Here is a 56,596-nt window from a genome sequence, read left to right on the forward strand (position 1 = left end):
AGCCGGAGCGCTGGCGGCAGGTGCCGGCGGCCCGCTGGGAGCCGGAGCCGACGGGGCAGCTGCCTGGCCGGGGGCTGCGGGTGCCGGAGCCTTGGGTGCGGGAGCTTTGGGAGCTGCCGGGCCCGGAGCCGGGGTTGACGGACGTGCTTCCGCGGCGGGAGCAGGTGCCTTGGGGGCAGCTGCGGGTGCTGCGCTCTTGGCGGCAGCATCGGGGAAGGCGTTGCGCAGCTTGCGCACGACGGGGGCCTCAATGGTGGATGAGGCGGAGCGAACGAATTCGCCCAGTTCCTGCAGTTTTGTCACTGCATCTTTGGAAGTAATACCGAGCTCTTTCGCGAGCTCGTGTACGCGGACCTTGGCCACATTTCTCCTGTCTCGGTCCGCACCGAGCCAGGCACGAACCGTCTACTTCTTACTGCGGGCCCCAGCCGCGAATGCTGCAGAAGGGCCCATTGCAGAGCGCAACAAAGTTGTCATCGTTACGCACTCATCGCTGGGAACTCATCGGGTTTCCATCAGATTTCTGACCCGCTTTCAGGTTGGACGGTTGGTGTCGCAGCCGCCGTGGCGCCTGTGACGATCGCACCTGACGTGATCCGGCGTTCCACGCTTCGGTTCCGGTTGCTCCCCGAAGGGCGCGTCCGAACGCTCGCCGCTTTACTGCCAGAGCCAGGCACGGTTCGCTGGGATGCAGCCATGCACCCCGGCCAGCCATCCGGCGTCGTTCATCCACCAGGACAGCGGTTGATCCGCTGCCTTCGGCGACGAGCCGGAGTAACTCAGACCGCGGCCCCTTCTTCCGGCAACCGATGCAGGTGCGTTCCGGTTGACTCCCGCTGGTACGTACTTCTGCCACGGCAATCGTCCTGACGTTCATATCTGCAGGCCACGCGCGGGCTCCTCCCCATCCGGGAAAGGGCACACGCAAGGCACACGGTTACCGGCCGTAAGGCGCGGTCCTATCTATTCTAGCCCCTCCGGGGCCTTCCGCCCGAACCGCCGGCCGGCTCCGGCGTGGCAGGATCCGGCCGGACAGCGGGTCAGCTTTCCTTGGCCGTTGCGGCGTCGGAGACGATATCGATCCGCCAGCCGGTGAGCTTCGCAGCCAGGCGGGCGTTCTGGCCCTCCTTGCCGATGGCGAGCGACAGCTGGTAGTCGGGGACCACCACGCGCGCTGACCGGGTGGCCTCATCCGTGATGGTGACAGAATTCACACGCGACGGCGACAGGGCGCTGGCGATGAAGGTGGCGGGGTTCTCGCTGAAGTCGACGATGTCGATCTTTTCGTCGTTGAGTTCGTTCATGACGGCGCGGACCCGGGAACCCATCTCACCAATGCAGGCGCCCTTGGCGTTGATCCCGGGAGCGTTCGCCTTCACCGCAATCTTGGTGCGGTGGCCGGCTTCGCGGGCGAGTGCCACGATCTCCACGGAACGGTCGGCGATCTCCGGAACTTCCAATTCGAAGAGCTTCCGGACAAGCCCCGGGTGGGAGCGGGACAGCGTGACGGACGGGCCCTTGGAGCCGCGGTGGACGTCGATGACCAGGGCACGGAGCCGGTTGCCGTGGATGTACTTCTCCCCCGGAACCTGCTCGGGCGGCGGAAGCAGTGCTTCCACCGAACCCAGGTTGACCTGGATCATGTGCGGGTTGTTGCCCTGCTGGATGGTGCCGGCAACCAGCTCGCCCTCGCGGCCCTTGAATTCGCCCAGCACGTTGTCGTCTTCAACGTCGCGCAGGCGCTGGAGGATGATCTGCCGGGCGGTGCTGGCGGCGATGCGCCCGAAACCCTCCGGCGTGTGCTCGAACTCGCCGATGGGCGCGCCGTCGTCGTCGATCTCCACGGCCCAGATGGTCACGTGGCCGCTCTTGCGGTCCAGCTCGGCACGGGCCTTTTCGAAGGCGCCGGGAGACTTGTGGTAGGCCACCAGGAGCGCCTGCTCGATGGTGGGGATCAGGAGGTCCAGCGGGATTTCACGCTCACGCTCCAGAAGTCTCAGTGCGCTCATGTCAATATCCATCAGGCCTCCTCAGAAGGTCCATTGTGTTCAGGTTCCAGACCGCCCTCATTGAGGTGGCTGAATTCGATCTCGACTTTTCCGCTGCGGATCCTGTCGAAAGGAAGTTTGATGGGGTCGCCCTGCTTGGGCTTCATGCCCTTCTTGACGGCGATCTCCGGCACGAGTGTCACGCCGGCGTCGTCCACCGACTGGATACGGCCCGTGACATTGTCGCCCTGGATGACGTTCACCGTGACCATCCGGCCCCTGGCCCGGTGCCAGTGGCGGGGTTCGGTCAGGGGACGTCCGACGCCGGGTGAGGAAACTTCGAGGTCATACGGGCGGCTGTCCGTGGCGGGGTCGTTGTCCAGGACATCGGAGAGAACCCTGGAAATGTCCGCGATGACGTCGAGGCTTACGCCGCCCGATTCCTCCTGCGGCAGGTCCACCACAACGTGGACCACCCGGTGGGACCCGGCAACGTTGATTTCCACGTCCTCGAGGTACAGCCTGTTGGCCAGGACCGAGGGTTCGAGGAGGGCTCTCAGCCGGGCAGCTTCCGGATTGTGTGCCGCTGCGGTCCCAGTCCTGCCCGTTCCGGTGTGGTCTGGTGAAGCCGTGGCTTCTGCATTGCTCACGATGCCGGCCGCCTCCCTATAGATGATGTGGTGTGTACTAGCGTAGCTATTTTACCGGCAGAACGGTGCACGGCGATCCCCCTCAGCCGTGGCACCATGGTCTGTTGTGAACGACGACAACCAGGAAAACCGCCCGCGGATGCGCTATTTCCGGTACGCCGTCCTCTCCCTGACAGCACTTCTTGTCCTGAGCCTGGGATTCGCCCTGGTTCCGGCGGATCCGCCGGAACCGCCCGCTCCCCCGTTCACCGAGCAGGCCCGCGCGGCCGCCCTTGCGGACGCCCTTGAACTCCGAGCCGCGGGACTTCAGCTTGCCGGCGGGACAGCCGACGGCGGTGCTGCCGCCGGCCTGGACCGGGTTGTGACCTTGCTGACCATCCAGGCGCGCGCCCTCCTGCTGCCGGAGGCCGCTGCGGCGTCGACCGCCCCGTCGCCAGCCACCGCCACCCCCACGACCCCTGCTCCTGCCTCGATGACAGCGGCCGGATTGGCCACAGCCCTGGCCGCCAGCGGTACGGAGCGGCTCCGGGACGCGGCACCGGCCGACGGCGGGATGGCCCGCCTGCTGGCAGGGGCAGGCACAGCCCAGGTCCTGGCCGCCCAAGAGCTCGCCGCGGCAGCCGGCAGCCCCGATGCCGTCGCCGCTGTAGGCCGGGCTGTGCCAGGTGGCACCCCCAATGTCTCTGAAGCAGCGTCAACGGCACCGGCCGCGGATCCGGGCGCCACTGCACCTGCAACACCAGGATCACCTTCGGCCTGCCCCTTGGTCCCTTCAAGGCAGGCTGCAGTCAGTGAAAAGGCACAGTCCGGGGAGCAGGTTCCACCTCCGGGGCCGGCGGCGCCGGGCAGCGCCCTGGCGGCCCTGGCCGCCGCTGAGCTGGAGGCGGTCTACGGCTACCAGGCGGCTCTGGCGCGACTGCCCGAGGATGCCGCCGGGCCGGCGTCGGAATTCCTGCGCCGGCACCAGGACCTGGTGGAGGATGCCGAAGCCGCCAGCCGCCTGCACTGCGCCGTTCCGCCGCCGCAGGAGCCGGGCTACGTCCTGGAGCCCGGGTTTCTCGCTGCCCCCGCCGCCGGCCTGGCGCAACTGGAGGCTGCAACCCTTCCCGCCTATGGAGACGTGGTGGCACTGACGGACGGCTCCGCCCGCACCTGGGCTATAGCGGGGCTGCAGGCGGCCGCAGAGCGGACAGTTCACTGGGGCGGGGACCCTGGCGCTGTTCCCGGAATACTCCTGGACGAGACCCGGCTGCCTCTGTTGCCGGAGTAGAAACAGGATTTCCGGCTGCCCCGCCCTGTCCGGGCCGGAAGTCCCGCCCCGGGCGCCTAGGCTGGACCTGATGAATCCGCCAGCAGCCGTAGTACCCATCCCGCCGGACCTGACCGCCCGATACAGCCGCAGCAGTTCCGGACGTGCGTGGCTTGCCTCGCTGCCGGACCTGATCCAGGGCCGGCTGGAGCAATGGTGCCTCGAAGCGGACCTCCCCGCCGGCAGCGTCCCCTGGAATGGGCACGGCGGCGTGGTGGTACCGGTACGGCAGGCAGATGGTTCCCCGGCGGCCCTCAAGATTGCCTTCCCGCACGATGAAGCCAGGGCCGAGCGGCACGCGCTGGAGCTGTGGCAGGGGCAGGGGGCAGTAGCCCTCCTCGAAGCGGATGCGGGCACGTGCGCCATGCTCCTGGAGCGGCTGGAGGCCGGCAGCTCGCTTGCCACCGTGCCCTTTGATGCGGCGGCCGAGGTGTGGGGCGGGCTGGTGCGGCAGCTGAGCCTCAGCCCGGACCACCGGCCGCAGTGGCGGGAGTTCGACCACATTGCCGCCCGCGCCGAGCAGTGGAGCGATGACCTGCCTGCCGACTGGGAGCAGCTGGGCCGCCCGTTCCCCCGCTGGCTGCTGGAAGCCGCGCTGGAGGTCTGCCAGACCCGGGGTGCGGTGGGACGGCGGTCCGGACGGGATGCCCTGGTTCATACTGACCTGCATTTCCTCAACGTCCTGGCCAGGCCGGGCAGGACGGACGAACGGCCGACGGCGGCAGGCTACGCAGCCATAGACCCCCAGCCCATGATCGGCGAACCCGAATATGCCGTGGCACCGCTGCTGTGGAACCGGATCAGCGAACTGCCGGCCGGTGGGGCGGACGAAGCACTGCGGCGCCGGTGCAGCGATTTCAGCGCTGCGGCGGCATTGGACGGCGAGGTGGCAAGGCAGTGGGCCGTCGCGCGGGAGGTTGCCAACGCGCTGGAGTATGCCGGGAAGCCAGGGCACCGGGGCGATCTGTCCCGTTCGCTCTGGGTGGCCAGTACGCTGGCTGGCCGGACTTTGCCGGACCTGCCGCCGGCGCAGGAACTCCCGGAACCGGGCGAGGCATTCGGCAACAGGTGAGCTCAGCCGCTGCGGACTGCGGCAAAAGCTGAACCGACGGCCGCCACGGCGGTGCCGACGTCTTCTCCGGCCGTCTGCCAGTTACTGACCGAGATCCGCAGGATGTCCCGGCCGTGCCAGCGGGAACCTGACATCCACACCCTGCCGTCATCGATGATGCGGGCCGTGACCGCGCGGGTGGTGTGGTCGTCGCCGAAGGCCACGCACACCTGCGTGTAGCCGACGTCGTTCAGTACCTCGACGCCATCAAGCACGGCCAGCCCGGCCGCGATGTCGGAGGCAGCCGCTGCCAACCCGTGAACCTGCGCTGCCACACCATCCCCGCCGAGGCTTTTCAGCGCAGCCCAGACCGGCACGCCCCGTGCCCGCCGGGAAAGCTCAGGCACTTTCTCGAACGGATCGCCGGGCCCTTCAGCGTCATGCACCAGGTAGCTCGCGTGCAGGCCCATGGCGGAGCGCAGCGCGGCTGCGTCCCGGACGATGGCGATCCCGCAATCGTAGGGCACGTTCAACGTCTTGTGCGCGTCCGTCGCCCAGGAGTCCGCTTCCCCGTATCCGCTGGTCAGGTGCCGCAGTCCGGGTGCTGCTGCCGCCCACAGCCCGAACGCACCATCGACATGGACCCAGGCTCCGTGCTTCCTTGCGACGGCGATCGCCTCGGGAAACGGATCGAAGGCGCCGGAGTGCACATTGCCGGCCTGCAGGCAGACCAGCGCCGGTCCCCCGCCTTCAGCCAGCGCCGCATCCAGCGCCGCAGGAATCAAGCGTCCCTCGCGGTCGGCCGCTACTGCCGTCGGCTGCCCCAGCCCCAGGTAGCGCAACCCGAGATCTACGGTGTCATGCCGTTCCCGGCCCACGTAGCAGCGGATGCGCGGAGCCCCGGCCAGCCCGTCGCGGTCCAGGTCCCAGCCGGCGTCGGTGAGGAGCCGCCACCGGGCGGCCGCCATCCCTGTGAAGTTCGCCATCGTGGCGCCGGTGACGAATCCGACGTCGGACTCACGGGGCAGGCCCAGCAACTCCAGCAGCCAGGCGCCCGCGCTTTCCTCGATTGCCGCGGCGGCGGGGGTGGCGTAGCGGAAGCAGGCGTTCTGGTCCCAGGCGCTGACAAGCCAGTCCGAGGCAAGTGCTGCGGGCAGTGTGCCGCCGATGACCCAGCCGAAGAACCGTCCGGAGGGCATGGCCATCAGCCCCGGTTCTGCGTTCCGGGCAAGGAAATCAATCACTTCTTCGGCCGGCATTCCCTGCCGCGGCAAGGGGCCCCCGAAGGCGGCACCAAGGTCGTGCGCCGTGCGGCTGGGGCCCACCGGGCGGTCGGCAAGGCTGTGCAGCCAGGCGGTGGAGTGGTGCACGGCCCTTGCCAGTGCACGGGAGTAGTCAGCATCACGCCGGGGCATATCTGCATGCTACGCCTGGCAACACCCTGCCACGAGGGGCCCGGAACCACTCCTGGGCGAGCCCGGTCAGGCGAAGTTTTCCTGCCAGATGTCGTAGCCGAGTTTGATGATGAGGGAGGCCACCACCACCAGGAAGACGATGCGCACAAACCGGCTCCCCTGCTTGACGGCGGTCCTGGCACCGAGATAGCCGCCGGCCATGTTGGATACGCCCAGCAGCAGGCCAAGCCCCCACAGGATGGAACCGTGCGGCATGAAGAACAGCAGCGCTCCGGCGTTGGTGGCCATGTTCACGATCTTCGCCTTGGCGCTGGCCTCGAGGAAGGCGTAGCCCATGGCCGAGACCAGCGCGATGACCAGGAAAGACCCCGTGCCCGGTCCGATCAGGCCGTCGTAAAAGCCGATGACCGCGCCGATCAGGCAGGCCACCACATAGTGCTTGTGGCCGTCATGGCGCAGCGCGGTGATGTCGCCGACGTCGGGCTTAAGCGCCGTGAAGAGGGCGACGGCGATCAGGGCCGCGACAATGATGGGTTTGAAGACGTTGGCCGGCAAGGTGGCCGCGAGCACTGCCCCGCCGAAACTTCCCGCCAGGGCGATCACCGCCATGGGAAGGGCCGTCTTCAAGTCCGGCCCCACCCGGCGGTAGTACGTGGTGGCACTGGTGGCCGTTCCGAAAATCGACCCCAGCTTGTTGGTCGCCAGCGCCTGCACCGGCGTGATGCCGGGAACCAGCAGGAGGGCGGGGAGCTGGATCAGCCCGCCCCCGCCCACCACGGCATCCACCCAGCCGGCCGCGAAGCCGGCCAGCACCAGCAGGAGCAGCGTTGTCAGTTGGAGGGATTCAAGCCCAAATTCCACTGCCGCGGTTCAGCTGTTGCGGACGGCGTTGACCACGTAGTCAACGGCCTTATCAACCGCCACGTTTTCCGCTTCACCCGTGCGGCGGTCCTTGATCTCCACCACGCCGTCCACCAGTCCGCGGCCGACCGCCAGGATGGTGGGGACGCCCACCAGTTCCGCGTCACCGAACTTCACGCCCGGCGATACCTTGGGGCGGTCGTCGAAGATGACCTGCAGGCCTGCTGCCTCAAGGTCCAGTGACAGCTGTTCAGCAGTGGCGAAGATGTCCTCACCCTTGCCGACGGCCACCACGTGGATGTCCGCAGGCGCAACGGCACGGGGCCAGACCAGGCCCTTGGCGTCGTGGTTGGATTCGGCCAGCGCTGCCACCGCCCGGGTAACACCCACGCCGTAGGAGCCCATGGTCACCGTGACCTGCTTGCCGTTCTGGTCCAGGACCTTGAGGTCCAGGGCCTCGGCGTACTTCCTGCCCAGCTGGAAGATGTGGCCCATTTCGATGCCGCGGGCCGTTTCCAGGGGGCCGGAGCCGTCAGGCGCGGGATCGCCGGCGCGCACCTCGGTGCACTCGATGACTCCGTCCCAGGTGAAGTCGCGTCCGGCCACCAGGCCATAGACGTGCTTGCCGGCTTCATTGGCGCCGGTGATCCAGGAGGTACCGCTGACGACGCGGGGGTCCACCAGGTAGAGGAGCTTGGTGGAGCTTTCGCTGCCCAGCAGCGGTTCGTCCAAGGTCAGGCCAGGGCCGAGGTAGCCCTTGACGATAAGGGGCTGCTTCTTGAGGTCGTCGTCGTTAGCTGCTTCCAGTCCGATCTCCCCTGCGATGGGCAGGAAGGAACCGATGTTGGCCTCCACGCGCTTGAGGTCAACGCCGCGGTCACCCGGCAGGCCGATGACCACAAGCTGGCGTTCACCGGTGGGCAGCGTGACGGCGAGAACCACGTTCTTGAGGGTGTCGGCGGCAGTCCAGGCGCCGCCGTCGGCCTCGCTGCGAGGGGCCAATTCGTTGGATGCCGCCACCAGGGTTTCGATGGTGGGGGTGTCCGGGGTGTCGAGCACCTGGGCCGCGGGAGCGTCGCTGAAGTCGATCTCGTCGGGGACCACGGTGGTCACGGCCTCGACGTTGGCTGCGTACCCGGATGCCGAGCGGACGAAGGTGTCCTCGCCGATCTCCGTGGGGTACAGGAATTCCTCGCTCTTGGAACCGCCCATGGCACCGGCGGTGGCCGCGACGGGGACAACCTCCAGGCCAAGCCGGGCAAAGATCTTCAGGTAGGCCGAGCGGTGCGCGGCGTAGCTGGCGTCCAGGCCGGCGTCGTCCACGTCGAAGGAATAGGAGTCCTTCATGATGAACTCGCGCCCGCGCAGCAGGCCCGCCCGGGGACGGGCCTCGTCACGGTACTTGTTCTGGATCTGGTAGAGGCTCAGCGGCAGGTCCTTGTACGAGGAGTACAGGTCCTTGACCAGCAGCGTGAACATTTCCTCGTGCGTGGGGGCCAGGAGGTAGTCAGCGCCCTTGCGGTCCTGGAGGCGGAACAGGCCCTCGCCGTATTCGGTCCAGCGGTTGGTTGCCTCATAGGGCTCACGGGGCAGCAGCGCCGGGAAGTGGACTTCCTGGGCTCCAATGGCCGCCATTTCTTCGCGGATGATGTCCTCGACCTTGCGCAGGACGCTGAGACCCAGCGGAAGCCAGGTGTAGATGCCCGGGGCTGCGCGGCGGATGTATCCCGCGCGGACCAGGAGCTTGTGGCTGGCGACCTCGGCGTCGACGGGATCTTCACGCAGGGTGCGCAGGAAAAGCTGGGACAGTCTTAGGACCACGGGTGGTATCCGTTTCTGGAGAAGTGCTGGATCAGCAGGGCCGGACAATTTTCGTCTGGGTACTAATCTACCGGCACCCGGCGCCCGGTCCCGACTGCGGCCGGCACCGGCAGGACACATCCGGCGCCGGACACAGTAGAGCCACGCCCGGAATAACAAAGCCCCTGGCCCCCCAGTTGAGGCTGGTCATCGCATCCGGGCGTGGCTCAACGCCGTTATCGCCCAAGTACTGGTGAGGACTGGTGAGACCGCCCAAACCACTCCAGCGCAGCTAGATCGAACCTATGTGATGGCGCGCACGTTGACAAGTATTTTTTCGGCACCGGCCCCATTGACCGGCAGCGCTGCGGTACCTAGCTTTAATTCATCAGGTGGTGAATTCCCCGGTCCAGCAAGGTCCGGGCAGCCCGTACGACGGCGGAGGCGGCCATGTCCCACGCGGCAACCCGACCACAACTTCCGGACTCTTCCGCGGCCGTGGCCGCCTCAGGGCTGATGGTCTCACGGGGCCGGCTGCAGGTCCTCCGGGGATTGGATTTCACCGTGCCTGCAGGCCGGATCACTGGGCTACTGGGACCATCCGGCAGCGGCAAGACAACTCTTATGCGCGCCATTGTGGGGGCCCAGATTGTCGCGTCCGGGACAGTGCAGGTCCTGGGGATGCCAGCGGGCAATCCCATACTGCGGCACCGGGTGGGTTACGTGACCCAGTCGCCGAGCGTGTATCCGGACCTTACGGTGGAAGCCAACGTCCGGTACTTCGGTGCCATGCACCGGAAAGGCAAGGCCGACGCGGCAGAGGCAATCGCCGCCGTCGGACTTGAACGGGAGGCCCGCCAGAAGACGGCAAGCCTCTCCGGAGGCCAGCTCAGCCGCGCCTCACTGGCGTGCGCCCTGGTGGCGCGCCCCAGGCTGCTGGTGCTGGACGAGCCCACCGTGGGACTGGACCCGGTGCTCCGTGCGGACCTCTGGAGCAGGTTCCGGTCCATGGCGGAGGCTGGAACCACCCTCCTGGTGTCAAGCCACGTCATGGAAGAGGCCAGCCACTGCCACATGCTGCTGCTTCTTCGCGAGGGCCTGCTGTTGGCGCAGCTGACTCCGGAGGAGCTGGGCAGGCGGGGTCACAGCAGTGACCTGGAGCAGGCATTCCTGTCCATCATTCGCGAATCAGGTGGCGGCAACGGGGACCAGCCGCCGCCTGGGGACCCGGGCAGGCACCAGGGGCTCCGCGGCGCTGGAAATGACAGGAGTGCACGGTAATGGATGCCAGGATGATGTTGGCCACCGCGGGCCGCGTTTTGGACCAGCTGCGCCATGACCGGCGGAGCATCGCCCTCATTCTGGTGGTTCCGGCGCTTCTGCTCACGGCGGTCTACTACCTTTTCGAAAATGAGGTGCTTCCGCCGGGAATGCCGCGCACCTTCGACCGGGTGGGCCTCATGATGCTGGCGATCTTCCCATTCGTGGTGATGTTCCTGGTCACCTCCATCACGATGCTCCGGGAACGGACTTCCGGAACGCTTGAACGGCTGCTCACAACACCGGTGCACAAAGCCGACCTGCTCTTCGGCTACGGCCTGGCGTTTTCCATCATGGCGGCCCTGCAATCAATGGTGGCGACCGCCGTGGCCTACTGGATTTTCAACCTGGACATCGAAGGCCCGACGGGCTACGTGGTCATGATCGCCGTGATCAACGCCGTGCTGGGCGTGGCGCTGGGGCTACTGTGTTCGGCCTTCGCCAGGACCGAGTTCCAGGCAGTGCAGTTCATGCCGGTGGTCGTGGTCCCCCAGATCCTGCTTTGCGGACTGTTCGTGCCCCGGGACCGGATGAATGACGTCCTGGAATCAGTGTCCAATGTACTTCCCCTGACGTTCTCCGTAGACGCCCTGCAGGAAATCGCCGCCCATCCGGAGGCCACCGAACAACTCTGGCAGGATGCCGGCATCATGGCCGCCATTGTCCTGGCGGTGCTGGTGCTCGCAGCATTGACCCTGCGAAGGCGCAGCGCGTGACGTCCACCGGACAAGGCGGCGCCATGGCCAGGCGGGGACGTCGGCGCGGCGCCGCCGTATCCCGTGAGAACATTCTCGACGCCGCCCGGCGGTTGTTCGCCGAACATGGCTTCGAGGGGACAAGCCTCCGCCAGGTTGCCCGTGCGGCAGGTGTCGACCCGGCCATGATCCACCACTTCTTCAAGGGCAAGGACGAACTTTTTGCCCTGAGCGTGGAGCTGCCGGCCGATCCGGAGGAGGTGCTTCGCGGAGTGGCGGATACGGACCCTGGCCAGCGGGCCGAGCTGCTCGTGCGTACCGTCCTGCACCTGTGGGAAAGCCCCGCACAGGCGAGCCTGGTGGCGTTCCTGCGCGGGACACTCGGATCCCGTGCGAAGACGGCACTCCTGCGGGAGATGGTGGGCCGGACCATCATCAGCCGCATCATGGCCGGCGTACCGGGGCAGCCTGCGGAGGTGGCACTGCGCGGAGACCTGGTGGCAAGCCAGATGGTGGGACTGATGATGGTCCGCTACGTGGTCCGGCTGGAGCCTCTGGCGTCTGCCGGGCAGGACGAGGTGGTCCGGCTGGCCGCCCCGAACGTGCAGCGGTATCTCACCGGCGACCTATTTGAGCAGGGCCGCCGCTGAGTCCAGGAGCGCACCGGTGCGGGCTACAGCTTCCGCCTCGCTCTCGCCGCCGGCGGCGACAGCTGTGAACAACACGCCCTGCTGCAGTGCCTGGGCGGTGATCACGGACTGCACCTGGCCGTCCGACAGGAATGTGTCCGTGCGGAAGGCCAGAGTGCCCGGAATGGTGCCCACTGCGTCCAGCGGCGTCAGCGTGACGTCCGCCGTAACGCCGGACACGGTCATGGTCATGGCGGAACAGGCCGCGAGCTGCTGCTCCTGCGCGGCGGTTCCGGCGACGAACGCTTCGTCAAGGCCCGTCGCGAGTGTCAGCATGGTCATTGAGCCGGCCGCGGCGTCCAGGCTCTGGCCCGCTGCCATGACGACGCCGTCCAGGGCGGGTACTCCGGTGGAGGCGGCCATTTCCTTGCACTCCGCGGGCTGGACGTCCATGGATGCGATGAGGGCTTTGCCCTGTTCGATGCTCCCGGCGAGGTCGGAGCTGGCCATGACGGACAGTTTCCGGCCGCTGGAGTCCTGCAACTGTGCCAGGACCGCGGACAGTTCCTCAGCCGTGTAGGCCTTCGGGGTGGGGGTTGGTGTTGGGGTGGGGGCGGAGGCTGTGGTTGCCGCCGGGGCGCCCGTGGCGGCTTGGGAGCCGGTGGCCGGGGCGGACGTACCGCCGCAGGCAGTGATTGTCATGGCGAGCAACGCGGTGGCCGCGAGGGTTCCCAGCACGGACGTCTTCAATTTTTCCCCCAATATTCAGATTCAAGCAGGCGATGGCCAGCTAAAAGAGAACTGTAGCGAACGTTCCTACCTGCCGGAAACCGACGCGTTCGTAGGTTGAGCGCGCCCGGACGTTGAAGCCGTTGACGTACAGGCTGGTGATGGGTGCCACCTTTTGGGCATGCTCCACCACCGCAGACATGTAGCCGGAACTGAGCCCCTTCCCGCGGAAGAGCGGATTCATCCAGACACCCTGAACCTGGGTGACCTCGGAGGTGACCGCCCCGAGTTCGGCCTTGAACACCACCTCCTGGGCCTCGTTGAGGTGTACCAGGGAATGGCCCTGCCGGATGAGGCCCTCCACGCGGCGGCTGTAGAACTCCCGGCCGCCGAGGTAGGGCGAGTACCCCACCTCCTCCTCGAACATGGCGGCGCAGGCAGGAAGGATCCGGTCGAAGTCCGCGAGGCTCCCCAGCCCGAGCCCGGGGTTTGGTTCCACGGACGGCGGCCCGTCGATGATCATCAGGGGCTGGTCCTCACGGACCTCGTGGGCCCGGTGCCCCAGCTCCAGGAGCTCGGCGTAGATGGCCAGCACGGCAGGTGCCGGCCCGAAAGCGGAGGCGTAGCGGCGCCCGGACCTGTTTGCTGCGCCGGCGACTGCCCCGGCCAATGCGGGGTCCAGCTGGACCGGCACCAAATTGGCGCCCGCCCAGCAGGCACCCACCAGCACGCCGTCGTCGAAAACTCCGATAATCCCGGCGCCCCCGCTGGTGGGCGCCGCTGTGCCGACAGCCCGCAAATGGGCAAGGATGAACACATTGGCCACCGGGTCCTGCTGCGCAAGCGACTTCAGCGCCGCCGTGTCCTGGCCGTCCAATGTACGGACGGAGAGCCCGGGCGGATCAGGAATGTCCCTATGAGACGCTAACCACGGGGCTACCCTTGACAGCATCTTCGCCATCGGCCTCCCCCATCTCTTCCGCGATACGCATGGCCTCTTCGATCAGTGTCTCAACAATCGCGCTCTCGGGGACAGTCTTGATGACTTCGCCCTTCACAAAAATCTGGCCCTTGCCGTTGCCGGATGCAACACCCAGGTCGGCTTCGCGCGCCTCGCCCGGCCCGTTCACCACGCAGCCCATCACGGCCACCCGGAGCGGGATCTCCATTCCTTCCAGCCCGGCAGTGACCTGCTCGGCAAGGGTGTACACATCCACCTGGGCGCGGCCGCAGGAGGGGCAGGAGACGATTTCGAGCTTGCGGGGACGCAGGTTGAGGGACTGCAGGATCTGGTTTCCAACCTTGATTTCCTCCACCGGCGGGGCCGAAAGGGAAACCCGGATGGTGTCGCCGATGCCCCTGGACAGGAGCGCGCCGAAGGCCGTGGCCGACTTGATGGTTCCCTGGAACGCCGGGCCGGCCTCGGTGACGCCGAGGTGCAGGGGCCAGTCGCCTTTCTCCGCCAGCATCTCGTAGGCCGCCACCATGATGACGGGGTCATTGTGCTTGACCGAGATCTTGAAGTCGTGGAAACCATGCTCCTCGAACAGGGACGCCTCCCAGACGGCGGACTCCACCAGGGCCTCGGGGGTGGCCTTGCCGTACTTCTTGAGGATCCCGGGCTCCAGCGAACCGGCGTTCACGCCGATGCGGATGGACGTGCCGTGGTCCCGCGCGGCAGCGGCGATTTCCTTGACCTGGTCATCGAACTTCCGGATATTGCCGGGGTTCACGCGGACGGCGGCGCAGCCGGCCTCAATGGCGGCAAACACGTATTTCGGCTGGAAGTGGATGTCTGCAATGACCGGGATCTGGGACTTCCGGGCGATGATCGGCAGCGCCTCGGCGTCGTCTGCGGAGGGGCAGGCAACACGCACAATGTCGCACCCTGATGCGGTCAGCTCAGCGATCTGCTGCAGGGTTGCGTTGATGTCAGTGGTGGGCGTGGTGGTCATGGACTGCACGCTGATGGGATAGTCGGAGCCAACTCCGACGGAACCGACTTTGATCTGGCGCGTCTTGCGGCGGGGGGCAAGGACGGGTGGCGGGGCGGACGGCATTCCCAGGCTGACCGAGGTCACGTGGACTCCTAAAAGGTGAAAAGTGGAAACGGCTTAGGCAGTGAGCCCGGCGAGCATGCCGGTGACGGGAGACCATTCAGTGATGCGGATTCCGGCGATGACTCCGGCAGCAGCGAACGGGTCCTGCTTCAGGATCGAGTTGAGCGCGGCTTCGTCCGTTGCCTTGAAGATCAGGAGCGCGCCTGCGCCGTCACCGTAGGGTCCGCTGGCCAGGATTGCTCCGTCCTGGGCAAGGGTGCCGGTCCATTCGCGGTGGGCGGGCCGTGCCTCGTTCCGGGCTTCGGTGGAATCGGCGGCGTAAACGTACTCAACGGCAAAAACTGTCATACCGCTACCCTATCGCCATGCCTGCCCTACCACCCATCCCGGAAGCTGTCCGGCTGCGGGAGGACGGGTGGACGGCGGACGGGCGGCGGGACGCCAAGGCAGCGGGATGCTAGGTAAGGAACAGGACCTTGGTGACAGCGGCGATGCCTGCGGCCCAGAGCATGGATGCCAGGGTGCCTATGATGAAGCGCTCGGCCGCTACCGGCGTCTCCTTCAGCTCGGCAAACCTGCCAAGGCCCTTGATGGCCACGATGTAGGCAATGGCGACCGGCTGGCCGGTGAGGATCGCAAGGCAGACGCCCAGCCGCTCCAGGATGCCGATGATGGCCCCGCCGCGCAGGATCCGCTGGCTGGGGACCGCCGGTTCGGCAGGCGAAGCGCCCGACGCCGGCCGGCCGGGGTCCGCGGTGAGTTCACCGTCCACATTCTGGTGGGCCGTGTCCGGCCGGTGGCCGGCGGCAGGGTCCACCGTGACATCCGCGGCGGGATCCTCGGCCGTCCTGCGCGCCTGTTCCGCCGCCTTCGCGGCATCGGCCTTGTCGTCGATGGTGCGGGCGAGCTTGAAGACGAGCGCCGTGACAGGCCACCCGCCAAACCCGGCCAGCAGCAGGGCGGCAGCTATCCAGAATGCGGTCACCGGTCTCCTTCGGTCTGGGCACGTTCAGTGCGGGTGCCTTGGGCACGGGCGCCGGCAGCCACCAGGGCGTGGGCATGGTCAAGGAGCATGGCTGCTGCCGGCCTGGCAGCCCGTTCTTCCTGCCAGCCGGACCTCAGCACGGCACGGCTCACCGATTGCTCCGTAATTCCCAGCTCCCCTGCGACTTGTTTCTGGCCCCCATGCCGGCCGGCCCCGCTCTCCAGGGCGCGCAGCCGGTCTACGACGCGCCACTGGGCCGGGGTCCGCTGCTGCACGAGGCGTCCAATCAGGCGAAGCACCGCCTGGGCATGTGCGCTGGCCATGTCCCCTTCCTGGGCCGGGGTCCGGGTATCACCGCCCATCGTGCCGGCCACCACTGACAGCGGAACCTGGCCGGCCGCGCCCTTTGCCAGTTCCACAGCTTTGCGCGCCGCCACAAAGGCGCTGCCGGAGCCCTCGCGCGGACTGGCGCCAGGGGCAAGCTGCACAACTCCCAGTCCGATCCCCACGTACCAGTGCCCGCCGCGCAGCGCGTGCAGTGCTGCATCCACCACCTGCCCGGCGGAGTCCAGCACGCCCTGGAGTTCGTCACCTACGGAGCGTTCAAAGGTGGCGGACGTGAGCCTTGCCAGGTCGGAGATGAGCTCCGGCACACGGTCCACGTCCGAGGTGCTGCCACGCTGGTCAATCGTGAGGACGTACATGGTTCAACCGTAAACGGCTGATCGCTGCCAATCAATCGAAATTAGCTGATTATCTGAAATCAGCCGGAAACGGCTGATAGGTCAGCCGAAGAGGTTCACGGGCTTGACGATGTCGGCGTAGATCAGCAGTGCGCTCATTCCCATGAGCAGGGCGGCGACCACGTACGTGACGGGAAGCAGTTTCGCGATATCGAATGCCCCCGGATCCGGCCGGCCAAACAGTCTTGCCACTTGGCGCCGGGCACCTTCATAGAGCGCTCCTGCAACATGGCCGCCATCGAGCGGCAGGAGCGGGACCAGGTTGAAAACGGCCAGCGCGAAGTTGAGTCCGGCCAGCAGGCCGATCAGGGTGGCCACCCGCGACTGAACGGGTATCTCTTCCATCGCGGCCACTTCGCCGGCAACCCTGCCCACGCCCACCACGCTGATGGGCCCATTGGGGTCCCGCGGTTCCTCGCTGAACGCCGCCTTCGCCACGCCCACCACCCTGGCCGGCAGGTTGAAGATGACGCCGGCCACCTGGCGGATGTTCTCCCCCGCCATCGGAAGGACGGACGACGCCGGCTGCGGCACCAGTTCCGTCTGCGCGCCAATGCCCAGGAAGCCTACGTCCTGGTAGAGGAGGGTGCCGGCGTCGTCCGTTGCCTGCCTGCCGTCGGCGCCGATGATGGGCCGGGCGGACAGGACCGGCGTAACGGTGGTGGAAACGGAGGCGCCGTCCCGCTCCACGGTGATGTCCACTTCCCGGCCGGCGGAGGCGCGGATCCATTCAGTCAACTGGTCCCAGCTGGTGACCGCCTTGCCGTCGAAGGAGGTGACGGTGTCGTTGGGCTGAAGGCCCGCCGCGGCGGCCGGTGTCAGCCGGCAGTCAGCAGAATCCGGGTCCACCGTTTCGCCCTCTGCCACCTGGCATTTGGATACGTCCGAGATGGTGGTGGTGGCCGTTGCCATGCCGAAGCCCATGAGCAGGACAGCGGTGAGGATCAGGCCAAGGACCATGTTCATGGCCGGCCCGCCAAGCATGACGATGATCTTCTTCCACACCGGAAGCCGGTAGAAGACCCGGTTCCCGTCGCCCGGGCCAACTTCCTCGTGCGCCAGGGAGCGTGCTTCCGTTGCGAGCGTCTGGAACATTCCGGTGCTGGAGGGGCGGACGGAGCCATCCTCTTTATTGGGCGGGTACATGCCGATCATGGACACGTAGCCGCCCAGCGGGATGGCCTTGATCCCGTACTCCGTCTCGCCTTTCCGCCGGGACCACAGCGTGGGGCCGAAGCCGATCATGTACTTGGTGACCCGCACCTTGAAGAGCTTGGCCGGTACCAGGTGGCCCACTTCATGAAGCGCGATGGAGGCAGCGATGCCGATCGCCACGAAGACAACGCCGAGGACGAAAAGAAGAACGGGGGTCATGGAGGGTGCTGCTGCTTCCTAGAGACTGCTGACTGCTAAACGTTCGTGCGCACGGGACCGTGCCCACCCTTCAGCATCCAGCACTGATTCCAGCGTCAGCCGGGAAGAACCTGAATGTTCGCTGAGGACACTCTCCACCGTATCCACGATGTCCGTGAAGCGGATGCGGCCGGCGTGGAAGGCCGTCACGGCTTCCTCGTTCGCGGCATTGAAGACCGCAGGTAGGTGCTCCCCTGCCGGGCGGCGTCCTTGGCGAGGTTGACGGCCGGGAACGCCGCTGCGTCGAGGGGCTCGAAGGTCCAGGTGACAGGGTTGGTCCAGTCACAGGCGGCGGCGGCCTTGGGCACCCTGTCCGGCCAGCCCAGCCCGAGCGCGATGGGCAGGCGCATGTCCGGCGGTGACGCCTGCGCGATGACGGAGCCGTCAATGAACTGGACCATGGAGTGCACCACGGACTGCGGGTGGACCACCACGTCGATCCGGTCCAGCGGAACATCGAACAGCAGGTGCGCCTCGATGACCTCCAGGCCCTTGTTCACCAGCGTGGCCGAGTTGGTGGTGACCATGACGCCCATGTCCCAGGTGGGGTGTGCCAGGGCTTCCTGCGGGGTGACACCGTGAAGGTCTTCGCGGCTCCTGCCCCGGAAAGGCCCGCCCGAGGCGGTGAGGATCAGTTTCTCCACTTCCCCGGCGGATCCGGAGCGCAGGCACTGGGCGATGGCGGAGTGCTCTGAGTCGACGGGCACGATCTGGCCTTCCCGCGCCGCCGCCTTGACGAGTTCTCCGCCCACGATGAGCGATTCCTTGTTGGCAAGCGCCAGGGTGGCACCTGATTTCAGTGCCGCCAGGGTGGGGGCCAGCCCGATGGACCCGGTGATGCCGTTGAGCACCACGTCCGCCTCGATTTCGGCGATCCGGGTGGAGGCATCGGGGCCGGCAACGATTTCCGGCCGGTAGCCGGGTTTTCCGGCGGCGGCCGCGGCACCGGCGATCAGCGATTCCAGGTGCCGGGGATCACCCCCCGCGATGCCAACCGCGGAAGCACCGGTGTGCACCGCCTGCCTGGCCAGGAGTTCAAGGTTGCCGCCGCCGGCGCTGAGTGCCACGACCTCGAAAAGATGCGGGGCGCCGTCGACGACGTCAATCGCCTGGGTGCCGATGGAACCGGTGGATCCGAGGAGGACGACTCTGCGTGGCTGCATTGCTTAAGTATCCCGCACCATCCTTGACCTGCTGACGGCCCGGCGTAACGTGGATCCCGTGGACTGGCTGTCATGGTTCGATGCGCCGGAATACGAGTTCGCCCGGCAGGTGCTGCAGCGGGGCGTCGCCGCGCTCTTCTTCGTGGCGTTCCTGTCCTCGCTCAACCAGTTCCCTGCGCTGCTGGGCGAACGCGGGCTCCTGCCGGTCCCGGTATACGTCGGCGCGTTCAGCAGGATGCGCCGGCCCACGCTGTTCCGCTGGCGGTATTCCGACCGGCTGCTGCGGGCCGTCTGCGCCGCGGGGCTGGTGGTATCCGCACTGCTGGTGGCGGGGATTCCGCAGCTCGGACCGCCGTGGGTGCCGCTCATTGCCTTCCTGGCCCTCTGGCTGCTGTACATGTCGATCGTCAACGTCGGCCAGACGTTCTACGGCTTCGGCTGGGAAATGCTGCTCCTGGAAGCCGGCTTCACCGTGGCATTCCTGGGCTCCAACCAGACGGACCCGCCCCGCACCATCCTGATCCTGGTTGCCTGGCTGGTGTTCCGGCTGGAGTTCGGCGCCGGGATGATCAAGATCAGGGGCGGCCGGGAGTGGCGGGACCTGACGGCGCTGTACTACCACCACGAGACGCAGCCCATGCCCGGCCCGCTCAGCCGGCAGGCGCACCTGTTGCCCAAGCCCCTGCACAGGGTGGAAGTGCTGGGCAACCACTTCGCCCAGCTGGTGGTCCCGTTCTTCCTGTTCGCGCCGCAGCCCGTGGCCAGCGTGGCGGCGGGCATCATCATTGCCACCCAGCTGTGGCTGGTGGCCAGCGGAAACTTCGCCTGGCTGAACTGGATTGCGATCATCCTTGCCTTCGCAGCGGTGAGCGACCCCGTGGCGCACGCCGTCATCCCCGCAATTCCCCTGGACTGGCATGGCGGGACGCAGGAGACACCGCCCTGGTGGCTGGCCATCACCCTCGCGGCGACGGCGCTGCTCGTGGTGCTCAGTTACTGGCCGCTGCGGAACCTGTTCTCCAGCCGGCAGCTGATGAATGCCAGCTTCAACCGGTGGCAGCTGGTTAACACCTACGGCGCGTTCGGCTCTGTCACCAAGAAGCGGATCGAAATCGTGGTGGAGGGGACCCTGGACGAGGAGCCGGACGATTCCTCCTGGCGCGAGTACGGGTTCAAGGGCAAGCCCGGGGACCTGCGGCGGATACCGCGGCAGTGGGCGCCCTACCACCTCCGGCTGGACTGGCTGATGTGGTTCCTGCCGCTGCGCACCGTGCATGAGGAGTGGTTCTACGCGTTCCTTGGCAAGCTGCTGGAGGCGGACCGGCGGACGCTGCGGCTCCTGCGCCATGATCCGTTCGACGGCGGGGCGCCGCGCTGGGTGCGCGTCCGCAGCTACCACTACCGTTTCGCCACCCGGCGGGAGTTCCGCGAGACCGGGAACCGCTGGGTGCGGACGCTGCTGTACGAACCGATCGGGCCCGTATCGCTGCGGCACACGCCGGGACGGCAGCGATAAGGATGCGCGGCAGTTATGCGCCGGGCTGCGCCGGGTGCCGCCCGGCGCGGCGGATAACTGCTTCGGCGTGTTTGAGGATGGGGCCGTCGATCATCTTTCCGTTGTATTGGAAGACCCCGGAGCCGGCGGCACGGGCGGCCTGCAGCAGGGCTGCGGCTTCTGTGACCTCAGCTTCGGAGGGGGCATACGCACCGCGGACCACGGCGGCCTGGCTGGGATGGATGCAGGCCTTCGAACTGAAACCCGACGCCACGGCGTCGGCGGCTTCCGCGGCCAGCCCGGCCAGGTCCGGGATGTTCACGTAGACCGCATCCACGGCTTCCTTGCCGAACGCCCGGGCGGCCAGCAGCACCGATGACCGTGCGTGCAGCGCCACTGCCCGGTAGCCGCCGTCGTCCTTCCTGCTGGAGGTTCCGCCCAGGGTTGCCAGCAGGTCCTCGGCCCCCCACATCAGTGCCACCACATTGGGCGCGGCGGCAATGGCGGGGGCGTTCAGGACGCCCGCGGCTGTCTCGCACAGCGCGATGACCTGGTAGTCGCCCAGCGCCTCCAGCTGTCCGGCGCTTTCGGCCTTGGCCAGCATGACGGTCCGGTACGGGGTGTGGGCCAGGCAGTGGAGGTCCTTTTCGAATTCCTCGGTCCCTGCGGGGTTCACGCGGACGATCGTCCGGCTCGGATCCAGTTCCGGTTCGTCGCCGGTGGCCCCCACCTGGGCGAGGATGGCGCCGCGGGCCCGCTGCTTGTCTGCCGGGGCCACGGCATCCTCGAGGTCCAGGATGACGGCGTCGGCCCGGGTGGCGGCCTTCTGGTAGCGTTCGGGCCGGTCAGCGGGGCAGAAGAGCAGGGCGGGTCCCATCACAAAGGTCATAGAGACATTCTCCGATTATTTGCGCCGCTGCGCTTCCCTGTGCGCCTCGAGGGTCCACATCAGGCAGCTCCGGGTAGCCAGCGCCACTACTGTGCCGTCCTGGTTCCTGCCGGTGTGCTGCATGGTGACGATCCCCTGGCCCGGCCGTGAACCGGACAGCCGCTTTCCGGTGACCAGCGTTTCCGTGTACAGCGTGTCCCCGTGGTGGAGCGGGTGCGGAAAGGACACATCGGTGAGGCCCAGCTGCGCGATGATGGTGCCCTGGGTCAGCTGGCCCACCGACTGGCCCACCATGGTGGCGAGCGTGAACATCGAATTCACGAGCCGCTGGCCGAAGGGCTGGCCCGCGCTCCACGCGGCGTCCAGGTGCAGGGCCTGGGTGTTCATGGTGAGGGTGGTGAACAGGACGTTGTCCGCCTCCGTCACGGTCCTGCCCGGACGGTGGGCGTACAGCACGCCCTCCTCCAGCTCGTCGAAGTACAGCCCCCGCTGCTCAACCACCTTCAGCCCGGCGGAGGCTGAGCCTGCCGGCCCGGTGGTTGAGCCCGTCGAAACCCCGTCAGTCATACGGTCAGTTCCATATCTTCCTCGAACAGTTCGGCACCGGTGGCGGCCGCAACATCCTCCACCGAGACATTCGGGGCCAGCTCGCGAAGGACCAGCCGTGATCCGGAGCCGTCCGTCACGACGTCGATGACCGCGAGGTCCGTGATGATCCGGTCAACGCAGCCTTTGCCGGTCAGCGGAAGCGAGCACTGCCGGACGATCTTTGGGTTCCCGTTCCGGTCCACGTGCTCCATCATCACGATGACCTTTTTGGCCCCGAAGACAAGATCCATTGCGCCGCCCATGCCCTTGACCATCTTGCCCGGAATCATCCAGTTGGCGAGGTCGCCGTTTTCCGCCACTTCCATGGCCCCGAGGACGGCAACGTCCACGTGCCCGCCGCGGATCATGCCGAAGGACGCGGCGGAATCGAAGAACGCGGCACCCTTGTTGACTGTGACGGTTTCCTTGCCGGCGTTGATCAGGTCCGGGTCAACGGCGTCCTCCGCCGGGTAGGGGCCAACGCCCAGGATCCCGTTTTCGGAGTGGAGCACCACCTCCACCCTTCCGGGATGTAGTTGGGGATCAGCGTGGGCATCCCGATGCCGAGGTTCACGTACTGGCCATTGCTGAGTTCCTTGGCCACCCGGGCCGCGAGCTCGTTGCGCGTCCAGCCCTTGGTGTCTGCTCCGGCAGTCGACTCGCCGGGTCCGGCATGCTGCTGGGATGCTGCCCGCCGGTATTCGGGCCGGACCGCTTCGGGCCGGGGTGCTTCGGGGCTGTTCGGTCCATGGTTATGCTCCTGACTGCCGGGTGAGGGACACCGTCCGCTTTTCGATCCGTTTCTCGCCGCCGGGCGCCACCACCACCCGCTGGACGAAGATGCCCGGCGTATGGATGTGCTCCGGATCAAGCTCGCCGGGCTCCACGAGTTCCTCGACCTCGGCGATGGTGATCCGGCCCGCCATGGCGCATAGTGGATTGAAGTTCATGGCAGTGGCATGGAAGACAAGGTTGCCGTGCCGGTCGCCCTTCCAGGCGTGGACCAGCCCGAAGTCGGGGGTGAGGGATTCCTCCAGGACGTAGTCCACGCCGCCGAAGGACCGCACCTCCTTCGGTTCGGAGGCCACCGCGATGCCGCCGTGGGCGTCGTACTTCTGCGGCAGGCCGCCGTCGGAGACCTGGGTACCACGCCCGCCTTGGTGTAGAACGCCGGGATCCCGGCGCCGCCTGCACGCAGCTTCTCCGCGAGGGTGCCCTGCGGAGTGAGGACCACCTCCAGCTCGCCGGCCAGGTACTGGCGTGCGAACTCCTTGTTCTCGCCGACGTAGGAGCTGATGGTGCGGCGGATGCGGCCGTCCCGGAGCAGGATGCCCAACCCCCAGTCGTCCACGCCGCAGTTGTTGCTGACGGTTTCCAGGTCCGAGGTGCCGGCCCTATGCAGGGCGTCGATCAGGGTGACCGGTATTCCGCAGAGCCCGAACCCGCCCACAGCCAGCGAGGCGCCGTCGGGAATGTCCGCCACTGCCAGGTCGGCGCTTGCAACAACCTTGTCAATCATCATCGATCCTTTCAGGCAGGCTACGTTCCATGCGGCAACGCCGGGTGCTACAGACCCAGTTCGCGGGCGATAAGCATCAGCTGCACCTCCGTGGTGCCCTCCCCCACTTCAAGGATCTTGGAGTCGCGGTAGTGGCGTGCCACGGTGAACTCGTTGATGAAGCCATAGCCGCCGAATACCTGGGTGGCATCCCGCGCATTGTCCATGGCCGCCTCGCCTGCGACCATCTTAGCGATGGCCGCCTGCGTCTTGAACGGCTTGCCGGCAAGCATGCGGGCAGCCGCATCGTAGTAGGCCAGGCGGGCGGTGTGGGCCCTGGCTTCCATGCGCGCGATCTTGAACGAGATGGCCTGGTACTTGCCAATCTCGCTGCCGAACGCCCGGCGTTCCTTGGCGTACCGGACCGACAGGTCCACGCATCCCTGCGCCGCGCCGGTGGCCAGGGCTGCGATGGCGATGCGCCCTTCATCCAGGATGGACAGGAAGTTGGCATAGCCTCGGCCCTCGGCTCCGAGCAGGTTCGCTTCGGGAACGCGGACGTCCTTGAGGGTGAGCGGGTGCGTGTCCGAGGCGTTCCAGCCCACCTTGTTGTAGGGCTTTTCCGCCTTGAAGCCGGGCGTGTCGGTGGGCACCAGGATGGTGGAGATTTCCTTCTGCACGGACCCGTCGCCGCGTTCCTTCCGACCCGTGACGGCGGTGACGGTCACCAGCCGGGTGATGTCCGTCCCGGAGTTGGTGATGAACTCCTTGTTGCCGTTGATCACCCATTCCCCGCCTTCCCGCCGGGCCGTGGTCTTGGTGCCGCCCGCGTCCGAGCCGGCCTCCGGCTCGGTCAGGCCGAAACCGGCGAGCGCCTGCCCCGACGCGAGCATGGGCAGCCACTGCTGTTTCTGCTCGTCGGTTCCGAAGCGGTAGACAGGCATGGCGCCCAGGGACACCCCTGCCTCCAGCGTGATGGCCACGGACTGGTCCACCCGTCCCAGCTGTTCAAGCGCCAGGGCGAGGGCAAAGTAGTCGCCGTCCATGCCGCCGTACTCCTCGGGAAAGGGCAGCCCGAACAGCCCCATCTCCGCCATCTGCTTCACTACCTCGTAGGGAAAGCTGTGTTCTTCATCGTGCTTGGCCGAGACCGGCGCCACCACATTGTCCGCGAAGTCGCGCACCGTGTCGCTGAGGTCCTGGTACTCCTCGGTCAGTTCTACGCCTGGCATTTGTTAGGCTCCTTCGCCCGTTGTGGGATTGTGGTGGTCCTGTTCCGCAGCATGCGGGTGGACGGTGGCGAGGACCTGGTCAGCCTTCACCAGGTCTCCGGGCTGTGCGGTGAGGTGCACCGTTCCGGCCAGGGGTGCCACGAGCTGGTGTTCCATCTTCATGGCCTCCACCGAGACCAGCACCTGGCCCGCTGCCACAGCGTCTCCGTCATTGACCGGGACGGACACCACCGTGCCGGGCATGGGCGAACGGACCGCCGGGTCAGCTGCCCCCTCCTCCCGTTGGACGGCGGCGAGGATCCGTTCCAGCCGGGCTTCCCGGGTCAGGACGTCCAGGCGGCAGGACCAGCCCTGGCTGCCGAGGAAGACCTGCCCCGTGCCGTCTTCCGCCAGCGCATAGTGGTGGGTGGCGCCGTCGAGCATCAATTCCACCTGGCCCGGCCCCTGGACGTGCAGGGAGGCGGTACGGCCGCCGCCGCCGTCCACCGCCACCGTTACCGGGCCGGACGCAACCTCGCCGGTGACCTCCACGGTGGCCATCCCGCCGTCGGGGGTCCCCAGGTGGATGCGGCGCGGTGCAGGCTTGCCCAGCCGCCAGCCGTTACGCATCTGCCAGGGCCCGGCGGCAGTCATCCCATGATCCCGGCCGGCCAGGACATACAGCGCCCCGGCCACCAACTCCGCATGACCCACACGCCGGAAGGCGAGGCCGGGCAGCTTCCGCCCGATCAGGCCGGTGTCCAGGCGCCCCGCCCGCACGTCGGGGTCGTTGACCAGCAGCCGCAGGTACTCGACGTTGGTCTCCAGCCCAAGGGCGGTGTAACCGGCGAGCGCCGTGTCCAGGGCATCGAGTGCGGCGGCCCGGTCTCCGCCCCAGGCGATGACCTTGGACATCATGGGGTCGTAGTTCGAGGAAAGCTCCAGCCCTTCCACCAGGGAAGAATCCACGCGGACCCTGCCCTGCGTGCCTGCGGGCAGCTCGTCCAGCAGGTGGACCCTGCCGGTTGAGGGCAGGAAGTTCTTTTCCGGCACCTCGGCATACACGCGGGCTTCCACCGCATGGCCGGTCAGCGCGACGTCGGACTGCCGGATGGTGAGTTCCCCGCCGGCCGCGATCCGTACCTGCCATTCCACAAGGTCCAGGCCTGCCACCATCTCCGTGACCGGGTGTTCAACCTGGAGGCGGGTGTTCATTTCCATGAAGTAGAACTCGTCCGGGTGTTCGTCGGAGACCAGGAACTCCACGGTTCCGGCCCCGGTGTAGTTCACGCTGCGGGCGGCGTTGCAGGCGGCCTCGCCGATCCGGGCCCGGATCGCGGCGCCGTTGGGCAGGTTTTCCAGCAGCGGGGACGGTGCCTCCTCGATGACCTTCTGGTGGCGCCGCTGCAACGAACACTCGCGCTCGCCGAGGTGGATGACGTTGCCGTGGTGGTCCGCCAGCACCTGCACTTCGATGTGACGCGGGGTGGTCACCAGGCGTTCCAGGAACAGGGTGTCGTCACCGAAGGCGCTTGCCGCCACCCGCCGGGCCGTGGCCAGGGCCGCGGGTAGGTCCTCCGCTTTGTCCACTGCGTGCATCCCCTTCCCGCCGCCGCCGGCGGAAGGCTTGATGAGGAGCGGAAATCCGACGCCGGCCGCGGCCTCCGCCAGTTCGGCATCCGTCATCCCGGGGCGGGCCACGCCCGGGACCACGGGGACCCCGTAGCCGGCCACGTGGTTCTTCGACCGGATCTTGTCCCCCATGACGTTGAGGGCCTCCACACCGGGACCGATGAAGGTGATCCCGGCGTCTTCGAGGGCCCGGGCGAAATCGGCGTTCTCGCTGAGGAAGCCGTAGCCGGGGTGCACCGCTTCGGCCCCTGTTTCGCGGCAGGCCCTGAGCACCGCCCCGATGTTGAGGTAGCTGTCTGCGGCAGGGGCCGGGCCGATGCGCACGGAGGTGTCGGCCTCCCGCACGTGCCGGGCGCCGGCGTCGGCATCGCTGTACACCGCGACCGACCGGATGCCGAGCGCGCGCAGCGTCCGGATTACCCGGCAGGCGATTTCGCCGCGGTTGGCCACCAGGACGGTGCCGAACAGCGGGGTTCCGGCGACGGGTGCGGCCGGTGTCGAGACGTCGGTGGGTGCGGTCATGTTCGTGCTCACATCCGGAAGAGGCCGAAGGAGGTATCCGGCAGCGGGGTGCGGGAGACGACGTCGAGCGCCAATCCCAGGACGGTGCGGGTGTCTGCGGGGTCGATCACGCCGTCATCCCACAGGCGGGCGGTGGAGTAGTAGGGGCTGCCCTGGTCCTCGTACTGCCGGCGAATGGGGGCCTTGAACTCCTCCTCGGCCTGTTCCGGCCATTCCTCCCCGGCAGCCTCGTACTGGTCCCGCTTGACGGTGGCCAGCACGCTGGCGGCCTGGTTGCCGCCCATCACGGAGATCCGGGCCGCGGGCCACATCCACAGGAACCGCGGTGAATAGGCGCGGCCGCACATGGAATAGTTCCCTGCGCCGAAGGAGCCGCCGATCACCACCGTGAGCTTGGGGACCCGGGCCGTGGCCACGGCGGTGACCATTTTGGCCCCGTTCTTGGCGATGCCGCCCTGCTCCGCGTCCCGGCCCACCATAAAGCCGGAGATGTTTTGAAGGAAGAGCAGCGGAATGCCGCGCTGGTCGCACAGTTCGATGAAGTGTGCGCCCTTGAGGGAGGACTCGCTGAACAGCACGCCGTTGTTGGCCACGATGCCCACGGGGTGTCCGTGCAGACGGGCGAAGCCGGTGACCAGCGTGGTGCCGTAGTCCTTCTTGAATTCGTGGAAGGTGCTGCCGTCCACCAGCCGTGCGATGACTTCGTGCACGTCGTAGGGGGCGTTCACGTCCGTGGGTACGGCGCCGTACAGCTCTTCCACGCCGGCAACGGGTTCGACGGCGGGTTCCACCTGCCACGCGGGCGGGGCCGGGGGCGGCAGCGTGCCCACAATGTCCCGGATGATCTGAAGGGCGTGGTGGTCGTTCTCGGCCAGGTGGTCGGTCACACCGGAAATCCTTGAGTGGACCTCCCCGCCGCCAAGTTCCTCCGGACTGACGATTTCGCCGATGGCCGCCTTCACCAGCGGCGGACCGCCCAGGAAGATGGTGCCCTGGTTGCGGACGATGACAGTCTCGTCGCTCATCGCGGGAACGTAGCTCCGCCGGCTGTGCAGGAACCCATGACCGCGGCGATCTGCGGGATCTTGGCCGCAGACAGGCGCGCCTGGTTGTAGAAAATGCGGCCGAAGTGGTCCCGGTCCGGAAAGACTTCGTCCTGCTTGGGCAGGAACGCCCCGCCCGAGTCCACAAGGTAGATGCAGGGAAGCCGGTTTTCGAGGGCAATCTCCTGGGCCCGCAGGTGCTTCTTGACCGTCATCGGATAGTACGTGCCGCCCTTGACCGTGGCGTCATTGGAGATCACCAGCACCTGGCGGCCGTGCACCAGCCCGATCCCGGCGATCACGCCCGCCCCGGGGGCTTCGTCGTTGTACATGCCGTTTGCCGCCAGCGGCGCGATTTCAAGGAAGGGGCTGCCGTCATCCAGCAACTGGTCGATGCGCTCCCGGGGCAGCAGCTTGCCCCTGGCTGCATGGCGTTGCCGGGACTTCTCCGGCCCGCCCAGCGCTGCCTCGGCCAGCCGTTTCCGAAGCTCCCCGGCCAGCTCCCTCTGGGCCCGGCTGTTGGCACCGAACGCCTCGCTGGCCGGTTGATCCTGCTGACAAGGGTCTCCATTGACGGGTCCGTTCCTCGATGAACCAAGCCGGATCCAATCCAACTCGGTTAGTGCCGAATAACTGAAATTCAGGTTAGTCTCTCGTAACTGTGATGTCCAACACATAGGCCGGCTTGCTAGAATCTGCGGGTCCTAGGAGGAAAAGTGCCCAGCACCGAAGCCACGCAGACCGGCGAGCGCAGACCAGCCGGCCGCGGCCCATCGACCCAGCGCAGCAAGGCGAAGGAGAACCGCCGCCAGGCCCTGCTCGCTGCCGCCGCGTCGCTGTTCGCGGTGAACGGGTTCAACAAGGTATCGCTGGAGGACCTGGGGGCGGCGGCGGGAGTCAGCGGCCCGGCCGTGTACCGCCACTTCCCCGGCAAGCAGGCAGTCCTGGCCGACCTGCTGCTGACGGTCAGCCAGGAACTGCTGGACGGTGGCCGCCAGGTGGTGGAGGCCAGTCCCGATCCCCTGGCCGCGCTGCAGCGGCTGGTGGCATTCCAAGTGGACTTCGCCCTGGGCAAGCCGGACGTGATCCGGGTGCAGGACCGCGATTTCAGCAACCTGTCGGAGCAGGACCAGGCGGCGGTCCGCGCCCTCCAGCGGAGCTATGTGGAGGTGTGGGTGGAGGTCCTCGCCGGCGTCCACCCGGACGTCGACATCCCGGAACTTCGGATGCGGGCGCACGCCACGTTCGGCCTCATCAACTCCACCCCGCACTCGGTGCGCAGCCACGGCCGCAGGATTAGCACCGCTGCAGCCCGCCCGCTGCTGGAGGGGATGGCCCTGGCCGCCCTCCTTGTCCGCATTCCGCAGGCCCCCTAGCCCAGGGGCCTGACGAGGGGTCCGCCTTTGCACTACACCATGGTCAGGACCATGCCGGGTTCGGCCAGGATCGCGCCGACGTCGGCAAGGAAGCGGGAGCCCTGCTCGCCGTCCACCAGGCGGTGGTCGAAGGACAGGCTGAGCGTCAGGACCTGCCGCAGTGCCACCTCGCCGCGGTACTCCCAGGGCATGGTCCGCACAGCCCCCATGGCCAGGATGGCCGCTTCCCCGGGATTGAGGATTGGAGTGCCGGCATCAATGCCGAAAACGCCGATGTTGGTGATGGAGATGGTGCCGCCAGACAGGTCTCCGGGCGCGGTCTTTCCGGCCCGGGCAGTCTCGGTAAGGTCCGTCAGGGCTTCCGCCAACTGGTGCAGGGACAGCGCATGGGCGTCCTTGATGTTGGGCACCGTCAGGCCGCGGGGTGTGGCTGCGGCGATTCCCAGGTTCACGTAGTTGAAGGTGACGATCTCCTGGCTGGCCTCGTCCCACCTCGTGTTCAGGGCGGGGTTGCGCCGCAGGGCGATGAGCACCGCCTTGGCGGCCAGGGTCAGCGGCGTGAGCTTTACCCCGGAAAACGCATTGCCGGCTTTGAGCTTGGCCAGCAGCTCCATGGCGGGAGTGACATCCACAGTCAGGAACTCGGTGACATGCGGCGCCGTGAAGGCACTGTCCACCATGGCCGCCGCCATGAACTTTCGGACACCCTTGATGGAAGTCCGGGTCTCCCGCGTCCCCTGTTGGACGGAGGTGGCCGCGGCCGCCGGGGCAGTGTCCGGCCCTTTTGCGGATGTGCCGTCAAGGAAGGCCTGGACGTCCTCCCGGGTGATGAGCCCGTTGGGCCCGGTTCCGGCAACCTGCGCCAGGTCCACGCCGAGGTCCTTCGCCAGCTTGCGCACCGGGGGCGTCGAGCGGGGCCGCTCGCCCTGGAGCCCGCGCTCCGGCACAGGGGTTTCGGTTTCCGCAGGCCGGGTTTCCGCGGGCAAGGAGTTCGCCGGCCCGGCTTCGACGGGCTCAACGGTTGGGGCTTTGGGCTCTGCCGTCTCGGATGTGGACAGGGCGGTCTCCGGAGCCTGAAGGTACCGGGGGCGGCGCACCGGACGTCCGGAGCTTTCGACGACGGCGCCGTACCCCACCAGGTTCGGCTGCCTCTTGGGAGTCTCGGCCGTCGCTTCCCCACCACCCGGGGAAGCGTCGGCAGGCAGTGAAGGCTGCGTCCCGGCGTCGTCCGGCACTTCGAAGGACACGATGGGCTTGCCAACCTCCACGATGGTGCCCGGCTGTTCATGCAGTTCCTTGATGACGCCGGCGAACGGCGACGGCAGCTCCACCACCGCCTTGGCCGTTTCCACCTCGGCAATCACCTGGTTCAGGCTCACGGTATCGCCTACATCCACCTTCCAGCTGAGGATTTCTGACTCGGTGAGTCCCTCACCCAGGTCCGGGAGCCGGAATTCCTTGATCATGGTGCCGCTCATCCTTCCAGCCCGCTGAGGGAGTTGGGGCGGCCCAGCGCGCGGTCCACGCCGTCCAGGATGCGGTCCAGGCCGGGCAGGTGGTGCATCTCAAGCTTTGAGGAGGGATACGGGATGTCGAAGCCGGTGACCCGTACCGGGGCTGCCTCGAGGTGGTAGAAGCAGCGTTCAGTGATGCTGGCGGCCACTTCGGCGCCCAGCCCGCCCGACTCGCCGGCTTCGTGCGTGACCACCAGCCGCCCGGTGCGTTTGACCGAGGCCACGACCGTTTCGTAGTCCACGGGTGCCAGCGAGCGCAGGTCGATCACCTCGATGGAAATGCCCTCGTCGGCGGCAGCGGTGGCGGCATCCAGCGCGGTCTTCACCAGCGGACCATAGGCAACCAGCGTGACGTCCGAGCCCTGGGTCAGGACCCGCGCCTGGTCCATGGGCAGGGCCGTGCCGGGACCGGCCGACTCGTCCACGTCGGCTTTGTCGTGGTAGCGCCGCTTGGGCTCAAAGAAGAGGACGGGATCGTCGCAGGAGATGGCCTGCTGGATGACGGTGTAGGCGTCCTGCGGGTTGGCCACCGAGACCACCCGGAGGCCGGCGGTGTGCGTGAAGTAGGCCTCCGGGGATTCGGAGTGGTGCTCAGGCGAGCCGATGCCGCCGCCGAACGGGATCCGGATGGTGATGGGCATCTTCACTGCTCCGCGCGTCCGGTAGTGCAGCTTTGCCACTTGGCTGACGATCTGGTCGAAGGCCGGGTAGACGAACCCGTCGAACTGGATCTCCACCACCGGCCGGTAGCCCCGGTAGGCGAGGCCGACGGCGGTGCCCACAATGGCGGATTCTGCGAGCGGAGTGTCCACCACCCGGTGCTTCCCGAAGTCCTTCTGCAGTCCGTCCGTCACCCGGAACACGCCGCCGAGCGTGCCGATGTCCTCACCCAGGAGGACCACCTTCGGATCGTTCTCAAGGGATTTCCGCAGGCCCGCGTTGATGGCGCGGGCAAAGGTCATCTGGGTCATCAGCGTGCACCTTCTTCAAGAGTGGCTGCGTCGGGATCGCCGAAGGAAGCCAGGTAACGGGAGTAGTGGTCCTGCTGCCGGTCCAGCCAGGAATTGGGGGTGCTGTACACGTGCTTGAAAACGTCCAGCGGTTCCGGATCCGGCATGCGGGTGCAGCCGTCGCGCATCTCGCGGGCAACGGCGTCGGCCTTGTCCTTAATCTGTTGCTGCAGGCCTTCCGTCAGCAGTCCCTTACGGTCCAGGAGCGCCGCCACCCGGCTGATGGGATCCTTGGCGGCCCAGTCCTCGAGCTCGTTGGGGTCCCGGTAGCGGGTGGGATCGTCCGCGGTGGTGTGCGGACCCATCCGGTAGCTGACGGCTTCGATGAAGGTGGGCCCGCCTCCGCGCCGTGCCCGGTCCAGCGCTACGCGGGTGGCGGCCATCACGGCCAGGACATCGTTCCCGTCCACGCGCAGGCTGGGTATTCCGAAGCCCGCCGCCCGGTCCGCGAGCTGGATATGCGACTGGAGCCTGACAGGTTCCGAGATGGCCCAATGGTTGTTGGTGCAGAAGAACACCACGGGGACCTGGAAACTGGCCGCGAACACCATGGCCTCGTTGACGTCGCCTTCGCTGGTGGCACCGTCGCCGAAGTAGGTGATGGCCACGGAATCGGCGCCGTCGTTCTGGATGCCCATGGCGTAGCCGGTGGCGTGCAGGGTCTGGGCACCGATGATGATCTGGGGCGTGGCCATGTTGACGGTGTAGGGGTCCCAGCCGGAGGGGGCATTGCCGCGCCACATCCGGAGCAGGTCCACCAGGTCGACGCCCCGGCAGTACGCCACCCCGTTTTCCCGGTAACTGGAAAACACGAAGTCGTCGCTGCGGAGGGTCCGGGCTGACCCGACTTGCGCGGCCTCCTGGCCCAGCAGCGGCGGCCACAGACCCAGCTCGCCCTGCCGCTGCAGCGCCGTGGCTTCGAGGTCGATGCGCCGGACGACACTCATGTCCTCATACAGGGAGCAGAGCTGCTCGTCGGTGATGTCCCGGACCCAGAAATCGAACTCGGGGTGGCTGACCCGCTCCCCTGCAGGAGTTATCAGCTGGACCAGCCTGGCGGCCGGCCCGGAGGTGCCCTGGGCACTGGTGGGGGCGGATGCGCCGCCCTGGCCCGTTTCGTCTGTAGACACGATAGCCCGCAACCTTCTCACGTCGTTGACCAGCAGCTTTGGAACTTATGGCTCCTGGCCTGCCGGCCTCCCGGGCGCCGTTGCCCCGGATAATTGTGACCCTACTCACAATGCTCAGGAGGTACAACTGCCACACCGATCCTTGAGCAAAATGCCCTGTCCGGGGCGCCGGGACCGTGCTAGCTTTGCGCATTATGCAAGCTTTGGATGGCACGGACACCCGGCTGTTATCGGCCCTCGCGGAGGACCCGCGGAAAACGGTGGTGGCGCTCGCCCAGCAGCTTGGCCTCTCCCGGAACACCGTGCAGGCGAGGCTGGCGCAGCTGGAGAAGAAACACGTCTTCCTGTCCTTCGAACGGCGTATCAATCCCGCCTCGCTGGGATACCCGCTGATGGCCTTCATCTCCGTTCACGTCCAGCAGCAGAAGCTCACCCGGCTGGCAGGGCAGCTGGCGGAAATCCCCGAGATCCTGGAAGGCTATGGACTCACCGGCTCAGCAGACCTGCTGCTGCGCGTCGTGGCAGTGGACGCCGAGGACCTCTTCCGGATCAACGGCAAGATCCTGGCCTGTGACGGTGTGGAGCGGGCTGACACTGCCCTTGCGATGGGTGAGCTCATCCCGTTCCGGGTGCAGCCGCTGCTGGAACGGGGGTCCGCGCGCGGTTAAGGCAGCTGCCGCCGGGAGGGTTGCTTCGCGCCACAAGTGAGCAGGCGTCTGCCGAAAGTACGCCATAAGTGAGCGGGCATTACGACGGCGAACGCGGGCCGGCAAGGGGGCCTGCGCGCCAGGGTTATAGGCTTGTCCCAGAAATCCGCCGGGGACCGGAACCGGACCTCTGCATCGCAGCACCACTTTTGGAAAGGCTCCACCTTGAGCAGTCCCCAGGAACCGTACCAGCCGGGCCATCCCGGCCCGGGCCAGCAGCAGCTCCCCCAGCAGCCGGGCCAGTACGCGGCGGCGGGCCCGTTTGGCCTTCCCGGCGAGGAACCGCCGGCACGGAGGCGGCCCAGGCTGTGGGTCGTCTTGACGGCCATTGGCGGCGTCCTGCTCCTGGTGGGCCTGGGCATCGTCATCCTGGTCAACGTGGCGGGCAGCGCCACGAACCAGGCCAAAGGCCTTGCGGACGGCTTCACCAGGCTGGTCATCGCCGGGGACAGCTCCAAGGCCTACGATGACTACCTTGACCCCGCGCTGCAGGAGCAGCTGTCCAAGGAGTCCTTCATTTCCGGCATCGCCAGCCTCAACATGGACGACACCTGCGAGCCGGAGTACAACGACCTCCAGGTGGCCACGGAGAACGGCGTGAAGTCTGCCGATATCGTGGGCCTGATCACGTGCGAGGGCAGGAACGTTGACCTGGCGTACCGGTTCGAGGGCACGGACGAGCTGAAGATGACCAACATCAAGCTCAGGCCGGCAGCCTGACCAGGGAATCCGCATTAGGAAGTTTGCTGATCTTTTACCCATCCGCACTTCCGGGTGGTCCGAATCGCTTCCGAGGGTCCCGGCCGGGGACCCGCAGTCCGGCGGGGAACACCTCCCCCGCCCTACCGGAAGGATTCGGGCCATGCGCACTTCACCCAACCGCCTCGTCGCCACCGTCTTCGGAGCCGTCTACCTGCTGGTGGGCCTCCTCGGCTTCGCCGTCACGTCCGGCGTCGGCTTCGCCGCCACCGAGGGCGCCAACCTCATCATTTTTGAAGTCAACCCACTGCACAACGTCATCCACCTCGCCATCGGCGCGGCGCTCCTTTTCGCCGGGCTGAGGGGCACCGCGATCGCCCGTTCCGTCAACGCCACCGTCGGCGCCGTCTACCTGCTGGTGGGCGTGCTTGGGCTGTTCCTGCTGAACTCCCCGCTGAACATCATCGCCCTGAACGGCGCCGACAACGTGCTGCACCTTGCCAGCGCCGTGCTGCTGCTGGGCGTGGGCCTCTCGCTGGACAAGTCCCCGGCAACCGCCCGGGCCTAGTCATCATGAACCGGACCGCACCCGCCCGGACGCTGGAGCCGGGGGCAGCGCCGGAAGCCGCTGAGGGCCCGGTACCCGCCGCCGTCCGGCTCTTCGCCGGTTTCGCGGGCTTCGGTGCCGGCACCGTCAACCTGGCCATTTCCTCAAGCCTCTTCGCCGGGACAGTGGGAGCCGCAGGGCCGGGGCAGCTCGCCGCGGGCGGACTCGCCGGGCTCTGGGGCGCCGGCCTGCTGGCGGCCGCTGTAATCCACCTGGCCCGGGGGACCTTCCCGGACAACCGGGCGGCCCGGGCCACCCTCCTGGCGGCCGCCGCTGTCCATGCCGCCGCCGCGCTCTTCAGCGCACCGGCCGCGGCGGGGCTCAACCTGAGCCATCTGGCTGCCCTGCTGCTCACGCTGATGATCATCGCGGCGCTGGCGTGGCTGCGCCGGCACGGGAGCCAGGCGTCCGCAGCCGGGACGTCCGGCGCACATCCCGGCCGGCTGCTGCTGGCGGCCTTCGCCGGCGCGGTCCTGGTGGCAGGCATCGCGACGCCGGGTCTCGCCGCCTCGACGGCAGGCCAGTTCGCAGTGCCGCACGGCGAACACGGACCCACTCCCCCGCCCGGCGGACACCACCAGCGGTGAAAAAGCTCCGTGCCAGTGATTCGGCACGGAGGCTTTTCCGTTGCGGGGCGGCCGCGGGTTCAGCGCAACCGCGGGCGGATGGTCAGTGGTCGACGGCTTTCTCGGCGCCTACTCCCGTGAGGGACCGGACTTCCATCTCCGCCTGCTTGGCGGTGTCCTCGCGCTTCTTGTCCAGCACCGTGCCGAGCCAGCCCAGGAAGAAGGCCAGCGGGATGGAGACGATGCCGGGGTTGCTCAGCGGGAAGAAGGCAAAGTTCACGTCCTTGATCATGGACGTTGCGCCGCCGGAGACCACCGGGGAGAAGATGATCAGCACGATGGCCGCGCCGAGGCCGCCGTACATGCTCCAGATGGCACCCTGCGTGGTGAACTTCCGCCAGAACAGCGAGTAGATGATGGTGGGCAGGTTGGCGGATGCCGCGACGGCGAACGCGAGGGCCACCAGGAAGGCCACGTTCTGCCCGTTGGCGAGGATGCCGCCCAGGATGGCCAGGACGCCGATGACCACCACGGTCCGGCGGGCAACCTTCACCTCCGTGTCGGCGTCGGCCTTGCCCTTGGCAATGACGCTGGCGTAGATGTCATGGGCGAAGGATGCAGCGGCGGTGATGGTCAGGCCCGCCACCACGGCCAGGATGGTTGCGAAGGCCACAGCCGAGATGAAGCCCAGCAGCAGCGGCCCGCCCAGGAAGAACGCCAGCAGCGGTGCTGCCGAATTGACGCCGCCCGGGGCGCTCTTGATGGTCTCGGCACCAACCAGTGCTGCTGCACCGTAGCCGAGCACCAGGGTGAAGAGGTAGAAGAGGCCGATCAGCCAGATGGACCACACCACGGACTTGCGGGCTTCCTTGGCGGTCGGGACCGTGTAGAAGCGCATCAGGACGTGGGGCAGGGCGGCCGTGCCCAGGACCAGGGCCAGGCCCAGGGACATGAAGTCCAGCTTGGACGTTTCGGTCTTGCCGTACTGCAGGCCGGGGTTCAGGACTGCCGGGTTGTTGGCGGTTTCCACCGCGGCGCCGAGCAGGCTGGAAAGGTTGAAGCCGTAGATGGCCAGGACCCAGAGCGTCATGACGGCCGCGCCGGCGATCAGCAGGATTGCTTTGATGATCTGGACCCAGGTGGTGCCTTTCATGCCGCCGATCAGCACATACATGATCATGAGGCGCCGACGACGATGATCACCAGGGCCTGTCCGCCCCAGTCGCTGATGCCCAGCAGCAGGGAAATGAGGCTGCCGGCGCCGGCCATTTGGGCGAGGAGGTAGAAGAAGCAGACGGCGAGGGTGGAGATGGCGGCCGCGATCCGGACGGGCCGCTGCTTGAGCCGGAAGGACAGCACGTCCGCCATGGTGAACTTGCCCGTGTTGCGGAGCAGTTCAGCCACCAGGAGCAGTGCCACCAGCCAGGCCACCAGGAAGCCGATGGAGTACATGAAGCCGTCGTATCCGTTGATGGCGATGGCGCCCGTGATTCCCAGGAACGACGCCGCGGAGAGGTAGTCGCCGGCGATGGCCGTGCCGTTCTGGGAGCCGGTGAAGGAACGTCCGGCCGCGTAGTAGTCGGCAGCGGTTTTGTTGTTGCGGCTGGCACGGAACACGATCACCATGGTGACGGCGACGAAGAGTCCGAAGATGCCCATGTTGAGCAGCGTGGTGTCCTTGAGGGCGGCGACGTCCACCGCCGCGGCAATGGTGATCATTTGCTGGCTCCTCCCACCCGGTTGCCGTGCTTGTCGAATTCGTGCCCTTCAATCTCGTCCCGGATCTCCGAGGCAATGGGGTCCAGGCGCTTGTTGGAGTAGCTGACGTACCACCCGGTGATGGCGAAGGTGGAGACGAACTGCAGCAGGCCCAGGATCAGGCCGATGTTGATGTTGCCCCAGACCTTCGTGGACATGAATCCCACGGCGTAGTCGGCGAGCAGGACGTAGGCGAAGTACCACAGCAGGAAGGCCACTGCCATGGGGAAGACAAAGCTGCGGTGACGCCTGCGCAGTTCCTGGAACTGGCCGGTCGACTGGACCTGTTCAAAGTCCACGGACGCCGCTGCGTCCGGAGTATGGGCATCGTTACCCATGATTCCTCCTCGTTGAGACTTGCCGGGACACACCGGCCGGCGGCCCTGGTCAGGGACACCATTGGTGTGACTCCAATCACTGTGCGGCGTGCCCGCGGCAGGTTTCCAGTGGAACCGCCGCCGTGGTCGCTCAGCGGTCGGGATGCTGCGGCAAGCGGCACCCGCCGCTACGCTGGGCTCCATGCCGGACTCCCCCCTCCTGACCGCCGCAGCCGTGGCCGTCATCGCCATGGCCATTGCCGTCGTCGTCGGCGTGGGACTCAAAGTGCTCCGGTCCTTCCGTGACCTGGGCACGGACGCCGAACGGGCCACCTACCATACGCTGCACGCGGCGTCCCAGGCGGGCCAGCACCTGCGGCGCGGCCTGAATCCGGCCGGCGCGGCGAAAGCCAGCCGGCAGCTGCGCACCCTGCTGGGCTCGGAAGCACTGGCCATCACGGACACGTCCGGAGTCCTGGCCTGGGACGGCGCCGGCGATGACCTGAAGCCCCGGCTGATGGACCTTGCGGCCCCCGTCCTGGCGGGCGGCCGGACCGCCGTGCTTCCGGCCGGTGCGGAAGGTACCGGCGGCAGCCTTGCGGCCGTGATCGCGCCCGTACGGGCAGACTCCCGCGTGGTGGGCGCCGTCGCGGCGTTCGCGCCGTCGGCCGGCGCCGGACTGGTGCGGGCCACCGGCGAGGTGGCGGACTGGGTGGCTGTCCAGGTGGAGCTGGCGGAGCTGGACGCGTCCCGGACGCTGCTGATGGAAGCCGAGGTGCGCGCCCTGCGGGCCCAGATCAGCCCGCACTTCATCTACAACTCCCTCAACGCCATCGCCTCCTTCATCAACACAGACCCCCAGCGCGCGCGGAACTGGTGGTCGAGTTCGCGGACTTCACGCGCTATTCGTTCCGCCGGCACGGGGACTTCACCACGCTCGCCGAGGAACTGCGCTGCATCGACCGCTACCTGCTGCTGGAGCGGGCCCGGTTCGGCGAGCGGGTGCAGGTCAGCCTGCGGGTGGCGCCCGAGGTGCTGAGCACGGTGATCCCCTTCCTGAGCCTGCAGCCCCTGGTGGAGAATGCCGTGCGGCACGGCCTGGAAGCCAAGGAGGGGCCGGGGCACATCAGCATCACCGCGGAAGACGCCGGAGCGTTCGCCGAGGTGACCATCGAGGACGACGGCGTGGGCATGGACCCCGCGCAGCTCCAGTCAATGCTCGCCGGGCACACCGACGGCGAACACGTGGGGCTGCGGAACGTCGACGCCCGGCTGCGCCAGGTCTACGGCAACGACCACGGCCTGGTCATCGAAACAGCCCCCGGCGAAGGCACCCTGATCACCATGCGGGTGCCCAAGTCCCAGCCCGGCCATGATGCCTGATCCGGCGCCCGCCGCCGGAAAGCTACCCTAGGAAGATGATTAACGTCCTCGTCGTTGATGATGAGCTGCCCGCCTTGGAAGAACTCGCGTTCCTGCTGGGCAGGGACGGCCGGATCGGCAAAATCCTCCGCGCGACATCCGGGACCGAAGCCCTCCGGGCCCTGTCCACCGGGTCAGTGGACGCCGTCTTCCTGGACATCCACATGCCGGCGGTCTCCGGGCTGGACATCGCCCGCGCCATTTCCAGGAGCAGCAACCCGCCGGCGGTGGTGTTTGTCACCGCTGACGAGGAACATGCCCTCGCGGCCTTCGAACTCGCCGCAGTCGACTATCTCCTCAAGCCCATCCGGGCGGAGCGCCTGGCCCGTTCGGTGGGCCGGATCGCAGAGCTGCGCGACGGCGGCGGCTCGCCGGAGATGATCACCGTGGACCAGGGCGGATCCACCAAAATGATCAGGCGCGACGACGTCACGTACGTGCAGGCGCAGGGAGACTACGCCCGGCTCCACACAGCCGACGCCAGCTACCTCATCCGGGTTCCGCTGGCCGATCTTGAGCAGCAGTGGGCGGAAGCCGGTTTCATCCGCACGCACCGTTCCTACCTGGTATCGCTCAAGCACGTCGCCTCCATGAAGCTCGCGGCCGACGGTCCCTGCGTCATGGTGGCAGGTGCCAGCCTTCCCATCAGCAGGCGCCACCTGCCCCTGGTGCGGGAAAAGCTGGAGGCCACCCGGATCAGGCCCAGCGCATGACCAGGGTCCGCGTGACAGCTCCCGCCACCGCCGCCCGGGCCACCCAGGAGAGCCGCGAAGCCGCCCTGGAATCGGACGTTGGCCAGGTCTTCGTCCGGTCCCTGATCAGGTCGCAGCTGCGGCTGGCGCTGGTGGTGGCCTTCGGCTTCCTGCTGATCCTTGCCGCATTTCCGCTGCTCCTGGCAACAGTTCCGGGCCTGGCCGAAGCCCGCATCGCGGGCATCCCGTTCGCCTGGCTCCTGCTGGGGGCCGGCATCTACCCGGTGATCGGGCTCAGTGCGTGGCTGTACATCCGGACGGCCGCCCGCAACGAGGCCCGCTACCGGGACCTGGCCGGTGACCAGTGAGCGCGGTCATCGTGCCGGCGGGCGGGGACAGGTGACGCGGCAGTGAACCCCGGCGTGGCAATCACCGCACTGGCCGTGGTTTCCGTGGCCACAGCTGTGATCGGCTTCTACGGCCTGCGGATTTCCCGCACCACGGGGGACTTCTATGTGGCGTCGCGGACGGTGCGCCCTTGGTGGAACGCCTCGGCCATCGGCGGCGAATACCTGTCCGCAGCGAGTTTCCTTGGTGTGGCCGGCCTCATCCTGCTGTCCGGCACCGACGCGTTGTGGTTTCCGGTGGGATACACGGCGGGGTACCTGATGCTGCTGCTGTTCGTCGCGGCGCCGCTGCGGCGCTCCGGCGCGTATACGATCCCCGATTTCACCGAGGCCAGGCTGGACTCCCGGGCCGTCCGGAAGGTCACCAGCCTGGTGGTGGTGCTTGTGGGCTGGCTGTACATCGTCCCGCAGCTGCAGGGCGCCGCCCTGACCATCCGGATCACCACCGGCCTGCCGTCGTGGGTTGGCTCCGTGGCCGTGGTGGTGGTCGTCTGCCTCACCGTGGTGGCGGGCGGAATGCGGTCCATCACCTTCGTCCAGGCTTTCCAGTACTGGCTGAAGCTGACAGCCCTGGCGGTGCCCGTGCTGTTCATCGTGTTCATGCTGGCCGGCAGCGGCACCCCCGAACTGTCGCCGCCGGCTGTGAATCCCACCGGTGCGCCTCCCGCCGGGCTCTACCAGGGTGTGTCCCTGATGGTGGCGCTGCTGTTCGGCACGCTGGGGCTGCCGCACGTGCTGGTCCGGTTCTACACCAACCCGGACGGGCAGTCCGCACGGCGGACCACCCTGATCGTCCTGGGGCTGCTGTCCGTCTTCTACCTGTTTCCCACCGCCTGCGGCCTGGTGGCGCGGATGTTCGCCCCGGACCTGGCACGTTCCGGCCAGGCCGACGCAGTGGTGCTCCTGCTCCCGGGGAAACTGGTGGGCGGGACGGCCGGCGAGCTGCTCTCGGCGCTGGTGGTGGCAGGCGCGTTCGCCGCGTTCCTGTCCACCACATCGGGCCTGGTGGTCTCCCTCGCCGGCGTCATCAGCCAGGACGTCCTGGGCGCCGGCGTCAACGGATTCCGGCTCGCGGCGGTGGTGTCCGCCGTCGTGCCGCTGGGATTTGCCTTTCTGACCGATTCCTTCACCCTCGCCGGCAGCGTCGGCCTGGTCTTCGCCTTTACCGCCTCCACCGTGTGTCCCGTCCTGCTCCTGGGGATCTGGTGGCGGGGCCTGACCGACGCCGGTGCCATCGCCGGGATGGTGACCGGCGGGCTCCTGTGCGGCGGGGCCATGATCACCAGCGCGGTGGCAGGGGCCGGGAATACCCCGGGATGGCTGGCGCAGCCGGCGGCGTGGAGCGTTCCCGCAGCCTTCGCCGTGATGGTGGTGGTTTCACTCGCCACGGCCGGGCGGGTGCCGCAGACCATGGCACGGGTCATGACCCGCCTCCACACCCCGGAGCGGCCGCTGGCCACGGAACGCTGATGGGTGGACAATGACGCCATGTCCACCGACGGCGGAAGTCCGTTAGGCCGGCAGGAGCCGGTGCCTCCGGCTGTGCGGGCGCAACTGCTCGCCACTGAGCACTGGGGGCTGCTGGCATCCCGCAGCACCACCCAGAGCGAGGTGCTGACCCGGATCAGCATGTTCCTCACCTTTACCTCGGCCAGCATCGTCAGTGTGGCCCTCGTGGGCCAGGCCACCAGGTTTTCGGAGGCGTTCGTCCTGCTGGCCGTGGTTGTCCTCTTCATTGACGTGGCGATGGGCCTGCTCACCCAGGTGCGGGTGATGAACGTCGGCAACGAAGACCTCATGTACGTGACCGCGATGAACAGGCTGCGGGCTGCCTACGTTGACCTCGACCCCGGCGTGGCGCCGTACCTCCTGGCGGCACACCACGACGACGAGGCAGGCTCGGCGCGCACGTACTTCTTCTTCGGAAACCGCAGTGCGCTCAGCCACGTGGCCGGGAGCAGCATGATCTTCATGACCACCGCCAACGCGGCCCTGATCGCCATCCTGTCCGGCCTGCTGCTTACGTTGTTCGGGGCGGGGATGACCGCGGCGATCATCGTGGGAGCAGTGTGTGGCGTCGCGTTCGTGGCTGCCTGGTCCGTCTACGGCTACCGCAGCTACGCCGGAATCTGGCGCAGGTTCGCGCCGCTGTCCCCCACCCCGCCGGGCGAAAGCTGAGCCCTGGTGGCCCGGCCGGTCAGTCGATGGCGGCCATCAGTTCCACAACGCGGTCCAGGAACGCATCCACCTGGGCTTCCTCGTAGCCTTCGCGGCCGACGGCGGGCCGGAATACCGCGCGGCGGACACTGTCCACGCTCAGCGGCTTGTCCTGCTCCAGGTACGCCACGAGTTCCCGGCAAAGGCGGTCCACGTCTGCAGTGTTGTAGCTGCGCGCCTTCTTTTTGGCGGGGCGCCGGAAACGCTCGCCGTCGGGCCGGTGCAGCCGCCCGCGGAGGATTCCGGAGAGGTTCCCGATCTCCCGCAGCCAGGCTTCCTCGCCCTGGGCTGCAATCAGTTCGTCCCGTTCCCGCCGGGCGAAGGCGTCCTCGAGCCGGTCCAGGGCAGCATCCACCACGGCGGCCGAGTAGCCGCCCTTGACCGGGTCAAAGGAGACGGCGCGGACGTCGGCGCTGTTGACCGGATGGGTTGCGGCTTCGGGGGTTTCCAGGGATACCCGCGCGCGCTGCAGGAACTGGTCCACCTGCCGGGCGTTGTATCCGTACTCGCCGCGCTGCACGCGCTCAAAGGACCCGGGGATCTGCCGATGAATGTCCAATGCCACTGTGATTCCTTCAATGCTCTTCGGCCGGAGCGCCGCTGCACCAGTTTAGGGGTGCCGGCCCGGCCGGGGTGTGTGTCAGGCTCCGGCGACCAGTCCGTAGAGGACAAAGACCACCGGCGATGCAAACACGATGGAGTCGAGCCTGTCCATGACTCCACCATGGCCGGGCAGGATGCTGCTCATGTCCTTGACGCCCAGTTCGCGCTTGACCATGGATTCGGCGAGGTCGCCGGCGGTGGATGCGGCCACGGTACCGACCGCCAGCACCACCCCCACCCACCAGGGCTTGTCGAGGATGAACAGGCAGGCCAGGATGCCGATGAGCATGGCGCCGCCCACGGAGCCGGCGAACCCCTCCCAGGACTTCTTCGGGCTGATCTTGGGCGCCATGGGATGCTTTCCCAGGGATGCGCCCACGAGGTAGCCGAAGGTGTCGTTGGACACGACCAGCAGGAGCATCACCGCAATCTGCCAGGCGCCTTCGGGAATGGTCCCCCCGGGCCAGAGCCCCAGCGGGGAGGCCCCGCCGGTGGCGTGCAGCGGCAGTGCGGCAAAGCTGATGAAGAACGGGACCCAGCCCAGGGTGAAGACGCCGGCGAAAATACTGTTGGCCGAGCCTGCGGCGCTTTCGATGGACCGCCACAGGAGCACGGCCACGGAACTGAGCAGCATGCCGAACAACAGGCTTTCGATGCCGCCGAAGTAGGCCACGAACGGCATGGCCACCGTGCCGGTCATCACCGGGACGATGGGCATCCTTGTTCCGTTGGCTTCAAGCGCCCGGTAGATTTCCCAGACGCCGAAGACGGCGAAGGCCGTGGTGACGGCAACGAAGGCGAGCGGGAGGAACAGCAGTCCGCCCAGCACCGCAAAGAGCATGGCAAGGCCCACCACGACGGCGGCCGGCAGGTTGCGGCCGGCCTTCGGCGTCGGATTGCTCCTGGGCTGCTTCCCCCGTGTGCGTGCCCGTGGTGCGGGGGCCTGATCTGCCTGGCCCATCAGACTTCGAGCAGCTCTGCTTCCTTGCGCTTCAGCAGCTCGTCGATGCCATCCACGTGGGCCTTGGTGATGCTGTCCAGTTCCTTCTCGGCGCGGGTGCCCTCGTCCTCGCCGGCCTCGCCGTCCTTGACCAGCCGGTCCAGGGTTTCCTTGGCCTTGCGGCGGATGTTGCGGATGGAGATCTTTGCGTCTTCGCCCTTGGTCTTGACGATCTTGACGTATTCCTTGCGGCGTTCCTTGGTCAGTTCCGGAATGGTGATCCGGATGACGTTGCCGTCGTTGGACGGGTTGGCGCCGACCTCGGAGTCGCTCAGCGCGCGTTCGATATCGCGCATCGCGGTCTTGTCGAACGGGGTGATCAGGATGGTCCGTGCATCCGGGATGGCGAACGAGGCCAGCTGCTGCAGCGGCGTGGGGGAACCGTAGTAGTCCACCAGGACCTTGTTGTAGAGGCCCGGGTTGGCCCGGCCGGTGCGGACAGCGGCGAAGTCTTCCTTGGCCACTTCTACAGCCTTGTCCATCTTCTCTTCGGCTTCGAGCAAGGTTTCTTCTATCACGGTCTCTCCTGACGGTTTTGGTGCAGTCCGGGGCGCCGGCTCCGTGCACGTGGTTCTCGGTTGCTGTTTCCGTCCCCCGCCCGGAAAGGCAGGGGGCGGAACTGTCCTGAAAACATCCTAGCCGCAGCTAGGCAGTGACCAGCGTGCCCAGCTTTTCGCCGAGGATGGCACGGGTGACGTTGCCTTCACCTTCCATGCCGAAGACCACCATGGAGAGGTTGTTGTCCTTGCACATGGTCATGGCCGTCTGGTCCATGACGCGGATGTCGCGGCGGAGCGCATCGTCGTAGCTGAGGGTTTCGAGCCGCTCGGCAGAAGGGTCCTTCTTGGGGTCGGCCGTGTAGACGGCGTCCACTCCGCTCTTGGCCATCAGGACGACGTCGGCGTGCACTTCGAGCGCGCGCTGCGCAGCCACGGTATCGGTGGAGAAGTAGGGCAGGCCGGCTCCGGCGCCGAAGATCACCACGCGGCCCTTTTCCATGTGCCGGATGGCGCGGCGGGGAATGTAGGCCTCGGCTACCTGGCCCATGGTGATGGCGCTCTGGACGCGCGTCTCAACGCCGGCCTGCTCGAGGAAATCCTGGAGCGCCAGGCAGTTCATGACGGTTCCCAGCATGCCCATGTAGTCGGCGCGGGAGCGGTCCATGCCGCTCTGGGACAGCTCTGCGCCGCGGAAGAAGTTGCCGCCGCCAACCACGATGGCCACTTCAACCTCGGGGACGGCCGCCGCGATTTGCTTGGCGACGTCGCGGACGGTTTCCGGGTCGACGCCCAGTTTCCCGCCGCCGAAGACCTCGCCGGAAAGCTTCAGGAGGACCCGGCGCCTGCTTTTCTCTGGCTGGATTACAGTGTTGACGGCTTCCATGATGCCTTCCCGTTGATGACTCTGAAAAAAGGTTATCCTGCCGGCACCAAAGGCCGGTACCGGCGGCGTTTCGCACAGATTGCGTGCATGCAAAAGGGGCGGCCACCGAAGTGGCCACCCCCTTGCAGTTTCGACTAGGAGCCGACGCGGAAACGCGTGAACGCGGTTCCCTTGACACCGGCCTCTTCGAGGACCTGTGCCACGGACTTCTTGGCGTCCTTCGCGAATGCCTGGTCAACCAGGACCTCGCCCTTGTAGAAGCCGGTCACGCGGCCTTCCACGATCTTGGTGAGGGCGGCTTCGGGCTTGCCCTCGGCCTTGGCGGTCTCTTCGGCGATGCGGCGCTCGGACTCGACCAGGTCGGACGGGACGTCCTCGCGGGTCAGGTAGTTCGGGGCCATTGCGGCAATGTGCACGGCAACGTCGTGGGCAGCGGTGGCAGCGGCTTCGCCTTCACCGTCGACTGCGAACAGCACGCCAACCTGGGCGGGCAGGTCCTTGGAGGTCTTGTGCAGGTAAGCGTCGACCGTTGCACCCTCAACGCGGGAGATGCGGCGGACAACAACCTTCTCGCCCAGGACGGCGCCTTCTTCGACAACGACCTCGGACAGCGGCTTGCCGTCGACCTCGGTAGCGAGCAGGGTCTCCAGGTCGGCAGCGCCGGACTCGACGGCAACGGCCAGGACCTTGTCAGCCAGCTGGATGAACTTGTCAGCCTTGGCAACGAAGTCGGTCTCGCAGTTGACCTCGATCATGACGCCGACGCCGTTGCTGACCTTGGCAGCGACGAGGCCTTCGGCGGTGGAGCGGCCTTCACGCTTGGTGGCGCCCTTGAGGCCCTTGATGCGGATGATTTCGATGGCCTTCTCGGCGTCGCCGTTGGCTTCGTCAAGAGCCTTCTTGACGTCCATCATGCCGGCGCCGGTGCGCTCGCGCAGGGCCTTGATGTCCGCGGCAGTGTAGTTCGCCATGTGAACCCCTCTGTCTAGAAATTTGGTGTGGTGTACGGACCGACAGGACGGCTGCCCATTTTCATGGGCGGCCATCCTGTCAGCAGCTCCGGCTGCAGGCAGCGCGGAGAATCCGGATTTAGTTGTCTTACTTGGCGTCGTCGGCGGGAGCCTCGGCAGCAGCCGGAGCTTCAGCTTCTTCGGCCGCGGCAGGGGCAGCAGCCTCTTCGGCCTTGCTGCCTTCGAGGAGCTCGCGCTCCCACTCGGCCAGCGGCTCTTCCGGAGCTTCGGCAGCACCCGAGCCGCGGTTGTTGCGGGCGATCAGGCCCTCGGCAACAGCGTCGGCAACAACGCGGGTCAGGAGGTTCACGGAGCGGATGGCGTCGTCGTTGCCCGGGATCGGGAAGTCGACTTCGTCCGGATCGCAGTTGGTGTCCAGGATGGCCACAACCGGGATGTTCAGCTTCTTGGCCTCGTCAACGGCGAGGTGTTCCTTCTTGGTGTCCACGACCCAGAGCAGGGACGGTGCCTTGGTCAGGTTGCGGATACCGCCGAGGTTGGACTCGAGCTTGGTGAGCTCGCGCTTGAGGAGCAGCAGCTCCTTCTTGGTGTACGCGGAACCGGCGACGTCGTCGAAGTCGATCTCTTCGAGTTCCTTCATGCGCTGGATGCGCTTGGCGACGGTCTGGAAGTTGGTCAGCATACCGCCGAGCCAGCGCTGGTTGACGTAGGGCTGGCCAACGCGGGTTGCCTGCTCGGCAATTGCTTCCTGGGCCTGCTTCTTGGTGCCGACGAAGAGCACGGTGCCGCCGTGGGCAACAGTGGCCTTGACGAACTCGTAGGCGCGGTCGATGTAGGACAGCGACTGCTGCAGGTCGATGATGTAGATGCCGTTGCGCTCGGTGAAGATGAAGCGCTTCATCTTCGGGTTCCAACGGCGGGTCTGGTGTCCAAAGTGGACGCCGCTGTCAAGCAGCTGGCGCATGGTTACGACGGGCATGCCGACGCTCCTTCCGGCAGGTCATTCATGAGAGAGCCCTCAGGCTTCTTACCCTGCCAATAGTTGACGGTTGATTTAGCGTGGCCCGGTTCGGGCCGTGCTCCTGGCATCCATCACGCTTCCCATCCGCGCCGGAGGGCACGGACCGCAGGAGGCATGATCCGCCAAAGGCTGGGCCGGGGCTTTCACCTTGTGGAGGGCTGGATGCGCGTAGTCAGCTGCCGCTCCCCCACACTCCTGAATGGGGCGTGCCGACGCAATCCGGACAGGCAAATGCACCGCAGGGGTGATCCACTGGTACGGGAAGCGTTGAGGGCGCAGCAAACTGCTCCACCAAGTGTACTACAGGGACCCGCTTCCGCCGGACAGGGGCGGCCCGCAGGAACGGCTTATCCACATAGGTCCCGCCACGCCTGCCGGCCCCGCTTTTCCGGGCGCATGCTGGCCAGATGAAACCCCAGCTCCTCCTGGCCGCACTGCTGATGCTCCCCGCTTCGGTGGGGTCCGCAGCACAGCCCCCGCCGTTCAGCCCCGGTTCCCCCTCGACTGCGCTGGGGACGATTGCGGAGACGACGACGGCCGGGGGCATTGGCCCCGATGTCGCCGCACCCTCCTGGCAGTGGCCGCTGGCTCCCCGGCCGCGCGTGCTGCGGGCTTTCGATCCTCCCCCGAAGCCATGGTTGAGCGGACACAGGGGCGTGGACCTCGGGGCAGCGCACGACGGCGCGGCGGTCACCTCCCCGGCGGCCGGTACGGTCAGCTTCGTGGGCGTCGTGGTTGACCGCCCGGTGATCACCATCGACCACGGAAACGGGCTTCGCAGCAGCTTCGAACCCGTGGCGAGCACCTTGGCTGCCGGGGCCGCAGTTGGTGCCGGCCAGGTTGTCGGCACGGCGCTTCCCGGCCATTGCGGAACTGCAGCCTGCATCCATTGGGGCGTGCGCCGCGGCGACGCCTACGTCAATCCCCTGCAGTTTGTCACGGATATGAGGCCTTCCATCCTCCTGCCCCTGGGCGCCCCACCCTAGCGCCTCCGGGTCACGCAAAGGCGACCGGCCATGGAAAGCAGCCGGGTCAGACGATGGCGGAAATGCCGGTGACGGCCCGGCCGGTGACCAGCGTGTTGATTTCTGCGGTTCCCTCGTAGGAGTAGATGGCCTCGGCGTCGGCAAAGATCTTCGCCATTCCGTAGTCCGTCACGATCCCGTTGCCTCCCAGGATGCTGCGGCCGATGGCCACGCTGTCACGCATCCGCTCTGTGGTGAAGGCCTTGGCCAGCGCGGACTGTTCGTCCCTGGCCATGCCTGCGTCTTCCAGCTGGGAGAGCCGGACCATCATCCCCATGGAGCTGACGGCGTTGCCCAGGATCGTGACCAGCTGGCTCTGCACCAGCTGGAAGGTTGCAAGCGGCCGGCCGAACTGGTGCCGCTCCACCGCGTAGCGCCGGGCGACGTCGAAGGCGGCCAGCTGCTGGCCCACCGCCTGCCAGGCAACCCCGAGGCGGGTGACCTTGAGGACCTTGTTGACGTCGCGGAAACTGTTGGCGTGCTCCAGCTTGAAGAAGTCGGGCACCACCACGTTGTCCAGGGTGATGTCGGCGTTTTGGACGGTGCGGAGGGAGATCTTGTTCTCAATTTTTTCGGCGCTGAACCCGGGGAGCGAGGTGTCCACCAGGAAGCCCTTGACCTGGTTGTCATCCACGTCGCGGGCGTAGACCACCACCCAGTCGGAGAAGGTGGCGTTGCCGATCCAGCGCTTGGCACCGTTGAGGATCCAGCTGCCGCCGTCCCGCCGCGCGGTGGTCCGCGTACCGCCTGCCACGTCGCTTCCGCCCAGCGGCTCGGTGAGCCCGAAGGCTCCGATCTTCTTCATGGCGTAGATATCGGGGAGCCACGCGTCCTTCTGCTCCTGCGAGGCGAGGGTTTCGATGGACCCGGTAAAGAGCCCGTCGTGGACGCCCATGAAGGTGGCGATGGAGGCGTCGGCGCGCGTTACTTCGGCGTGGAGCAGGCCGGCGAACAGGTTGGAGCAGCCCTGCCGCCGGACCGGGCTGACCAGGTCAATCTCGGCGAGCTTGGGAATGAGGTCCATCGGGAACTCGCCCCGATTCCAGAAGTCCACGGCGATGGGCCGCACTTCCCGGGCGAGGAAGTCCCGGACTTCGGCAAGCCGGTCCTGTTCCTTAGCGGTGAGCAGCTGCTCAAAGGCGAAGAAGTCGCCGTCGGCGTAGGGAAGGTCAAAGGGATCTGCAGCAGGCGTGGACATGGTTGCCCTCCAGGTGTTCAGCGGCCGGTACTCTCCGAAGCGGAGCGGGATAAGTTACTGGTCAGTAACATACCGCACATTGGGCGCTTAACAAAGGAAACCGCGGCCGACGTGGATCGTCGGCCGCGGTTTTGGAGTAGGGCTACTCGGACTTGAACCGAGGACCTTAGGATTATGAGTCCCGCGCTCTAACCAGCTGAGCTATAGCCCCGTGCCGCCCCCGGACCGCATCTATTCAGCGGCGGCCGCAAGGCAGGAATTACTCTAGCAAAACCCTGACGCGGTTTTAGACCACCTTGTCCTCATAGCTGGCGCCACGGTAGAGGTCTTCGAAGGTCTGCAGGGTGCCCTGGATGCTGTGGGGTTCCACCATCGCCCGGCTGGCCCTGCCCATGGCCTGCTGCTGGTCCTTGGGCAGCTGGAGTATCTGGGTGATCTTCTTCGCCAGGTCATCGCTGTCGTTGGGGGTGAAGAGGTAGCCGTTCTCGCCGTCGCGCACCAGGTGCGGCAGCGCCATGGCGTCCGCCAGAACAACCGGGGTGGAGGCGGACATGGCCTCGAGGGTCACCAGCGACTGCAGCTCGGCAGTGCCCGGCATGCAGAAAAGGTCTGCCTTGATGTAGGCCTTCCGCAGGTCCGCGTCGCTGACCAGGCCCAGGAACTTCACCCGGCTGCCCAGGCCCAGCCGCTGCACGAGTTCCTCCAGTGCGGTCCGGACCTCGCCGCTGCCCACGATCTCCAGGTGCACGTTCAGTTCCGCCGGGGTCTTGCCGATGGCCCGGATGAGGACGTCGACATGTTTCTCTTCCGCGAGCCTGCCGGCGAACATGACGGTGGGATACGGGTGCGGCTCGATCACCTCGCCGGGCTGCAGCTCATAGGCTGCGGAGTCGATGCCGTTGGACAGCGGCAGGACCTTGCGGAGGAACGCATGCTCGTGCATGGCCTTGGCCGCCAGCGGCGTGGGGGTGGTAATCACATCCGCCTGGCCCATCACCTTGCCCATGTCCTTCCAGGAGATGCGGCCGATGATGTCCTTGAACCACTGCGGGAACGGCAGGAAGGGGTTGAGGTTTTCCGGCATGAAGTGGTTGGTGGCCACGATCCGCACACCGCGCTTCACAGCCTCGTACAGGACGTGCTCACCGATCATGTAGTGGCTCTGGATGTGGACCACGTCCGGCTTCACGCGGTCGAACAGCAGGCTGATTTCCTTCTTGATTTCCCAGGGAAAGCAGATGCGGAAGTATTCATGGGTGGGGGCGGCGTGGGAGCGCAGGCGGTGCACCGTGGCCTCGTCACGGAATTCCGTGTAGCTCTTGCCCTTGCTGTCCCGGCAGGCCAGCACGTGCACGTTGTGGCCCCGGCCTGTCATGCCCTTGGCCAGGCGGTAGCCGAACTGGGCTGCGCCATTGATATGGGGCGGATATGTGTCCGCGGCGATCAGGATGGTCAGTGGCGGCTGGTCGGCTGGCGTGGTCACGTGGAAAGCTCCTGATGGTCACGGTGCGGACAGCAATGACTGGCAGCACGGCTGGCCCGGCGTGGTTGTACCCGGCTTCGTGGACTTGCTGGATCGGTGGACGGTCTAGTGTGAGGGCCTGCCCGCGGTCTTCCGCGCGTCCTTCTTGCGCTTGGTGACCTCGGGGTGGTGGCGGGAAAGGGCGATAACCCCAACGATAGCAAGGGAAGCGGCGGTTCCCATGGCAATTGCCATAACGGCGTGCACATCCGGCCGGAGTTCGCCCAGGATAACGATGCCGATGGCAATGCCCACGATGGGGTCGATCACAGTCAGCCCGGCGATCACCAGGTCCGGCGGCCCGGTGGAGTATGCGCTTTGGACGAACCAGGACCCCAGTCCGCCGGCGGCGATGATCGCGACCACCGAATACCAGGGCACGTTCAGCAGGAACAACCCGTTGGGATCCAGCAGGTGCTTGCCGATGATCCGGGTCAGCACCGCCACGAATCCGAACAGCACACCGGCTCCCAGGATGTACACGAAGGCGTTCATCCGGTGCCGGAACATGACCGCCAGGGTGCCGAACAGTCCCACGGCCAGCGCCAACAGCAGCACGATGGTGAGCTCGTCCTCCACGCTGACGTGGTGGTTTTCCTGGGTGACGGTGACCGCCAGCAGGACGAAGAGCGCGGACCCGGTGACGCAGGCGGTGATGGCCACCACCGTGGCGCGGTTGATGGTGAGGTCCTGGTCGCGGGCGTTGACGATGGTGGTGATCACCAGGGCAATGGCCCCGATGGGCTGCACCACGGTCAGCGGGGCGGAGACGAGGGCGACGGCGTTCATCGCCATGCCGGCCCCGAGCAGCAGGAGCCCGAAGACCCAGCGGGGGTTCCGCAGCAGGCGGAGGAAGCCGTTGGAGCTCAGGGCCAGGCCGCCGGTGTCCGCCTTGACGGCGCTGCCCTGTCGTTGGGCACCGAGGGCGAGGCAGAAGGCGCCGAGGACTGCGAGGGCGACGGCCACCCAGACCATCAGGCGGTCCCGTCGTCGTGGCTGCTGCGCGCCCTGCCCTTGCGGAGCATTGCCCAGAAGTAGTTGTAGGCGGCAATCCAGTGGCCCAGCAGGCCCAGGCCCAGCACGATCCAGGCGGCAATAAACAGCCCGTCGGAGAATCCGGTTTCCAGCCGGGAGAGGACCAGCATCGGCGTCCCCAGCAGCAGAAGGCCCGTGCGGACCTTCCCCACCACGCTGACGGGAAGGTCCGGGTGGCCGTGGAAGAGGGAGAGGGTCAGGACCAGCAGGACGGCGTCCGGAACCACCAGCGCGGCCAGGTAGAGCCAGTGCACGACGCCGGCAATCACCAGGGTGACGGCGACGGCGATCATGGCGAGCCGGTCAGCGATCGGGTCCAGGACGCGGCCCAATTTCGACGCCTGGTCAAACCGGCGGGCCACATAGCCGTCGATCCAGTCGGTGCCTGCCATCACGGCAAGGACCACCACTCCGGCACCGTATTCCTTCTGCGCCAGGACCAGCCAGATGAAGAGCGGAACGCCCATGAACCGCACCACGGTGAGCAGGTTGGGGATGGTGAAGACCACATCGTGGTCCACCTGCGGACGGCCGGGACGGGAGCCGGCACCAATGAACTTCACCCGTCCCCCTTTCCTTCCTGCTGCCTGGTTGGCGCGGTCTCTTCGTGGCCGGCGGGCACGCCGGCGCCCGGCTGCCGGATGCTAGTAGGTCCGGATCAGCTTCCGGAGCAGGACCAGCAGCACTGTCCCGGCGGCAGCCAGTGCCGCCAGCGGCTTCCAGCGTTTTTGCAGTCCCCCGGTGGAGCCCGAGAGCGCGGCCAGCCGTGCACCGGCGGAGTCCTTCGCACGGAGGGCGAGGGCCTGGCCCTCCCGGACCTTGCCCTGGGCTGCGGCGAGCAGGTACTGCGCCTGCGTCTTGACGTCCAGCTCGCTGCCGAGCTCGTCGCGGACCTCGGTGAGGTGGTGGCGGCGCTGGTTGAGGCGGCGCGCCAGCTCAGGTTCGGAAGCGTGCGGGAATTCCTTGTCGTGCTCGGCCGCCTTGGCCGCCTTCTCGGCCTTGGCCTTGGCGGCCGCCTGCTCCTTGGCGGCCTTGGCAGCCTTTGCCTCGGGACTGTCCGGGTCGAGGACCGCGGCGTTGAAGGCGGAGCCTTCCCTGGCGACACCGACGTCGTGCCTGATGCCCCGGATGGTTTCTTCCGGAAGCAGGGGCATGGCCTTCTTGAACTTGCGCAGCCCGATAAGTCCGCCGATGAGGGCTATCAGCAGGAACGCCGCGGAGACCAGCAAAGCTGCCAGCCACGCGGGCATGATGGTGGCCAAACCCATGATGGCCGCGACGATGAGCCCGACCACCAGGAAGGACAGGAAAACCAGTGCAACGGCGAAGAAGGCGGCAGCGACGCCCACCTGGACGCCTTTGCGCTTGAGCTCGAACTTGGCGAAGGCGATCTCGTCGTTCAGCTGGCGCGGGGCCAGCCGGAAGAGGAGTTTTAGCGTCCTGGGCAGCGCGGTGATGCGCAATCCGGGGCTGGTGCCCCCGCTGTGACGTCCGCTCATCGGTTCCGCCTTACTGGTTTTGTTCGATCCGGCTTCCGTGTCCTGCAGGAAAGTGCTCGGCACAGTCCCCGGCACAAAACTATCATTCAGGTTCAGGGCGAACTTCGGGGCTTGCCGGGCGGCGCGGCCTACAACGCTGAAAATCACCGTCCGCCGGGCCTAGGATTGACATCCGTGACCACTCCCTCCAATCCGGGCGATTTGCTGAGCCGACGCCGGAAGCTTCTGTACATCCTCCTTCTCGGTGCGCTGACGGCGTTGGGTCCGTTCACGATCGACCTCTACCTGCCGGCGTTTCCCGCCTTGGAGGCGAGCCTGGGGGTTACCGAGGCGCAGGTCCAGCTGACCCTGGCCGGGACGACCGTGGGCTTTGCCTTCGGGCAGCTGGTGGTGGGACCGTTCAGCGACAAGTTCGGCCGGAGGTATCCGCTCATCCTGGCCACGGCCCTGCACATCGCCGCGTCGCTGGGAGCGGCCCTGTCCACGGACATCACCACGCTGGGCATCTTCCGGGTGCTGATGGGCGTCGGCGCTGCCGGCGGCGGCGTGGTTGCGATGGCATGGTGCGTGACCTCTTCTCCGGGTATGCCATGGTGCGGATGTTCTCCCGGATGAGCCTGGTCAACGGCCTGGCGCCGATCCTGGCACCGGTCATCGGATCGCAACTGCTGCTGGTGATGGAGTGGCCCGGGATCTTCGTCTTCCTTGCCTCCTACGGCACCCTGGTCATCATCGCCGCGCTGTTCCTGGTCCGCGAGACCCTTCCGCCGGAAAAGCGCGGCCAGAGCGGCATGACCGTCCGGCAGCGTTACCGCGTGCTCTTCAGCGACCGGATCTTCGTGGGCCTGCTCATGGTGGCGGGGCTGAATTTCGGCGGGCTCTTCACCTACCTCTCGGCCTCGCCCTTCCTGTTCCAGGACGTGTTCGGATTCTCCGCGCAGGAATACGGCCTGCTGTTCGGCATCAACTCCCTGGGCATCGTGGCCGGGGTGCAAACCAGCTCCCGCCTCATCCGCCGGGTGCCCCCGCAATGGATCCTGGCCGGAGCCACGGCCTGGCTGTTCCTCATGGCCATGCTGATCGTGCTGTTCGACCAGCTGGGCTTTGGCCTGTGGGGCGTCATGGTGCCGCTGTGGTTCTACATCATGGGCACCGGATTCATGTTCCCCTGCGTCCAGGTCCTGGCGCTTGCCGGCCACGCCTCCCAGGCAGGCACCGCGGCGTCCCTGCTGGGTGCAGCCACCTTCATGATGGCCGGCCTCATTTCGCCGGTGGTGGGCTGGCTGGGCATCACCAGTGCCACGCCCATGGGGGCTGTGCAGGCCGCCTGCATCCTGCTGGCCATCGCAGCCCTCTGGCTGGTGGTCCGCCCGCGCACGGTACCCTCAATCCACTGAAGCACTCCATGGACTGCACCTCCGGCCAGTCCGGCCAGGTACCGGGAAGGAAGCCATGACCCGCACACCGCACCGCAACGGCCGCGGGCTCTTCCTCGGCGTGGTGCTGGGCGCCGTCGTGGGCTATTTCGCGGGGCGTGCCCTCGGCAACCCCGCCATGGGCATCGCGCTCGGCGCGGTGGCCGGCGCGGCACTGCTGTACCGCGTCAACCCGGGGCCCTGGCGCCGGGACCGTGACCGGCCTTAGCCCGCAGCCACCGGAGCGCCACCTGCCCGGCATCTGCCCCGCTGCGCCCCTCCCGCGATAAAATGTGTCCGTGCCCAGCTGGCAGGATCAACCGCCGCTTCCGGCCACATGGCAACGGTGCGACGCCGGGATCCTGCCATTGTGGTGGGAGCGGCTGTGCGCCCAGATGGGACAGCAGTCGGCCACCCTGTACGCCGCCGGACTCTTTACCGAGGACCGCCGCCGGCCGATCGCCCAATGGTTCAACCCCGCGTTCAAGGCGGCCCTGCTGGTGGCCCCGGAAACCTCCCCGGAGTGCCCGTGCAGCGGTTCGGGATCTTCTACGCGCCGCCGGACGCAGGAGTTGTACGGATCCACTCGGCCCCGCATGAATGGAGCCCGCGGCAGCCGCGCCGGTCCCCCACGGAAAAGGAAGCCTTCGAGGCCGCCATCGCCGAGGCCGAGAGGTTCCTGCAGGTGGAAATGGATTTCGTCTGACATAAAAAGTCCCCGTCCTTCCAGCTGGAAGGACGGGGACTTTTTGGTGAGCTCCTCCTGCTGGACTTGAACCAGCAACCCTTCGATTAACAGTCGAATGCTCTGCCAATTGAGCTAAGGAGGAATGAAGCAGGTATGACATTAGCAAAGGTGCCCGGCGAAAGTGAAATCGGCGGATTTCCGCGGCAGAACGGGCTGCTCCCGGACGCACGGCAACCCGTCGGGGCAACAAAAATCCCCGCTCCGGAAGACCGGAACGGGGATTGGAAGCTCCTCCTGCTGGACTTGAACCAGCAACCCTTCGATTAACAGTCGAATGCTCTGCCAATTGAGCTAAGGAGGAATGAAGCGGGTATTAGCCTAGCAAACACTCCGCCGGGAAACGAAATCGGGGAACCGGACCGCTGCCAGGCGGGCGGGCTACGCCTCGGCGCGCAGGGCCCGGCGTTCCATTTCCAGCATCAGCAGTTCCCGGTTGAGCCGCTGGTAGGTTTCCGGATCCGACGCCGGGTCCAGCCGCTGCAGCTGGCCCATCTTGTCCGCCTTGACCCGGGTGATCTGCAGCTCGAACAGGCGGGACAGGATGTCCCGGCAGTACTTCTGCACCGCTTCCTCCGTGCTCGCGGGCAGTGGCACCACAGCCAGCTCGGATACCAGCGGCCGCAGCGGTTCCGGCACCTCATGCATCACGTGCTCCACCCACCGCACGGGATCAACCACCAGGCCCGGCCCGGTGGCACGCATGGCGTCGTGGACGGCCTGGAATGCAGGGGTGGCGAACCTGGCAGTGGCGAACCGGTCCCACACGCCTCCTTCCAGCAGGGACGGCATCTGGAGCGCCACCTCGAGCGCCTGGCGCTCCATGGAGGCCACGGGGTCCCGGGGGTCCGGCCGGTGGTAGGACGGCACGGCGCCCGACGGCGGCCCGGCAGCCACGCCTGGTCCCCCGGCTGGAGCCGGCACGGCCTGCTGGCCCTGGGGCTGCGGGCCGGGTGCGGGCGGGCGTCCGGCATCGCCACGCTTGACCGCTGCATTCACGAGCCGCAGCACCTCGTTCGGGTCCGGCATGCCCAGCCAGCCCGTGAGCGCCTGGCAGTAGCCGGTCCG

The 56,596-nt window shown here is 67.1% G+C and carries 51 protein-coding genes, 3 tRNA genes and 9 pseudogenes (1 of these 63 cut by a window edge); 21 read left to right on the plus strand and 42 right to left on the minus strand.

Features of this window, described 5'->3' with window-relative positions; all coding sequences use genetic code 11:
- From G205_RS09705 to G205_RS09715, 4 genes are all read right to left on the minus strand, one after another.
- The coding region (locus G205_RS09705) for a translation initiation factor IF-2 N-terminal domain-containing protein (RefSeq protein WP_009357845.1) at positions 1–363 on the minus strand (363 nt) is incomplete at its 3' end.
- 124 nt (positions 364–487) lie between these two features.
- Entirely contained in the window at positions 488–877 is a 390-nt protein-coding gene (locus G205_RS21075) for a YlxR family protein (RefSeq protein ID WP_009357846.1), read from the minus strand.
- Between the two features lie 163 nt (positions 878–1,040).
- Positions 1,041–2,021 carry a transcription termination factor NusA gene (nusA, locus tag G205_RS09710; RefSeq protein WP_009357847.1) on the minus strand — a complete coding sequence of 327 codons (981 nt, stop codon included), beginning with the start codon at positions 2,019–2,021 and terminating at the stop codon, positions 1,041–1,043.
- Complete coding sequence (locus tag G205_RS09715; RefSeq protein ID WP_009357848.1) at positions 2,021–2,638, minus strand: ribosome maturation factor RimP; 618 nt, start codon at positions 2,636–2,638, stop codon at positions 2,021–2,023. The genes nusA and G205_RS09715 overlap by 1 nt, the downstream gene beginning before the upstream one ends.
- Before the next feature lie 106 nt (positions 2,639–2,744).
- On the opposite strand from G205_RS09715, the gene G205_RS09720 reads away from it, so the two are divergent.
- Both G205_RS09720 and G205_RS09725 read left to right on the plus strand, forming a co-directional pair.
- On the plus strand, positions 2,745–3,908 hold the full coding sequence (locus tag G205_RS09720; RefSeq protein WP_009357849.1) for a ferritin-like domain-containing protein: 1,164 nt from the start codon (positions 2,745–2,747) through the stop codon (positions 3,906–3,908).
- 70 nt (positions 3,909–3,978) lie between these two features.
- Entirely contained in the window at positions 3,979–5,019 is a 1,041-nt protein-coding gene (locus G205_RS09725; protein ID WP_009357850.1) for an aminoglycoside phosphotransferase family protein, read from the plus strand.
- A gap of 2 nt (positions 5,020–5,021) precedes the next feature.
- Here the strand turns inward: G205_RS09725 and G205_RS09730 are convergent, their stop codons facing one another.
- The 3 genes from G205_RS09730 to G205_RS09740 all read right to left on the minus strand — a co-directional run bounded on the left by G205_RS09730 (position 5,022) and on the right by G205_RS09740 (position 9,095).
- Complete coding sequence (locus G205_RS09730) at positions 5,022–6,413, minus strand: pyridoxal phosphate-dependent decarboxylase family protein (RefSeq protein WP_009357851.1); 1,392 nt, start codon at positions 6,411–6,413, stop codon at positions 5,022–5,024.
- A gap of 66 nt (positions 6,414–6,479) precedes the next feature.
- Positions 6,480–7,274 carry a sulfite exporter TauE/SafE family protein gene (locus G205_RS09735; RefSeq protein WP_009357852.1) on the minus strand — a complete coding sequence of 265 codons (795 nt, stop codon included), beginning with the start codon at positions 7,272–7,274 and terminating at the stop codon, positions 6,480–6,482.
- Positions 7,275–7,283: 9 nt separating this feature from the next.
- Positions 7,284–9,095: a proline--tRNA ligase gene (locus G205_RS09740; RefSeq protein ID WP_009357853.1), complete on the minus strand. Its 1,812-nt coding sequence runs from the start codon at positions 9,093–9,095 to the stop codon at positions 7,284–7,286.
- Positions 9,096–9,524: 429 nt separating this feature from the next.
- Here G205_RS09740 and G205_RS09745 point away from each other — a divergent pair, with 429 nt between their 5' ends.
- Genes G205_RS09745 through G205_RS09755 form a run of 3 tightly spaced genes read left to right on the plus strand, consistent with a single transcriptional unit; the run spans position 9,525 to position 11,739 of the window.
- Positions 9,525–10,355 carry an ABC transporter ATP-binding protein gene (locus tag G205_RS09745; protein ID WP_083875036.1) on the plus strand — a complete coding sequence of 277 codons (831 nt, stop codon included), beginning with the start codon at positions 9,525–9,527 and terminating at the stop codon, positions 10,353–10,355.
- 11 nt (positions 10,356–10,366) lie between these two features.
- Positions 10,367–11,110, plus strand: coding sequence for an ABC transporter permease (locus G205_RS09750; protein ID WP_035752658.1), 744 nt, complete (start codon positions 10,367–10,369; stop codon positions 11,108–11,110).
- A 23-nt stretch (positions 11,111–11,133) separates the two neighbouring features.
- Positions 11,134–11,739, plus strand: coding sequence for a TetR/AcrR family transcriptional regulator (locus G205_RS09755; protein ID WP_035752660.1), 606 nt, complete (start codon positions 11,134–11,136; stop codon positions 11,737–11,739).
- On the opposite strand, the gene G205_RS09760 is transcribed toward G205_RS09755, so the two are convergent.
- From G205_RS09760 to dxr, 8 genes and pseudogenes are all read right to left on the minus strand, one after another.
- The gene (locus G205_RS09760) at positions 11,716–12,480 is read right to left on the minus strand and encodes a hypothetical protein (protein ID WP_235046849.1); all 765 of its coding nucleotides are present in this window, start codon (positions 12,478–12,480) and stop codon (positions 11,716–11,718) included. The two genes, G205_RS09755 and G205_RS09760, sit on opposite strands and share 24 nt — an antisense overlap.
- 28 nt (positions 12,481–12,508) lie before the next feature.
- On the minus strand, positions 12,509–13,399 hold the full coding sequence (locus tag G205_RS09765; RefSeq protein WP_035752646.1) for a GNAT family N-acetyltransferase: 891 nt from the start codon (positions 13,397–13,399) through the stop codon (positions 12,509–12,511).
- Positions 13,362–14,528: a flavodoxin-dependent (E)-4-hydroxy-3-methylbut-2-enyl-diphosphate synthase gene (gene ispG, locus G205_RS09770; protein ID WP_009357859.1), complete on the minus strand. Its 1,167-nt coding sequence runs from the start codon at positions 14,526–14,528 to the stop codon at positions 13,362–13,364. Before ispG ends, G205_RS09765 begins: the two co-directional genes overlap by 38 nt.
- Before the next feature lie 33 nt (positions 14,529–14,561).
- Complete coding sequence (locus tag G205_RS09775; RefSeq protein WP_009357860.1) at positions 14,562–14,855, minus strand: YciI family protein; 294 nt, start codon at positions 14,853–14,855, stop codon at positions 14,562–14,564.
- 109 nt (positions 14,856–14,964) lie between these two features.
- The gene (locus G205_RS09780; RefSeq protein WP_009357861.1) at positions 14,965–15,492 is read right to left on the minus strand and encodes a hypothetical protein; all 528 of its coding nucleotides are present in this window, start codon (positions 15,490–15,492) and stop codon (positions 14,965–14,967) included.
- Complete coding sequence (locus G205_RS09785; RefSeq protein ID WP_009357862.1) at positions 15,489–16,196, minus strand: hypothetical protein; 708 nt, start codon at positions 16,194–16,196, stop codon at positions 15,489–15,491. The genes G205_RS09780 and G205_RS09785 overlap by 4 nt, the downstream gene beginning before the upstream one ends.
- An 81-nt stretch (positions 16,197–16,277) precedes the next feature.
- Entirely contained in the window at positions 16,278–17,609 is a 1,332-nt protein-coding gene (locus G205_RS09790) for a M50 family metallopeptidase (RefSeq protein ID WP_009357863.1), read from the minus strand.
- 18 nt (positions 17,610–17,627) lie between these two features.
- Positions 17,628–18,811 (minus strand): annotated as a pseudogene (gene dxr, locus G205_RS09795) (1-deoxy-D-xylulose-5-phosphate reductoisomerase).
- Between the two features lie 58 nt (positions 18,812–18,869).
- On the opposite strand from dxr, the gene G205_RS09800 reads away from it, so the two are divergent.
- The gene (locus G205_RS09800) at positions 18,870–20,327 is read left to right on the plus strand and encodes a lipase maturation factor family protein (protein ID WP_009357864.1); all 1,458 of its coding nucleotides are present in this window, start codon (positions 18,870–18,872) and stop codon (positions 20,325–20,327) included.
- 13 nt (positions 20,328–20,340) lie between these two features.
- Here G205_RS09800 and G205_RS09805 read toward each other — a convergent pair whose 3' ends face one another.
- The 7 genes and pseudogenes from G205_RS09805 to G205_RS09835 form a co-directional block, all read right to left on the minus strand.
- Positions 20,341–21,195 (minus strand): HpcH/HpaI aldolase/citrate lyase family protein, encoded by an 855-nt coding sequence (locus tag G205_RS09805; RefSeq protein WP_009357865.1) that lies wholly within the window; start codon positions 21,193–21,195, stop codon positions 20,341–20,343.
- A 15-nt stretch (positions 21,196–21,210) separates the two neighbouring features.
- The gene (locus G205_RS09810; RefSeq protein ID WP_009357866.1) at positions 21,211–21,762 is read right to left on the minus strand and encodes a MaoC family dehydratase; all 552 of its coding nucleotides are present in this window, start codon (positions 21,760–21,762) and stop codon (positions 21,211–21,213) included.
- Positions 21,759–22,387, minus strand: a pseudogene (locus tag G205_RS09815) (3-oxoacid CoA-transferase subunit B). The gene G205_RS09810 and the pseudogene G205_RS09815 overlap by 4 nt, the downstream one beginning before the upstream one ends.
- Before the next feature lie 148 nt (positions 22,388–22,535).
- Positions 22,536–23,302: pseudogene (locus G205_RS09820) on the minus strand (CoA transferase subunit A).
- A gap of 47 nt (positions 23,303–23,349) precedes the next feature.
- Entirely contained in the window at positions 23,350–24,513 is a 1,164-nt protein-coding gene (locus tag G205_RS09825) for an acyl-CoA dehydrogenase family protein (protein WP_009357867.1), read from the minus strand.
- Positions 24,514–24,516: 3 nt separating this feature from the next.
- The gene (locus G205_RS09830) at positions 24,517–26,646 is read right to left on the minus strand and encodes an acetyl/propionyl/methylcrotonyl-CoA carboxylase subunit alpha (protein WP_009357868.1); all 2,130 of its coding nucleotides are present in this window, start codon (positions 26,644–26,646) and stop codon (positions 24,517–24,519) included.
- A gap of 8 nt (positions 26,647–26,654) precedes the next feature.
- Positions 26,655–28,260 (minus strand): annotated as a pseudogene (locus tag G205_RS09835) (carboxyl transferase domain-containing protein).
- 145 nt (positions 28,261–28,405) lie between these two features.
- Here G205_RS09835 and G205_RS09840 point away from each other — a divergent pair.
- Positions 28,406–29,065, plus strand: a complete 660-nt coding sequence (locus G205_RS09840; protein WP_009357869.1) for an SACE_7040 family transcriptional regulator — start codon at positions 28,406–28,408, stop codon at positions 29,063–29,065.
- Positions 29,066–29,097: 32 nt separating this feature from the next.
- Here G205_RS09840 and G205_RS09845 read toward each other — a convergent pair whose 3' ends face one another.
- The 3 genes from G205_RS09845 to pdhA are packed head-to-tail and all read right to left on the minus strand — an operon-like array spanning position 29,098 to position 32,719.
- Complete coding sequence (locus G205_RS09845) at positions 29,098–30,531, minus strand: dihydrolipoamide acetyltransferase family protein (RefSeq protein WP_009357870.1); 1,434 nt, start codon at positions 30,529–30,531, stop codon at positions 29,098–29,100.
- Between the two features lie 8 nt (positions 30,532–30,539).
- Entirely contained in the window at positions 30,540–31,550 is a 1,011-nt protein-coding gene (locus tag G205_RS09850; RefSeq protein WP_009357871.1) for an alpha-ketoacid dehydrogenase subunit beta, read from the minus strand.
- Complete coding sequence (pdhA, locus tag G205_RS09855; RefSeq protein WP_009357872.1) at positions 31,550–32,719, minus strand: pyruvate dehydrogenase (acetyl-transferring) E1 component subunit alpha; 1,170 nt, start codon at positions 32,717–32,719, stop codon at positions 31,550–31,552. The genes G205_RS09850 and pdhA overlap by 1 nt, the downstream gene beginning before the upstream one ends.
- A gap of 194 nt (positions 32,720–32,913) precedes the next feature.
- Between pdhA and G205_RS09860 the strand changes: the two genes are divergently transcribed.
- The 4 genes from G205_RS09860 to G205_RS09875 all read left to right on the plus strand — a co-directional run bounded on the left by G205_RS09860 (position 32,914) and on the right by G205_RS09875 (position 35,319).
- Positions 32,914–33,387, plus strand: coding sequence for an Lrp/AsnC family transcriptional regulator (locus G205_RS09860; protein ID WP_035752667.1), 474 nt, complete (start codon positions 32,914–32,916; stop codon positions 33,385–33,387).
- A gap of 204 nt (positions 33,388–33,591) precedes the next feature.
- Positions 33,592–34,146, plus strand: a complete 555-nt coding sequence (locus G205_RS09865) for a hypothetical protein (protein WP_152419561.1) — start codon at positions 33,592–33,594, stop codon at positions 34,144–34,146.
- Between the two features lie 142 nt (positions 34,147–34,288).
- Positions 34,289–34,693 (plus strand): DUF4383 domain-containing protein, encoded by a 405-nt coding sequence (locus G205_RS09870; RefSeq protein ID WP_009357875.1) that lies wholly within the window; start codon positions 34,289–34,291, stop codon positions 34,691–34,693.
- Positions 34,694–34,698: 5 nt separating this feature from the next.
- Positions 34,699–35,319 (plus strand): hypothetical protein, encoded by a 621-nt coding sequence (locus G205_RS09875; RefSeq protein ID WP_009357876.1) that lies wholly within the window; start codon positions 34,699–34,701, stop codon positions 35,317–35,319.
- A gap of 82 nt (positions 35,320–35,401) precedes the next feature.
- On the opposite strand, the pseudogene G205_RS09880 reads toward G205_RS09875, so the two are convergent.
- Together G205_RS09880 and G205_RS09885 are read right to left on the minus strand one after the other, a co-directional pair.
- A pseudogene (locus G205_RS09880) lies at positions 35,402–37,017 on the minus strand (solute symporter family protein).
- Entirely contained in the window at positions 37,014–37,394 is a 381-nt protein-coding gene (locus G205_RS09885) for a DUF485 domain-containing protein (RefSeq protein WP_009357877.1), read from the minus strand. The pseudogene G205_RS09880 and the gene G205_RS09885 overlap by 4 nt, the downstream one beginning before the upstream one ends.
- A gap of 742 nt (positions 37,395–38,136) precedes the next feature.
- Between G205_RS09885 and G205_RS24010 the strand changes: the two are divergent.
- The 6 genes and pseudogenes from G205_RS24010 to G205_RS09910 form a co-directional block, all read left to right on the plus strand.
- Positions 38,137–38,315, plus strand: a pseudogene (locus tag G205_RS24010) (histidine kinase); the annotation flags it as partial.
- Between the two features lie 60 nt (positions 38,316–38,375).
- The gene (locus G205_RS24015) at positions 38,376–38,756 is read left to right on the plus strand and encodes a sensor histidine kinase (protein ID WP_420874308.1); all 381 of its coding nucleotides are present in this window, start codon (positions 38,376–38,378) and stop codon (positions 38,754–38,756) included.
- Between the two features lie 35 nt (positions 38,757–38,791).
- Positions 38,792–39,508, plus strand: a complete 717-nt coding sequence (locus G205_RS09895; RefSeq protein ID WP_009357878.1) for a LytR/AlgR family response regulator transcription factor — start codon at positions 38,792–38,794, stop codon at positions 39,506–39,508.
- Complete coding sequence (locus G205_RS09900; protein ID WP_009357879.1) at positions 39,505–39,855, plus strand: DUF485 domain-containing protein; 351 nt, start codon at positions 39,505–39,507, stop codon at positions 39,853–39,855. The genes G205_RS09895 and G205_RS09900 overlap by 4 nt, the downstream gene beginning before the upstream one ends.
- Positions 39,856–39,897: 42 nt before the next feature.
- Positions 39,898–41,364 carry a sodium/solute symporter gene (locus G205_RS09905; protein WP_009357880.1) on the plus strand — a complete coding sequence of 489 codons (1,467 nt, stop codon included), beginning with the start codon at positions 39,898–39,900 and terminating at the stop codon, positions 41,362–41,364.
- Positions 41,365–41,382: 18 nt separating this feature from the next.
- A complete protein-coding gene (locus tag G205_RS09910; RefSeq protein WP_035752671.1) occupies positions 41,383–42,072 on the plus strand; it encodes a hypothetical protein in 690 nt (229 codons plus the stop codon).
- Between the two features lie 19 nt (positions 42,073–42,091).
- Here G205_RS09910 and G205_RS09915 read toward each other — a convergent pair whose 3' ends face one another.
- The 6 genes from G205_RS09915 to rpsB form a co-directional block, all read right to left on the minus strand.
- On the minus strand, positions 42,092–42,676 hold the full coding sequence (locus G205_RS09915) for a DivIVA domain-containing protein (protein WP_035752651.1): 585 nt from the start codon (positions 42,674–42,676) through the stop codon (positions 42,092–42,094).
- Positions 42,677–42,751: 75 nt separating this feature from the next.
- On the minus strand, positions 42,752–43,675 hold the full coding sequence (locus G205_RS09920; protein WP_009357883.1) for a phosphatidate cytidylyltransferase: 924 nt from the start codon (positions 43,673–43,675) through the stop codon (positions 42,752–42,754).
- A complete protein-coding gene (gene frr / locus G205_RS09925; RefSeq protein ID WP_009357884.1) occupies positions 43,675–44,232 on the minus strand; it encodes a ribosome recycling factor in 558 nt (185 codons plus the stop codon). The genes G205_RS09920 and frr overlap by 1 nt, the downstream gene beginning before the upstream one ends.
- A 127-nt stretch (positions 44,233–44,359) precedes the next feature.
- A complete protein-coding gene (gene pyrH / locus G205_RS09930) occupies positions 44,360–45,097 on the minus strand; it encodes a UMP kinase (RefSeq protein WP_009357885.1) in 738 nt (245 codons plus the stop codon).
- A gap of 134 nt (positions 45,098–45,231) precedes the next feature.
- Positions 45,232–46,068, minus strand: coding sequence for a translation elongation factor Ts (gene tsf / locus G205_RS09935; RefSeq protein WP_009357886.1), 837 nt, complete (start codon positions 46,066–46,068; stop codon positions 45,232–45,234).
- Between the two features lie 127 nt (positions 46,069–46,195).
- Positions 46,196–47,047, minus strand: a complete 852-nt coding sequence (rpsB, locus tag G205_RS09940) for a 30S ribosomal protein S2 (protein ID WP_009357887.1) — start codon at positions 47,045–47,047, stop codon at positions 46,196–46,198.
- 449 nt (positions 47,048–47,496) lie between these two features.
- On the opposite strand from rpsB, the gene G205_RS09945 reads away from it, so the two are divergent.
- The gene (locus G205_RS09945; protein WP_009357888.1) at positions 47,497–48,075 is read left to right on the plus strand and encodes a M23 family metallopeptidase; all 579 of its coding nucleotides are present in this window, start codon (positions 47,497–47,499) and stop codon (positions 48,073–48,075) included.
- A gap of 46 nt (positions 48,076–48,121) precedes the next feature.
- On the opposite strand, the gene G205_RS09950 is transcribed toward G205_RS09945, so the two are convergent.
- The 6 genes from G205_RS09950 to G205_RS09975 form a co-directional block, all read right to left on the minus strand.
- Entirely contained in the window at positions 48,122–49,312 is a 1,191-nt protein-coding gene (locus G205_RS09950; RefSeq protein WP_009357889.1) for an acyl-CoA dehydrogenase family protein, read from the minus strand.
- Positions 49,313–49,449: 137 nt separating this feature from the next.
- Positions 49,450–49,523, minus strand: a tRNA-Ile gene (locus G205_RS09955).
- 75 nt (positions 49,524–49,598) lie between these two features.
- Entirely contained in the window at positions 49,599–50,795 is a 1,197-nt protein-coding gene (locus tag G205_RS09960) for a glycosyltransferase (protein ID WP_009357890.1), read from the minus strand.
- Between the two features lie 105 nt (positions 50,796–50,900).
- The gene (locus G205_RS09965; RefSeq protein WP_009357891.1) at positions 50,901–51,809 is read right to left on the minus strand and encodes a DMT family transporter; all 909 of its coding nucleotides are present in this window, start codon (positions 51,807–51,809) and stop codon (positions 50,901–50,903) included.
- Entirely contained in the window at positions 51,809–52,432 is a 624-nt protein-coding gene (locus G205_RS09970) for a CDP-alcohol phosphatidyltransferase family protein (RefSeq protein ID WP_009357892.1), read from the minus strand. The genes G205_RS09965 and G205_RS09970 overlap by 1 nt, the downstream gene beginning before the upstream one ends.
- Before the next feature lie 81 nt (positions 52,433–52,513).
- Positions 52,514–53,368: a phage holin family protein gene (locus G205_RS09975; RefSeq protein WP_035752673.1), complete on the minus strand. Its 855-nt coding sequence runs from the start codon at positions 53,366–53,368 to the stop codon at positions 52,514–52,516.
- A gap of 174 nt (positions 53,369–53,542) precedes the next feature.
- Here G205_RS09975 and G205_RS09980 point away from each other — a divergent pair.
- The 3 genes and pseudogenes from G205_RS09980 (at position 53,543) to G205_RS23760 (ending at position 55,489) form a co-directional block, all read left to right on the plus strand.
- Positions 53,543–54,765: pseudogene (locus tag G205_RS09980) on the plus strand (multidrug effflux MFS transporter).
- 55 nt (positions 54,766–54,820) lie between these two features.
- Entirely contained in the window at positions 54,821–55,012 is a 192-nt protein-coding gene (locus tag G205_RS09985; RefSeq protein ID WP_009357894.1) for a hypothetical protein, read from the plus strand.
- Between the two features lie 70 nt (positions 55,013–55,082).
- A pseudogene (locus G205_RS23760) lies at positions 55,083–55,489 on the plus strand (hypothetical protein).
- 51 nt (positions 55,490–55,540) lie between these two features.
- Here G205_RS23760 and G205_RS09995 read toward each other — a convergent pair.
- From G205_RS09995 to dnaG, 3 genes and pseudogenes are all read right to left on the minus strand, one after another.
- A tRNA-Asn gene (locus tag G205_RS09995) sits at positions 55,541–55,613 on the minus strand.
- Positions 55,614–55,759: 146 nt separating this feature from the next.
- Positions 55,760–55,832 (minus strand) — tRNA-Asn (locus G205_RS10000).
- A 77-nt stretch (positions 55,833–55,909) separates the two neighbouring features.
- Positions 55,910–56,596, minus strand: a pseudogene (dnaG, locus tag G205_RS10005) (DNA primase) (it continues 1,238 nt past the right edge of the window).

Origin of the sequence: Arthrobacter nitrophenolicus, from assembly GCF_000332815.1 — a bacterium.
GTDB classification, from domain to species: Bacteria; Actinomycetota; Actinomycetes; order Actinomycetales; family Micrococcaceae; genus Arthrobacter; species Arthrobacter nitrophenolicus.

Coding starts and splice junctions, on each gene's coding strand:
- G205_RS09830 (WP_009357868.1), bottom strand. CDS start 26,646: ATGACCGCACCCACCGACGTCTCGACACCGGCCGCACCCGTCGCCGGA.
- G205_RS09870 (WP_009357875.1), top strand. CDS start 34,289: ATGCGCACTTCACCCAACCGCCTCGTCGCCACCGTCTTCGGAGCCGTC.
- G205_RS09895 (WP_009357878.1), top strand. CDS start 38,792: ATGATTAACGTCCTCGTCGTTGATGATGAGCTGCCCGCCTTGGAAGAA.
- G205_RS09985 (WP_009357894.1), top strand. CDS start 54,821: ATGACCCGCACACCGCACCGCAACGGCCGCGGGCTCTTCCTCGGCGTG.
- G205_RS09950 (WP_009357889.1), bottom strand. CDS start 49,312: ATGTCCACGCCTGCTGCAGATCCCTTTGACCTTCCCTACGCCGACGGC.
- nusA (WP_009357847.1), bottom strand. CDS start 2,021: ATGGATATTGACATGAGCGCACTGAGACTTCTGGAGCGTGAGCGTGAA.
- G205_RS09750 (WP_035752658.1), top strand. CDS start 10,367: ATGATGTTGGCCACCGCGGGCCGCGTTTTGGACCAGCTGCGCCATGAC.
- G205_RS09945 (WP_009357888.1), top strand. CDS start 47,497: ATGAAACCCCAGCTCCTCCTGGCCGCACTGCTGATGCTCCCCGCTTCG.
- G205_RS09850 (WP_009357871.1), bottom strand. CDS start 31,550: ATGACCCAGATGACCTTTGCCCGCGCCATCAACGCGGGCCTGCGGAAA.
- G205_RS09900 (WP_009357879.1), top strand. CDS start 39,505: ATGACCAGGGTCCGCGTGACAGCTCCCGCCACCGCCGCCCGGGCCACC.
- G205_RS09885 (WP_009357877.1), bottom strand. CDS start 37,394: ATGGGTAACGATGCCCATACTCCGGACGCAGCGGCGTCCGTGGACTTT.
- G205_RS09745 (WP_083875036.1), top strand. CDS start 9,525: ATGTCCCACGCGGCAACCCGACCACAACTTCCGGACTCTTCCGCGGCC.
- pyrH (WP_009357885.1), bottom strand. CDS start 45,097: ATGGAAGCCGTCAACACTGTAATCCAGCCAGAGAAAAGCAGGCGCCGG.
- G205_RS09730 (WP_009357851.1), bottom strand. CDS start 6,413: ATGCCCCGGCGTGATGCTGACTACTCCCGTGCACTGGCAAGGGCCGTG.
- G205_RS09965 (WP_009357891.1), bottom strand. CDS start 51,809: ATGGTCTGGGTGGCCGTCGCCCTCGCAGTCCTCGGCGCCTTCTGCCTC.
- G205_RS09785 (WP_009357862.1), bottom strand. CDS start 16,196: ATGTACGTCCTCACGATTGACCAGCGTGGCAGCACCTCGGACGTGGAC.
- tsf (WP_009357886.1), bottom strand. CDS start 46,068: ATGGCGAACTACACTGCCGCGGACATCAAGGCCCTGCGCGAGCGCACC.
- G205_RS09920 (WP_009357883.1), bottom strand. CDS start 43,675: ATGGGCCAGGCAGATCAGGCCCCCGCACCACGGGCACGCACACGGGGG.
- G205_RS09875 (WP_009357876.1), top strand. CDS start 34,699: ATGAACCGGACCGCACCCGCCCGGACGCTGGAGCCGGGGGCAGCGCCG.
- G205_RS09845 (WP_009357870.1), bottom strand. CDS start 30,531: ATGATCAAGGAATTCCGGCTCCCGGACCTGGGTGAGGGACTCACCGAG.
- G205_RS21075 (WP_009357846.1), bottom strand. CDS start 877: ATGAACGTCAGGACGATTGCCGTGGCAGAAGTACGTACCAGCGGGAGT.
- G205_RS09910 (WP_035752671.1), top strand. CDS start 41,383: ATGTCCACCGACGGCGGAAGTCCGTTAGGCCGGCAGGAGCCGGTGCCT.
- G205_RS09725 (WP_009357850.1), top strand. CDS start 3,979: ATGAATCCGCCAGCAGCCGTAGTACCCATCCCGCCGGACCTGACCGCC.
- G205_RS09810 (WP_009357866.1), bottom strand. CDS start 21,762: ATGACTGACGGGGTTTCGACGGGCTCAACCACCGGGCCGGCAGGCTCA.
- rpsB (WP_009357887.1), bottom strand. CDS start 47,047: ATGCCCGTCGTAACCATGCGCCAGCTGCTTGACAGCGGCGTCCACTTT.
- G205_RS09860 (WP_035752667.1), top strand. CDS start 32,914: ATGCAAGCTTTGGATGGCACGGACACCCGGCTGTTATCGGCCCTCGCG.
- G205_RS09755 (WP_035752660.1), top strand. CDS start 11,134: ATGGCCAGGCGGGGACGTCGGCGCGGCGCCGCCGTATCCCGTGAGAAC.
- G205_RS09805 (WP_009357865.1), bottom strand. CDS start 21,195: ATGACCTTTGTGATGGGACCCGCCCTGCTCTTCTGCCCCGCTGACCGG.
- G205_RS09765 (WP_035752646.1), bottom strand. CDS start 13,399: ATGCTGTCAAGGGTAGCCCCGTGGTTAGCGTCTCATAGGGACATTCCT.
- G205_RS09790 (WP_009357863.1), bottom strand. CDS start 17,609: ATGACCCCCGTTCTTCTTTTCGTCCTCGGCGTTGTCTTCGTGGCGATC.
- G205_RS09975 (WP_035752673.1), bottom strand. CDS start 53,368: ATGAGCGGACGTCACAGCGGGGGCACCAGCCCCGGATTGCGCATCACC.
- G205_RS09775 (WP_009357860.1), bottom strand. CDS start 14,855: ATGACAGTTTTTGCCGTTGAGTACGTTTACGCCGCCGATTCCACCGAA.
- G205_RS09825 (WP_009357867.1), bottom strand. CDS start 24,513: ATGCCAGGCGTAGAACTGACCGAGGAGTACCAGGACCTCAGCGACACG.